Source organism: Streptomyces phaeofaciens, from assembly GCF_014648915.1.
GTDB lineage: Bacteria > Actinomycetota > Actinomycetes > Streptomycetales > Streptomycetaceae > Streptomyces > Streptomyces phaeofaciens.
On the sequence record NZ_BMSA01000043.1, the window covers coordinates 1 to 57671 of the forward strand.

Annotated in this window: 43 protein-coding genes and 1 tRNA gene (1 of these 44 running past the window's edge); 29 read left to right on the forward strand and 15 right to left on the reverse strand. The window is 74.8% G+C overall.

Going from position 1 to position 57671, the window contains the following annotated elements; genetic code table 11:
- Together IE275_RS46455 and IE275_RS46960 are read left to right on the forward strand one after the other, a co-directional pair.
- Positions 1-8876: type I polyketide synthase (locus IE275_RS46455; protein ID WP_268255355.1), on the forward strand; the 8876-nt coding region annotated here is incomplete at its 5' end.
- A 51-nt stretch (positions 8877-8927) separates the two neighbouring features.
- On the forward strand, positions 8928-10187 hold the full coding sequence (locus IE275_RS46960) for a cytochrome P450 (RefSeq protein ID WP_189717885.1): 1260 nt from the start codon (positions 8928-8930) through the stop codon (positions 10185-10187).
- Positions 10188-10269: 82 nt separating this feature from the next.
- Here the strand turns inward: IE275_RS46960 and IE275_RS41585 are convergent, their stop codons facing one another.
- Genes IE275_RS41585 through IE275_RS41605 form a run of 5 tightly spaced genes read right to left on the reverse strand, consistent with a single transcriptional unit; the run spans position 10270 to position 14633 of the window.
- The gene (locus tag IE275_RS41585; protein ID WP_189717886.1) at positions 10270-10686 is read right to left on the reverse strand and encodes a (2Fe-2S) ferredoxin domain-containing protein; all 417 of its coding nucleotides are present in this window, start codon (positions 10684-10686) and stop codon (positions 10270-10272) included.
- A 5-nt stretch (positions 10687-10691) separates the two neighbouring features.
- Positions 10692-11222: an NUDIX hydrolase family protein gene (locus IE275_RS41590; protein WP_189717887.1), complete on the reverse strand. Its 531-nt coding sequence runs from the start codon at positions 11220-11222 to the stop codon at positions 10692-10694.
- A gap of 24 nt (positions 11223-11246) precedes the next feature.
- Positions 11247-12380: an amidohydrolase family protein gene (locus IE275_RS41595; RefSeq protein WP_189717888.1), complete on the reverse strand. Its 1134-nt coding sequence runs from the start codon at positions 12378-12380 to the stop codon at positions 11247-11249.
- Position 12381: 1 nt separating this feature from the next.
- On the reverse strand, positions 12382-13785 hold the full coding sequence (locus IE275_RS41600) for a type I glutamate--ammonia ligase (RefSeq protein WP_189717889.1): 1404 nt from the start codon (positions 13783-13785) through the stop codon (positions 12382-12384).
- 35 nt (positions 13786-13820) lie between these two features.
- Positions 13821-14633, reverse strand: a complete 813-nt coding sequence (locus tag IE275_RS41605; RefSeq protein ID WP_189717890.1) for an SAM-dependent methyltransferase — start codon at positions 14631-14633, stop codon at positions 13821-13823.
- 193 nt (positions 14634-14826) lie between these two features.
- On the opposite strand from IE275_RS41605, the gene IE275_RS41610 reads away from it, so the two are divergent.
- Together IE275_RS41610 and IE275_RS41615 are read left to right on the forward strand one after the other, a co-directional pair.
- A complete protein-coding gene (locus IE275_RS41610) occupies positions 14827-15681 on the forward strand; it encodes a Cof-type HAD-IIB family hydrolase (RefSeq protein WP_189717891.1) in 855 nt (284 codons plus the stop codon).
- Positions 15682-15808: 127 nt separating this feature from the next.
- On the forward strand, positions 15809-17053 hold the full coding sequence (locus IE275_RS41615; protein ID WP_189717892.1) for an amidohydrolase: 1245 nt from the start codon (positions 15809-15811) through the stop codon (positions 17051-17053).
- On the opposite strand, the gene IE275_RS41620 is transcribed toward IE275_RS41615, so the two are convergent.
- Together IE275_RS41620 and IE275_RS41625 are read right to left on the reverse strand one after the other, a co-directional pair.
- Positions 17043-17519, reverse strand: coding sequence for a Dps family protein (locus tag IE275_RS41620; RefSeq protein ID WP_189717893.1), 477 nt, complete (start codon positions 17517-17519; stop codon positions 17043-17045). The two genes, IE275_RS41615 and IE275_RS41620, sit on opposite strands and share 11 nt — an antisense overlap.
- Before the next feature lie 88 nt (positions 17520-17607).
- Positions 17608-18408, reverse strand: a complete 801-nt coding sequence (locus IE275_RS41625) for an alpha/beta hydrolase (protein WP_189717894.1) — start codon at positions 18406-18408, stop codon at positions 17608-17610.
- 193 nt (positions 18409-18601) lie between these two features.
- Between IE275_RS41625 and IE275_RS41630 the strand changes: the two genes are divergently transcribed.
- Complete coding sequence (locus tag IE275_RS41630) at positions 18602-19789, forward strand: thiolase family protein (protein WP_189717895.1); 1188 nt, start codon at positions 18602-18604, stop codon at positions 19787-19789.
- Positions 19790-19916: 127 nt separating this feature from the next.
- Positions 19917-20690, forward strand: coding sequence for a sulfite exporter TauE/SafE family protein (locus IE275_RS41635; RefSeq protein WP_189717896.1), 774 nt, complete (start codon positions 19917-19919; stop codon positions 20688-20690).
- 48 nt (positions 20691-20738) lie between these two features.
- Here IE275_RS41635 and IE275_RS41640 read toward each other — a convergent pair whose 3' ends face one another.
- The 7 genes from IE275_RS41640 to IE275_RS41670 all read right to left on the reverse strand — a co-directional run bounded on the left by IE275_RS41640 (position 20739) and on the right by IE275_RS41670 (position 27579).
- On the reverse strand, positions 20739-21536 hold the full coding sequence (locus tag IE275_RS41640; RefSeq protein WP_189717897.1) for an HAD-IIA family hydrolase: 798 nt from the start codon (positions 21534-21536) through the stop codon (positions 20739-20741).
- A 70-nt stretch (positions 21537-21606) separates the two neighbouring features.
- On the reverse strand, positions 21607-22281 hold the full coding sequence (locus IE275_RS41645) for an enoyl-CoA hydratase-related protein (protein WP_189717898.1): 675 nt from the start codon (positions 22279-22281) through the stop codon (positions 21607-21609).
- A 56-nt stretch (positions 22282-22337) separates the two neighbouring features.
- On the reverse strand, positions 22338-22928 hold the full coding sequence (locus tag IE275_RS41650) for a TetR/AcrR family transcriptional regulator (RefSeq protein ID WP_229871197.1): 591 nt from the start codon (positions 22926-22928) through the stop codon (positions 22338-22340).
- A 118-nt stretch (positions 22929-23046) separates the two neighbouring features.
- Positions 23047-23838 (reverse strand): methylenetetrahydrofolate reductase, encoded by a 792-nt coding sequence (locus IE275_RS41655; protein ID WP_189717929.1) that lies wholly within the window; start codon positions 23836-23838, stop codon positions 23047-23049.
- Between the two features lie 164 nt (positions 23839-24002).
- Positions 24003-26087, reverse strand: coding sequence for an MDR family MFS transporter (locus IE275_RS41660; protein WP_189717899.1), 2085 nt, complete (start codon positions 26085-26087; stop codon positions 24003-24005).
- 105 nt (positions 26088-26192) lie between these two features.
- Entirely contained in the window at positions 26193-26966 is a 774-nt protein-coding gene (cobF, locus tag IE275_RS41665; protein ID WP_189717900.1) for a precorrin-6A synthase (deacetylating), read from the reverse strand.
- Between the two features lie 79 nt (positions 26967-27045).
- Positions 27046-27579 carry a DUF309 domain-containing protein gene (locus IE275_RS41670; protein WP_189717901.1) on the reverse strand — a complete coding sequence of 178 codons (534 nt, stop codon included), beginning with the start codon at positions 27577-27579 and terminating at the stop codon, positions 27046-27048.
- Between the two features lie 101 nt (positions 27580-27680).
- On the opposite strand from IE275_RS41670, the gene IE275_RS41675 reads away from it, so the two are divergent.
- Positions 27681-27754, forward strand: a tRNA-Pro gene (locus tag IE275_RS41675).
- Between the two features lie 66 nt (positions 27755-27820).
- On the opposite strand, the gene IE275_RS41680 is transcribed toward IE275_RS41675, so the two are convergent.
- On the reverse strand, positions 27821-28789 hold the full coding sequence (locus IE275_RS41680; protein ID WP_189717902.1) for a hypothetical protein: 969 nt from the start codon (positions 28787-28789) through the stop codon (positions 27821-27823).
- A 338-nt stretch (positions 28790-29127) separates the two neighbouring features.
- On the opposite strand from IE275_RS41680, the gene IE275_RS41685 reads away from it, so the two are divergent.
- The 22 genes from IE275_RS41685 to IE275_RS41790 form a co-directional block, all read left to right on the forward strand.
- Positions 29128-29724 carry a Pvc16 family protein gene (locus IE275_RS41685; RefSeq protein ID WP_189717903.1) on the forward strand — a complete coding sequence of 199 codons (597 nt, stop codon included), beginning with the start codon at positions 29128-29130 and terminating at the stop codon, positions 29722-29724.
- Positions 29721-30599 (forward strand): hypothetical protein, encoded by an 879-nt coding sequence (locus tag IE275_RS41690; protein ID WP_189717904.1) that lies wholly within the window; start codon positions 29721-29723, stop codon positions 30597-30599. The genes IE275_RS41685 and IE275_RS41690 overlap by 4 nt, the downstream gene beginning before the upstream one ends.
- 24 nt (positions 30600-30623) lie before the next feature.
- Entirely contained in the window at positions 30624-32498 is a 1875-nt protein-coding gene (locus IE275_RS41695) for a phage tail sheath family protein (protein WP_189717905.1), read from the forward strand.
- Between the two features lie 76 nt (positions 32499-32574).
- Entirely contained in the window at positions 32575-33030 is a 456-nt protein-coding gene (locus IE275_RS41700) for a phage tail protein (RefSeq protein WP_189717906.1), read from the forward strand.
- Complete coding sequence (locus IE275_RS41705; protein WP_189717907.1) at positions 33027-35027, forward strand: phage tail sheath C-terminal domain-containing protein; 2001 nt, start codon at positions 33027-33029, stop codon at positions 35025-35027. The genes IE275_RS41700 and IE275_RS41705 overlap by 4 nt, the downstream gene beginning before the upstream one ends.
- A 3-nt stretch (positions 35028-35030) precedes the next feature.
- The gene (locus tag IE275_RS41710; RefSeq protein ID WP_189717908.1) at positions 35031-35588 is read left to right on the forward strand and encodes a phage tail protein; all 558 of its coding nucleotides are present in this window, start codon (positions 35031-35033) and stop codon (positions 35586-35588) included.
- The gene (locus IE275_RS41715) at positions 35585-36922 is read left to right on the forward strand and encodes a CIS tube protein (RefSeq protein ID WP_189717909.1); all 1338 of its coding nucleotides are present in this window, start codon (positions 35585-35587) and stop codon (positions 36920-36922) included. Before IE275_RS41710 ends, IE275_RS41715 begins: the two co-directional genes overlap by 4 nt.
- The gene (locus IE275_RS41720; RefSeq protein ID WP_189717910.1) at positions 36919-37098 is read left to right on the forward strand and encodes a hypothetical protein; all 180 of its coding nucleotides are present in this window, start codon (positions 36919-36921) and stop codon (positions 37096-37098) included. Before IE275_RS41715 ends, IE275_RS41720 begins: the two co-directional genes overlap by 4 nt.
- Positions 37091-38176, forward strand: a complete 1086-nt coding sequence (locus IE275_RS41725; protein WP_189717911.1) for a phage late control D family protein — start codon at positions 37091-37093, stop codon at positions 38174-38176. Before IE275_RS41720 ends, IE275_RS41725 begins: the two co-directional genes overlap by 8 nt.
- On the forward strand, positions 38176-38841 hold the full coding sequence (locus IE275_RS41730) for a phage baseplate assembly protein V (RefSeq protein WP_189717912.1): 666 nt from the start codon (positions 38176-38178) through the stop codon (positions 38839-38841). Before IE275_RS41725 ends, IE275_RS41730 begins: the two co-directional genes overlap by 1 nt.
- Complete coding sequence (locus IE275_RS41735) at positions 38838-40370, forward strand: hypothetical protein (protein ID WP_189717913.1); 1533 nt, start codon at positions 38838-38840, stop codon at positions 40368-40370. The genes IE275_RS41730 and IE275_RS41735 overlap by 4 nt, the downstream gene beginning before the upstream one ends.
- A 1-nt stretch (position 40371) precedes the next feature.
- Positions 40372-43152, forward strand: a complete 2781-nt coding sequence (locus IE275_RS41740) for a hypothetical protein (RefSeq protein WP_189717914.1) — start codon at positions 40372-40374, stop codon at positions 43150-43152.
- Positions 43153-43204: 52 nt separating this feature from the next.
- Positions 43205-43603 carry a GPW/gp25 family protein gene (locus IE275_RS41745; RefSeq protein WP_189717915.1) on the forward strand — a complete coding sequence of 133 codons (399 nt, stop codon included), beginning with the start codon at positions 43205-43207 and terminating at the stop codon, positions 43601-43603.
- An 18-nt stretch (positions 43604-43621) separates the two neighbouring features.
- On the forward strand, positions 43622-45838 hold the full coding sequence (locus IE275_RS41750) for a putative baseplate assembly protein (protein WP_189717916.1): 2217 nt from the start codon (positions 43622-43624) through the stop codon (positions 45836-45838).
- Positions 45838-47970, forward strand: a complete 2133-nt coding sequence (locus tag IE275_RS41755; protein ID WP_189717917.1) for a phage tail protein — start codon at positions 45838-45840, stop codon at positions 47968-47970. The genes IE275_RS41750 and IE275_RS41755 overlap by 1 nt, the downstream gene beginning before the upstream one ends.
- Positions 47967-49550, forward strand: coding sequence for a hypothetical protein (locus IE275_RS41760; RefSeq protein WP_189717918.1), 1584 nt, complete (start codon positions 47967-47969; stop codon positions 49548-49550). Before IE275_RS41755 ends, IE275_RS41760 begins: the two co-directional genes overlap by 4 nt.
- Before the next feature lie 331 nt (positions 49551-49881).
- Positions 49882-52206 carry an ATP-binding protein gene (locus IE275_RS41765; protein ID WP_189717919.1) on the forward strand — a complete coding sequence of 775 codons (2325 nt, stop codon included), beginning with the start codon at positions 49882-49884 and terminating at the stop codon, positions 52204-52206.
- Complete coding sequence (locus IE275_RS41770; RefSeq protein ID WP_189717920.1) at positions 52203-53705, forward strand: hypothetical protein; 1503 nt, start codon at positions 52203-52205, stop codon at positions 53703-53705. The genes IE275_RS41765 and IE275_RS41770 overlap by 4 nt, the downstream gene beginning before the upstream one ends.
- Entirely contained in the window at positions 53702-55132 is a 1431-nt protein-coding gene (locus IE275_RS41775; RefSeq protein WP_189717921.1) for a hypothetical protein, read from the forward strand. The genes IE275_RS41770 and IE275_RS41775 overlap by 4 nt, the downstream gene beginning before the upstream one ends.
- A gap of 58 nt (positions 55133-55190) precedes the next feature.
- Positions 55191-55961: an AfsR/SARP family transcriptional regulator gene (locus tag IE275_RS41780; RefSeq protein WP_189717922.1), complete on the forward strand. Its 771-nt coding sequence runs from the start codon at positions 55191-55193 to the stop codon at positions 55959-55961.
- 156 nt (positions 55962-56117) lie between these two features.
- The gene (locus IE275_RS41785; RefSeq protein ID WP_189717923.1) at positions 56118-57104 is read left to right on the forward strand and encodes an aldo/keto reductase; all 987 of its coding nucleotides are present in this window, start codon (positions 56118-56120) and stop codon (positions 57102-57104) included.
- Between the two features lie 59 nt (positions 57105-57163).
- On the forward strand, positions 57164-57671 hold the 5' portion of the coding sequence (locus IE275_RS41790) for a TetR/AcrR family transcriptional regulator (protein WP_189717924.1). It continues 74 nt past the right edge of the window; 508 of the gene's 582 nt are visible here — the first part of the coding sequence; it begins with the start codon at positions 57164-57166; its stop codon lies beyond the right edge, outside the window.

Below are 57671 nucleotides of genomic sequence, written 5' to 3' on the forward strand. Positions count from 1 at the left end.
TCGTCCCGCGCTCCACTCGGATCCCGATGTACTCGGCTGTGACGGCCGCTCCCGTGGCGGGTGAGTCGCTGGACGCGGAGTACTGGTATCGCAACCTGCGTGAGCGGGTCCGTTTCCACGACACCGTCAAGGCACTTGTCGGCGAGGGCGAGCTGCTCTTCCTCGAAGTCAGTGCGCACCCCGTGCTGACCGGCGCGATCGAGGAGACCGGTGACGCGGCGGACGCCCCGGTGCACGCCGTCGGGACGCTCCGCCGTGACCACGGCGGCCCCGCCCAGTTCCTCACCTCCCTCGCCACCCTCTGGACCCACGGCGTCACCCCCGACTGGTCCGCGCTGCTCCCCGCCGCCGCACCCGTCGACCTGCCCACCTACGCCTTCCGGCGCAAGCACTACTGGCTCACGCCCGACGGCGCGGCCGACCTGCGCGGCACCGGTCTGTCCGTGCTGGGGCATCCGCTGCTGGCGGCCGGGGTGAGTGTGGCGCAGGACGGCGGTTTCCTCTTCACCGGTCGGCTGTCCACGGGAACGCACCCCTGGCTCGCCGAGCACGCGGTGCTGGACCGGATCGTCGTGCCGGGCGCCGCGCTGGTCGAACTCGTCCTGCGCGCGGGCCAGTTCGCAGGGGCGGAGCTGCTGGACGAACTCGTGCTGCACACGCCCCTGGTCGTCCCGGGCGACGGTGCTGCCGTCGACCTCCAGCTGGGCGTCGACGCCGCCGACGAGGACGGGCTGCGGGCCGTACGCCTGCACGCCCGCCCGCACCATGCGGAAGGGGCCGACGACGGGGCGGACTGGGTCTGCCACGCCACCGGCTCCCTGACCGCTCTCCCGTCCGACGACGGGGCGGCGAGCGACGCGGCCACCGGCCAGGGGGACGAATGGCCGCCGCCGGGCGCGGAGCCGGTCGGTCTCGACGGGTTCTACGACCGTCTCGCGGACCACGGCTACACCTACGGGCCGCTGTTCCGGGGCGTACGGGCCGTGTGGCGGCGCGGTGACGAGACGTTCGCCGAGGTCGCGCTCCCGGAGCCGGACGACGCCGGACGGTTCGGGGTGCACCCGGCGCTGCTGGACGCGGCGTTGCAGACCCGGCTCGTGGCCGTGCTCGACGGTACGGCGGCGCCGATGCTGCCGTTCTCCTTCACCGGCGCGCGCGTCCACGCCACCGGCGCGACCGTCGCCCGGGTCCGGCTCTCGCCGGCCGGCCCCGACACGTACGCGCTGGCGGTGACCGACCTTGCGGGCCTGCCGGTGGTCACCCTCGACGGGATCGCGCTGCGTCCGCTCACCGCCGAGGCGCCGTCCACCGCGCTGCCCGTGGACGCGATGTTCGAGCTGAACTGGGTTCCCCTGAGCGGCGGTTCGGCCGAGACGTCGAGCGCGGTCGACGCCGGCGCGGTGGCCGTGCTCGGCACCCCGCCGCCCGGGTTCGACGCCCTCCCCGTCCCCGTTCCCGTCCACGCCGACGTCGCCTCCCTGATCGCCGCCGTCCGCGCGGGTGAACCGCTGCCCGAGACCGTGCTGCTGCCCTGTCCGCCGGCCGGTGACGCCGAGGACGTCCCGGCCGCCGGCCGGGAGCGGCTGGCCACGGTGCTCGGGGTGGTGCGGGAGTGGCTTGGCGGTGCCGGGCTGGAGGCGGCGAGGCTGGTCCTGGTGACCCGGGGGGCGGCCGCGGTCGAACCGGGGGAGCGGGAGGACCTGGCGACGGCCGCGGTGCGCGGGCTGTGGCGGTCCGCGTGCGCGGAGCACCCGGAGCGGTTCGCGCAGGTCGACACGGATGCCGTGACGCCTCCGGCACAGGTGCTCGCGGCGGCCCGGATCGCCGGTGAACCCGAGATCGCGGTACGCGCCGGAGCCCTCTCGGTGCCCAGGCTCGGGCGGGCCGCGGCCTCGGACGCGAGGACGCCGACCGTACCCGCGGGGCGTGGGGCGTGGGGTCTGGACCTCGACGCCGGCGGCACCCTGGACGCGCTGCGGCTGACGCCGGCCCCGCGTGCCGAGGAGCCCCTGGCCCCGGGGCAGGTGCGGGTGGGCGTACGGGCGACCGGCGTCAACTTCCGGGACGTCCTGGTGTCCCTGGGCGTCGTCCCGCACACCGAGGGGCTCTTCGGGAGCGAGGGCGCCGGGGTGGTGCTGGAGGTCGGGCCCGGCGTCACCGGACTCGCGGTGGGCGACCGGGTGATGGGGCTGCTGTCCGGGTCCTACGGGGGCCCGGTGGCGGTGGCCGACCGCCGGCTGGTCGTCCGGGTGCCGCGCGGCTGGACCTTCGCGCAGGCCGCCTCGGTGCCCGCGGTGTTCCTGACCGCGTACTACGCACTGGTGGACCTCGCCGAGGTCCGGGCCGGTGAGACGCTGCTGGTGCACGCCGCGGCCGGCGGTGTCGGCACGGCGGCCGTCCAGCTTGCCCGGCATCTCGGCGCCGAGGTCTACGCGACCGCGAGCGAGCCCAAGTGGCCCGCGGTGCTCGGTGCCGGCGTCCCGGCCGCCCGGGTGGCCTCCTCACGCACCCGGGAGTTCGCCGACCTGTTCCTCGCCGAGAGCGACGGCCGGGGCGTGGACGTCGTACTGAACTGTCTGGCGGGCGAGTTCGTCGACGCGTCGCTGCGGCTCCTGCCCCGGGGCGGTCGGTTCGTCGAGATGGGCAAGACCGACGTCCGTGACGCCGGCGAGGTGGAGGCGCGGTGGCCCGGCGTGCGGTACCGGGCGTTCGACCTCGGCGAGGCCGGCGCGGACCGCCTGGGCGAGATGCTCGCCCGGCTCTCCGAACTGTTCGAGCGGGGTGTGCTGGCGCCGCTGCCGCTGACGGCGTGGGACACCCGCCGGGCCCCGGAGGCCTTCCGTCGGCTGAGCCAGGCGCGACTCGTCGGGAAGGCGGTGCTGACCACACCGCCGGACGTGTTCGCGGGCACCCCTGCGCAAGGGTTCGACGGCACCGTACTGATCACCGGCGGGACGGGCGTCGTCGGTTCGGCGGTGGCCCGCCACCTCGTCGCCCGCCACGGCGTGACCGACCTCGTGCTGGCCGGACGCCGGGGCGCCGAGGCGCCCGGAGCCGCCGGGCTCGCCGCCGAACTCACCGCGGCGGGCGCCACGGTACGCGTGGTGGCGTGCGACGTGTCCGACCGCGGCGCGCTGGGCGCCCTGCTCGACGGGCTGCCCGGACTGCGCGGTGTCGTGCACGCGGCCGGCGTGGTCGACGACGGCGTCGTCACCGCGCTGACCCCGCGCCGGCTGGACACCGTACTGCGGGCCAAGGCCGACGCCGCCTGGCATCTGCACGAGCTGACCCGGGACCGGGACCTGTCGTTCTTCGTGCTGTTCTCCTCGGCCGCCGGCGTCCTCGGCGCCGCCGGCCAGGGCAACTACGCGGCCGCCAACGCCTTCCTGGACGCGCTCGCCCGCCACCGGCGCACCCAGGGACTGCCCGCGCACGCGCTCGCCTGGGGGCTGTGGGCCGACCGCAGCGCGCTCACCGGCGACCTGACCGGCGCCGATCTGGACCGGATGCGGCGCCTCGGCGTCCGTCCGCTCGCCACCGAGCAGGGCCTCGCCCTCTTCGACGCCGCCGTACGGTCGCCGCGCGCCCTGACCGTGCCCGTCCGCCTGGACCTCGCGGCCCTGCGCCGACAGGGCGACCCGGCCCCGCTGCTGCGCGCCCTGGTCCGTACGACGGTGAGGCGCTCGGCCGTCAACACGGCCGGCGGCACCGGCGGCGGGCTGCGCGACCGCCTGGCCGGGCTGGCCCCGGCCGACCGCGAGCGGACCCTGACCGAACTGGTGCGCGCCCAGGCCGCCGTGGTCCTCGGACACGAGGACGGCGACGCGGTGCCCGTCGACCGGGCGTTCCGGGACCTCGGGTTCGACTCCCTCACCGCCGTCGAGCTGCGCAACCGGATCGCCACGGCGACCGGACTGCGCCTGCCGGTGACCCTCGCCTTCGACCACCCGACCCCGGCCGCGCTGGCCGCCGCGCTCTCCGTGCGGCTCGTACCGGACGGCGCCCACGACGGCTCGGCCGTCGCACCGGTGCGCACGGCGGACGCGGACGACCCGATCGCCATCGTCGGGATGAGCTGCCGCTTCCCCGGCGGTGTACGGACCCCCGAGGAGCTGTGGGAGCTGCTCGCCGACGGGCGGGACGCCGTGGGCGACTACCCCGCCGACCGCGGCTGGCGGGTCGAGCCGGGCGGATCCGGCGGATTCGGGGACGGCTTCGAGCGGGCCGGCGGCTTCTTGCACGACATGGCCGACTTCGACCCCGAGTTCTTCGGCATCTCGGGCCGCGAGGCCCTGGCGATGGACCCGCAGCAGCGGCTGCTCCTCGAGACCACCTGGGAGGCCCTCGAACGGGCGGGCATCGACCCCGCCACCCTGCGCTCCACACCGACCGGCGTCTTCGCCGGCCTGATCTACAACGACTACGCGGCACGGTTCCCGAACCTGCTCAGCGGCTTCGAGGGCTACCTCGGCAACGGCAGCGCCAACAGCGTGGCCTCCGGGCGGATCGCGTACACGCTCGGCCTCGAAGGCCCGGCGATCACGGTGGACACCGCCTGCTCGTCGTCGCTCGTCGCACTGCACCTGGCCGCCCAGGCCCTCCGGCAGGGCGACTGCACGCTGGCGATCGCCGGCGGCGTCACCGTGATGTCGACGCCCCGGCCGATGGTCGAGTTCAGCCGCGTCGGCGGCCTCGCCCCCGACGGCCGGTCCAAGGCGTTCTCCGCCGACGCCGACGGCATGGGGTTCGCCGAGGGTGTCGGCATGCTGGTGGTGGAGCGGCTGTCCGACGCCCGCCGCAACGGGCACCGGGTGCTGGCCCTGCTCCGGGGTTCCGCCCTCAACCAGGACGGCGCGTCCAACGGCCTGACCGCGCCCAGCGGTCCGGCGCAGGAGCGGGTGATCCGGCAGGCGCTGGCGGGTGCGGGGCTGACGGCGTCCGAGGTGGACGTGGTGGAGGCGCACGGTACCGGGACCTCGCTCGGGGATCCCATCGAGGCGGGGGCGTTGCTGGCGACGTACGGGCAGGACCGTCCCGCGGACCGGCCCGTGCTGCTGGGGTCGGTGAAGTCCAACCTCGGCCACACCCAGGCCGCCGCCGGTGTGGCCGGGGTGATCAAGACGGTGCTGGCGATGCGCAACGGCGTCGTCCCGCGCACCCTGCACGTCGAACGGCCCGCCGCGCACATCGACTGGACGGCCGGGGCGCTGCGCCTGGCCGACGACAACCTGCCCTGGCCCCGGACGGACCGGCCCCGGCGCGGAGCGGTGTCGTCCTTCGGGATCAGCGGCACCAACGCGCACGTGATCCTGGAGGAAGGACCCGCCGAAGCGTCGGAGCCGGACGCCGACGGCGGCCCCGTGGCCTGGGTGATCTCGGCGAAGAACCCCGACAGCCTGCGCGAGCAGGCCCGCCGACTGCACGAGCGGGTGAGCGGGGACGCAGGCCCGGCCCCCGCCGACATCGCCCGCTCGCTGATCACCACCCGGTCCTCGTTCACGCACCGTGCCGTCGTGACCGGACGGACCCGGGCGGAACTCCTCGACCGGCTGGCGGCGGTCGGCCGCGGCGAACCGGCCACGGGTACGGCGAGGGCCGCGTCGGCCGACCGATCGGGACCGGTGTTCGTCTTCCCCGGCCAGGGCTCGCAGTGGGCCGGCATGGCCGCCGAACTCCTCGACAGCTCAACCGTGTTCGCCGAGTCCGTCGACCGGTGCGCGCGCGCCCTCGCCCCGCACACCGACTGGTCCCTCCTCGACGTCCTGCGGGACCGCCCCGACGCGCCCTCCCTGGACCGGGTCGACGTGGTGCAGCCCGCGCTGTGGGCCGTCATGGTGTCCCTGGCCCAGGTGTGGCGCTCCCACGGCGTGGAGCCCGCCGCCGTCGTGGGCCACTCGCAGGGCGAGCTGGCGGCGGCGTGCGTGGCGGGCGTGCTGTCGGTCGAGGACGCCGCCCGGATCGTCGCCCTGCGCAGCCGGCTCATCGGCCGCGAACTGGCCGGCCGGGGCGGCATGGTCTCGCTCGCCCTGCCCGTCGACGAGGCGAACGCCCTGCTGGCCCCCTGGGGCGAGCGGATCGCCGTGGCCACCGTGAACGGGCCGACGGCCACCGTCGTCGCCGGGGAACCGGCCGCGCTCGACGAGCTGACGCAGGCCTGCGAACGCGACGGAGTACGGGCCCGCCGCATCCCCGTGGACTACGCCTCGCACACCCCGCAGGTCGAGCGGCTGCGCACGGCGCTCCTCGACCTGGCGGCCCCGGTCGAGCCCCGAACCGGCGATCTGCCGATGTACTCCGCCGTCAGCGGCGCCCCGCTGGACGGCCGGACGGCCGACGCCGGGTACTGGTACCGCAACCTGCGGGAGACCGTCCGGTTCGACCGGGCGACGCGGGCCCTCGCCGACGCCGGACACGACGTGTTCCTGGAGATCAGCCCGCACCCGGTGCTCACCACCGCGATCGAGCACACCCTGGAGGACCGCACGGGCCCGACCGCCGGTGCGGTGGTCACCGGGACGCTCCGGCGCGGCGAGGACGCCCGGGAGGCCCTGCTGGACTCCCTCGCGCAGGCGTTCGTGCACGGCGTCCCGGTCGACTGGACGGACACCTTCCGGGGCGGCCGGCCGGTGGACCTGCCGACCTACGCCTTCCGCAGGCAGCGGTACTGGCTGGACGCGCCCGAGCAGAGCGCGCACGCGCACGGCGTCGGACTCACGGTCACGGACCATCCGCTGCTCGCCGGGGTGCTCGCCCCCGCCGACAGCGACACCGTCGTCCACACCGGCAGGCTCTCCCGGACCGTCCACCCCTGGCTCACGGACCACGCGGTCCTGGACGGCGTGGTGCTCCCCGGCAGTGTCTTCGTCGACTGGGCACTGCACGCGGGCCGCGCCGCCGGCTGTCCCCGGGTCCGCGAACTCACCCTCCGGGAACCGCTGTTCCTCGACGCCACCGACGCGGTCCACCTCCAGGTCCAGGTGGGCCCGCCCGACGAGACGGGGGAGCGCGCCCTGAGCGTCCACTCCCGCGCCGAGTCCGCGGCCGGGCCGTCCGTCGCCGGCGACACCGGGACCGGGACCGGGTGGATCTGCCACGCACGGGCCGTCGTCGCTCCGGAGCCCGCCGAGGACACCGCCGGCGCGGACTTCGCGGACCTCGCCGGTGCCTGGCCCCCGCCGGGCGCCACCGCCCTCCCGCTGGACGGCTTCTACGACGGGCTGGCCGACCGGGGCTACGCCTACGGCCCCGCCTTCCGCGGCCTGCGTGCCGCCTGGCGGCGCGGGACGGAGGTCTACGCCGAGGTGTCCCTGGGCGAGGGTGCCACCGGCCCGGCGGACGGCTTCGCCCTGCACCCCGCGCTGCTCGACGCCTCCCTGCACGCGGCCGGTGAGCTCTTCGAGGACGACGGGAGCGGCGCGCCGGTCCGGATGCCGTTCGCCTGGTCCGGGATCCGGCTGCACTCCGAGCCCACCACCACGCTCCGGGTGCGGCTGACCGCCGAAGGCCCGGACACCCTCGGCGTCCACCTCGCCGGCAACATCGGCCAACCGGTCGCCTCCGTCGGACTGTTGAGCCTGCGGGACGTACCCGCCGAACGGTTCCGCCGGGCCCCGGCGGCCCGCCCCGAATCCCGTGAGCGGCCCCGTCCCGCATCCGTGGACAGCGCCGCCGCCCGCCGGGTGCGGGACGCCGCGCCGGGGGAGCGTGCGGGGCTGCTGGCGCAGCTCGTCCGCGACCAGCTGACCGCCGTACTGCGCCACGACGCCACGGACGTCGACGCGGACGTCGAGTTCCTGAACCTCGGGATGGACTCGATCGCGGGCATCGCGCTGCGGGACCGCCTCGGCACCCTGCTCGACCTGCGGCTCCCGGCGACGACGACCTTCGAGCACTCCACCACGTCCCGCCTCGCCGGCCGGCTCGCCGAACTCCTGGACGACGGCACCGCATCGAAGACCGAGCCCGAGCCCGAGCCCGAACCCGAGCCCACGCCGAAGCCCGCACCCGAGGCCGCGCCCCCAGCCGACCCCCTGGACAGCATCACCACCCTCTACCACCAGGCCTACGCCCTCGGCCGGACCGGTACGGCCGGCATGGATCTCATCCAGGCCGCGGGCTGGCTCCGTCCGTCCTTCACCCTGGAGGACGCGGCCGACCACGTCCTGCCGCCCGTGCGCATGGCCACCGGCGACGGCAGCCGGACCCGGCTGGTGTGCCTGCCCGCCATCACCGCCACGGCCGGCCCGATCCAGTACGGCATGATGGCGCAGCACTTCGAGGGAGCCCGGGACGTGCTGTCCCTGGTCAACCCCGGCTACGCCGAGGGCGAGCTGGTGGCGGACACCTTCGACGCGCTGGTCGAGACGCACTTCGAGAAGCTCCGCGAGACCGTCGGCGACGAGCCGTTCGTGCTGCTCGGGCACTCCATGGGCGGTCTCATCGCCTACGCCCTCGCCCGGCGGGCCGAGGACGCCGGCCTGGCGCCGGGAGCGGTGGTCCTGCTCGACACGTTCCAGGCCACGCACCAGTTCTCGGAGAAGACCACCATCGCGATGAACGAGGGCCTGGACTCCCGGGAACGCCTCCTCGGCCCCCTCGCCCTGAACGGCGTGAAGCTCACCGCGATGGGCCGCTACAACGCCCTGTTCATGCAGCAGTGCACGCTGCGCCCGGTCCAGGCGCCGACGCTCTTCCTCAGCGCCGCCGACCCCATGCCCCACCAGGACGAGGGCTTCGAGGACGAGGGCTGGCGGGCGTCCTGGCCCTTCCCGCACACCGCCCACCCCACCCCCGGCGACCACTTCACGATCATGGAGCACAACCTGCCGCTGACCACCGCAGCCATCGAGGACTGGCTGACGGAACAAGGCCTCTGACGAACCGTCGAACTCCGCCCGCCCCACCGGCCCATCCCTGAGGACACCCGCATGAGCGAGCCCACCCCGCCCACCACCGGCATCGACCCCGCCAGGCCCTTCGACCTCGCCAACCCCCACTTCACGGCGAACCCCTACGACGCCTACCGCGTCGCCCGCGCCGACGTGCCGGTCTGCCCGATGACCGGGGACGGGCCCTGGGTCGTCACGGGACGCGAGGAGACCGCCGCCGTCCTGACGGACCCGGTCCGCTTCACCAGCCGCACCAACACCCATGGCGCGTACGGCTTCACCGAGGCCTGCGCGGAACTCCTCGCCGACTCGGTCTTCTACCGCGTCCCGCCGTTCAACGCCGACCCGCCCCAGCACGCCCGGTTCCGCGCCCTCGTCGACGAGGAGTTCTCCCCGCGCGCCCTGGAGCGCCGCGAACCCGCGATCCGGGCGACCGCCGCCGCGCTCGTGGCGGAGCTGAAGGACGAGCCGGGCGCCGACCTTCTGTCCCGGTTCGCCCACCCCCTGCCGCTGGCCGTGATCTGCGACATCATCGGCGTACCGGCGCAGGACCGGGAGACGGTCAAGGCGTGGAACAACGACTGGCTGCTCATGCAGGTCCTCCCGCTGCCCCCGGAGGAGCAGCTGCGCTGCGCGAAGAGCGTGCTGGAGCACGAGGCGTACTTCCGGGCCCTGCTGGAGGAGCGGCGCCGGCAGCCCGCCGACGACCTGGCGAGCACGCTCGCCGCGGCGGCCGCGCAGAGCGACCCGGTCTGCACGGCCGACGACGCCGTGGCCGCGCTCCTGAACCTGCTGCCGTCGGCCCACGAGACCGTCACGCACTTGATCGCCAACACCGTCCACCAGCTGCTGCGGGACCGCACACGGTGGGAGGCGGTCGTCGCCGACCGGGGGCTGATCCCGGCCGCGGTGGAGGAGGGGCTCAGGTTCGACACCTCGATCCAGGGCGCGCCCCGGCTGGTCACCGAGGACACCGTCCTCGGCGGTGTGGCGATCCCGGCCGGCGCGAAGGTGCACGCCATGGTCGCCTCGGTGGGCCGGGATCCCGGCGCGGTGGAGGACCCGGAGACCTTCCGGCTCGACCGCGGCGGACCGGCCGGCCACTTCGCGTTCGGCCACGGCCCGCACTCCTGCCTGGGCGCCCAGCTGGCCCGCCTGGAGAGCCGGATCGCCCTGGAGACCCTGGCCGAGGCACTGCCCACGATGGAACTGGCCCCCGGCTTCGAGCCGCAGTACCTCCCGGGCGGCCTCGTCCTGCACGGCCTCCTGGCCCTCCCGGTCACCTGGCCCACCGCATGACGGTCCGCCACCGGCCCACCACTCGACCTGGTTCCCCGCGCGGCGAGCCCGTTCGGAGCGCCCGGCCCAAGCCGGACACGGCCTAGCGGCGGCTGCGGACCCGGGCGTCCCTCGGGGGGTCGACGAACTGGAGTTCCAGCGTCACGGGAGGCGGGGCGACGCCGGGTCCGCCGGCGGCCGCCCACGCGAGGATCTCGTCCGTGCAGTCGTCGTCCATGGCGAAACCGACCCAGGTGGCCCGGCCACCGGCCCGCCGGCCGTCGGCGGAGGGCTGGACGACGACGACGTTCGCCTGGTCACAGGGGCCGAGGCAGTCCGTCGTACGGACCTCGAAGGCGCCGCCGGAGTCGGCGGCGGCCGCGCGCAGGCGCTCGAGCTGCCAGGTGTGGTCGTAGCCGGGGTGCTTGCGGGCGTCGCCGCAGCAGCAGCCCCGGCACACCACGAGGGTGCAGGGACGGCTGCGTGCGGCGCCGATCAGCGCGCGCTGACGAGGAACCATCCCGGTCAGGAGGCCGAGAGGCCGACATGGGCCAGGGCCTGCCGCAGCAGGAACCCGTGCCCGCCCGGCATCTCGCTCTGCACGGCCGGCGAGGCCGCCTCCTGGGGGCTGAACCACACCAGGTCCAGGGCGTCCTGCCGGGGCCGGCAGTCACCGGACACCGGCACGATGTAGGCCAGCGACACCGCGTGCTGCCGGGGGTCGTGGTACGGGGTGACGCCGTGCGTCGGGAAGTACTCGGCCACCGTGAACGGCTGGAGCGAGGTCGGGACGCGCGGCAGGGCCACCGGGCCGAGGTCCTTCTCCAGATGGCGCAGCAGGGCGTCCCGGACGCGCTCGTGGTGCAGCACCCGGCCGGAGACCAGGGTCCGGCTGACGTTGCCGTCCGGTCCGATGCGCAGCAGCAGGCCGATGCTGGTGACTTCGCCGCTGTCGTCGACGCGCACGGGCACGGCCTCGACGTACAGGATCGGCATTCGGGCGCGGGTCAGTTCGAGTTCGTCCTGGCTCAGCCAACCGGGCGTGGTATCGGTCATGTCTGACATTGCTTGATCATACTTTCAGTGTGCGTCGGGAAGCCGGTAGACCCGGCGGGCGTTGTCCGACGCGGCCCAGCGTGCCAGGCGCAGTGCGTCGTCGAGACCCAGTTCGTCGGCGTCCAACCGGTCCTGGAGCAGTTCCCCCAGGCCCCGGCGGAACGCCAGCGCGCCGAGCCCGTAGAACTCCGCCACACCATAGGCGTCGGAGCTGTACAGCAGTTTGCGGAAGGGTGTGATCTCCAGCGCCTCCTCCAGGACGGCTCGGGCCCGGGCGGGGCCGACGTGATGCAGGGTCAGCCCCACGTCCAGGTACACCTGCTCGAACACCGCGGCCAGATAGCCGGCCTGCCGCTGGTACGGCCAGCAGTGCAGGAGCAGCACCGGGATCGTGCCCGCGGTGAGGTGCAGCCAGTCCGTGAGATGCGTCGGATCCACCCGGTGCAGCCGGATGTCGTGGTCCCCGAAGCCGGTGTGCAGCTGGAGCGGCAGGCCGAGGTCGACGGCCGTCCACAGCAGATGCCGTACCAGCACGGGCTCGTCGAGCCTGCCGCCGCGCGCCAGCCAGCGCCGGGCGGCCCGGGTGACCTCCGCGTCCGCCGGGCGGGCGGGGTCCAGGTCGAAGCCGGTGCGGTACGCCGCCACCGACTTCACCCCCACCACGCCGGGCCGGCGCACCGCGTCCAGCGCCGCCGACCGGAACGCGTCGGCGTACCCGTCGGCCTCGACGCCCCGTGCCGCCACGGCCTCCGCGACGGACTCCAGCCGGACCACCTCGTGCGCGACCCCGCCGGCCGCCTCCGCCAGCTCGGCGGGCGTGGTGACCGGGTGCGGCGCGAAGCCGGTGTCCACGCAGAACACACCGGTCCGGGCGGCGGCCAGGAACCGCCGGTTCACCTCCCGCGGGCCCAGCTCGGCCCGCCGGGCCAGATAGGCGTCGGCGGGCGCGTGCCGCTCCAGGCCGAGGACCGGCGCGCAATGCCGGCGTACGGCCACGCCGGCGGGTGTGTCGAAGGGGGAGATGCCCGGCCAGCGTTCGCCCTCGGTGAGCAGTGCCTCGAAGCCGGGCCGGTCCAGCGGCCCGGTGACCACGCCGTGGCAGTGGTGGTCCACCAGCTCCAGCTCCGCGAGCGCCTCGTGGACGGGGCCGCCGGCCACGTCAGTACACCCAGCGGTAGGCGGCGGCGACCCGCTCGTCGTCCAGCCCGTCGGCCGCGTCGATCTCGCCCTGCCGTACGGCGGTCACCGCGTCGGCGAGGACCGGGCCGAGCGCGTCCCGCAGCACCTCGTCCCGGCGGAACTCGGCGACGGCCTCGGCGAGCGAGAGGGGCAGCCGGCGCACGCCACGCTCCGCCGCCGCGGCGGCGTCGAGGCGGGCCGGGTCGCCGGTGGTCTCCCGCGGCAGGACGGCGGACCTGGTGAGCCCGTCCAGGCCGGCCGCGATCAGACAGCCGAGCAGCAGGTAGGGGTTGGCGGCCAGGTCCACGGGCTTGACCTCCAGGTTCGCCTGCTGGGCGTGCCGGCCCGCCGTGCCCCGGACCAGCCGGACGGCCGCCTCGCGGGTCTCCAGGCCCCAGGCCGTGAACACCCCCGCCCACTGGGAGGGTCTGAGCCGCAGATAGCTGGCCGGGCTGGGCGCGGTCACCGCCGTCAGGGCGGGCAGACGGTCCAGGATCCCGGCGGCGAACGCCTCCGCGTCGGCCGTCATCCCGTGCCGACGTCCGCCCCCGGAGTGCAGGTTGACGCCGTCGCGCCAGGCGGAGAGATGGACGTGCCCGCCGTTGCCGACGCCCTCGGCCTCGACGGCGGGGGAGAAGGAGACCCGCAGACCGTGCCGGTGGGCCACCGCGCGGATCGTCTGGCGGACCAGGACGCTGCGGTCGGCCGCCGCCACCGGGTCCAGGGCGCCCACGGAGATCTCGAACTGGCCCGGCGCGTACTCGGGATGGATCTGGTCGACCTCCACGCCCTGCGCCGCGCACGCCGCCAGCAGCTCGGCGGTGTACGCGCTCAGCTCGACCTGCCGGGTCGCGCCGTACGCCGGGCCGGTCGTCGCCGGGAGGAACTCCCCGGCGGGCGCGGAGTCCAGTCCGACCGACCACTCGATCTCGATGCCCGCCCTGAAGGCGAGGCCGTGGTCGCGGGCCGCGCCGGCGACGATCCGGCGCAGGAAGGTGCGCGAACAGCCCGGGTGCCGGGCGCCGTCCTGGGTGATCCGGTCGACGGGCGCCCACGCCCACCCCGGCTGCCCGGCCAGCACCACCAGCCGGTCCAGGTCGGGGTAGAGCCGCAGATCGCCGTCCGGGGAGCCCAGCACATCGGTGGTGACGATCCCGTCGCCCGCCAGGAACGTGTCGAACACCGGGGACATGCCGACACCCCAGGCCGCCGCGGAGGCCAGCCGGGCCGTGGGGACCGTCTTCACCCGGCCGACGCCCGCCGTGTCGACGTAGGCCAGGACGACCCCGTGGACGCCTCTGCCGGGCAGCTCCCCGGCGAGCGCGCCGGCCCGTTCGAGGTCGCCGGGGCGTCCGCCGGGGACGGGGTCGGCCAGGGTCGTCATACGTCCTCCACGGTCGGTCCGTCGGTACCTGTCCGTCAGGGTTTCACGGCCACCGCGCCGTACTGCGGCACCACCGCGGCCAAGTCGTCGTCGGCGCGCCAGCGGGAGCACGACACCAGGCCGGGCTCCAGCAGGTCCAGGCCGTCGAAGAACGCGGCGATCTCGGTGCCCGAACGGGCGGTGATCGGCGGTGTGGCGTTCTCGTTCCAGAACTTCATCGCCGGGATCTGGCCCTCGCCCCCCACCTCGGGGTCGTGGGTCGGATGGGTCAGCACCAGGCAACTGCCCGACGGCACCTCGGCCATGACCTCGCGGACGATGGTGCGGGCCGCGTCGTGGTCCAGGACGAAGTTCAGGATGCCCAGCATCATCACCGCCACCGGCCGGCCGAAGTCCAGGGTGCCCGAGGCGCGTTCGAGGATCGCCGCCGGGTCGTGCACATCGGCGTCGATGTAGTCGGTGGCGCCCTCGGAGGTGCCCGTCAGCAGGGTGCGGGCGTGCGCCAGCACGATCGGGTCGTTGTCGACGTACACGATCCGGGAGTCCGGCGCGACGCGCTGCGCTATCTCGTGGGTGTTGTCGGCCGTCGGCAGCCCGGTGCCGACGTCCAGGAACTGCCGCATCCCGCGCTCCTCGGCCAGGTACCGCACGGCCCGGCCCAGGAACCAGCGGTCCGCGCGCGCGATGTCCCGGATCAGCGGGAACATCCCGGCGACATGCCCGCCGACCTGCTGGTCGACCTCGTAGTTGTCCTTGCCGCCGATCCAGTAGTTCCACACGCGCGCGTTGTGCGCCACGCTCGTGTCCAGCCGTGTCCGCCCGCCCGCCGGCGTGCCGCCCTCGCCCACGTCACCGCTCCCTCTCGTGCCTCGTGCCCCGCGCTCGTGCGCCGTGTCGTCCGCCGCCATTGTGCCGCCGGATGATCACCGCTGTCCCGGGATTCACGGGGTCCCCCGGTAGGGTGACAATCCGGTCACCCCGCGGCGGCCGGTCACCCGCGGCAGCCGGTCACCCCGCAGCGGAAAGCACAGGAAGCAGGACATGCCCTACTCGCACGCCCCCCAGCCGACCGCCCCCGACTCCTCGGCGGGCCCCGCCGACATACGGCTGGTCGTCACCGACATGGACGGCACGCTGCTCGACGACGACAAGCGGATCCCCGACGGACTCTGGGACACCCTGGCGCTGCTGCGCGAGCGCGGCGTGCTGTTCAGCCCGGCCAGCGGACGCCAGTACGCCACCCTGGCCGAGCAGTTCGCCGAGGTCGCCGACGGGATGGTGTTCATCGCCGAGAACGGCACCTACGTGGTACGCGACGGGCAGGAGCTGAGCTCCGACCCGCTGGAGCCGGCCGTCGTCACCCGGCTCGTGGAGACGGTACGGCGGCTCGCGGCCGGCGGGGCGGACCTGGGCGCGGTCGTCTGCGGCAAGCGCTCCGCGTACGTCGAGCGGACCGACGCGGCCTTCCTGGCCGAGGTGGAGCGGTACTACGTGCGCTGCCAGGTCGTCGAGGACGCCACCGCCGTCGACGACGACGTGATCAAGGTCGCGCTGTTCGACTTCGGGCCCGTCGAGGAGACCACCGCCCCGGCACTCGCCGGCTTCGCGGACACCCACCAGGTCGTCGTCTCCGGCGAGCACTGGGTGGACGTGATGAACCGCACCGCCAACAAGGGCGCCGCCCTGCGCAGGCTCCAGCGGGAGCTGGACATCACCCCCGCGCAGACCATGGTGTTCGGCGACTACCTCAACGACCTGGAGATGCTGGACGCCGCCGACTGGTCCTTCGCCATGGCCGGCGCCCACCCGGAGGTCGTCCGCAGGGCCCGCCACCTGGCCCCGTCCAACAACGACAACGGGGTACTGCGCACCATCGCCCGGGTGCTCGACCTCTGACACCCGCCCGGGGGCGCCGCGTCCGGCCTCAGGGGGTGTCTCGCCGATCATGCCGGGCTCGCGGGGTCCGGCCTGATCGACGAGACACCCCCTAGGCTGAGGGCGCCACGACAGGGAGGGAAGCGGTATGAGCGAGCCGGCCGTCGTCGCCCGTCTCACCGGGGACATCACCGCGGGGCTGAAGACCGGGGACCTGGAGGACTTCTACCGGGACCTGCACCGCCACCCCGAACTCTCCTTCCAGGAGCACCGCACCGCCGCGAAGCTCGCCGCGCGGCTGCGCGCGGCCGGGTACGAGGTGACCGAGGGCGTCGCCCGCACCGGCGTGGTCGGCGTGCTGGCCAACGGGGACGGGCCGGTGGTGTGGCTGCGCGGGGACATGGACGCGCTGCCGGTGCGGGAGGCGACCGGCCTGCCGTACGCCTCCACGGCCGACGGCGTGATGCACGCCTGCGGCCACGACCTGCACATCACCTGGCTCGCGGCCGCCGCCGAGGCGCTCGCCGTCGCCCGTGAGACCTGGTCCGGCACGCTCGTCGTGGTGGGGCAGCCCGCCGAGGAGGCGGAGGGCGGGGCGGCGGCGATGGTCGCGGACGGTGTCCACGAGCGGTTCCCGCGCCCCGACGCGCTGTTCGGCCAGCACGTCGCGCCCGGCCTCGCCGGCTTCTACCCGCACACCCCCGGGCCGACCCTGGCGGCCTCCGACGACGTCGACGTCGTGGTGCACGGGGTGGGCGGCCACGGCTCGCGGCCCGAGTCGACCGTCGACCCGGTGGTGACGGCCGCGTACATCGTCACCCGGCTCCAGACCGTCGTCGCGCGAGAGGTCGCGGCGGGCGAGTCGGCGGTGCTCACCGTCGGACGGTTCCACGCCGGCACCCAGTCCAACATCATCCCCGCCGAGGCCCGCCTCGCGGTGAACGTGCGCACCCAGGACACCCGGGTGCGCGAGCGCGTCCTCACCGCGATCCGGCGGATCGTCGAGGGCGAGTGCGCCGCGGCGGGCTGCCCGGTGCCGCCCGAGGTCACGGTGCTCCCCGGCTACCCGAACACCGTCAACGACCCCGCCCTGGACCGGGAGATCGCCGCCGTCCACCGCGAACTCCTCGGCGCGCACACGGTGTTCGACTTCGGACCGGCGATGGGCAGCGAGGACTTCTCCCTGCTCGCGCCCGAGGGAGTGCCGTACGACTACTGGTACGTGACCTCGACCCCGGCCGCCGTGTGGGACGCGGCCCCCGGGCAGGAACTGGCGGAGAAGCTCACGCATGTTCCCGGGAACCACAGCCCGTTGTTCGCCCCGGACCTGTCCGTGCTGCTGCCCGGGGCGCGCACGCTGGTGTCGGCCGCCCTGTCCCGGCTCAGCCGCTGATGTTCTCCGCCTCGAACATCCAGCGCTGCTTCTCCAGTTCGGCGGTGATGCCGATCAGCAGGTCCTGGGTGACGGGATCCGGCTCCTCGGTCGCCGCGATCCGCTCCCGCAGCCGTGCGATCGCCGTGCCCAGCGTCTCGGCGATCACCCGGACGGCCTCCTCGTCCCGCAGCCAGCCGTCCTTCGGGCCGGGCAGCGTGAACGCCGAGGCGATCGTCTCGGGCCGGCCGTCGGGCGGCAGACCGAGCGCGGCCGCGCGCTCGGCGACCGTGTCGGCGTAACCGCGGGCCGCCGCGACCAGCTCGTCCAGCTGGAGGTGGACCGAGCGGAACCGCGGGCCCACGACGTTCCAGTGCGCCTGCTTCCCGATGAGGGAGAGCCCGAGAAGGTCCACCAGGGTGCTCTGCAACGCGTCGTGGGTGACCTGCCGGGCCGGCTCGGGAAGGGGGCTCTTGACGACAGTCATACGGATGCTCCTCCTGTTCGCGGGCTCACGCCTTCGGCACGCGGGTGCCCAGGGCGAACCGGTGCAAACAGGACCTCTCCGGGTGGTCTCAGGATGCGAGCGCGCCGTCCAGGAAGTGGATCAGGTCCCCGAAGACCTCCGCCTTGTTCGTCTCGTGGAACACCTCGTGCCGGGCTCCGGCGTAGATCCGCTCGGTCCGCGCGTCCGGGGCCAGCCGTTCGACACCGCCACGGCTGCCCGGCAGCGGGACGAGCCGGTCGTCGTCGCCGTGCAGCCACAGCAGCGGCAGCGGGCCGACACCGCCCGCCCCGGCCACGGTCTCCAGGGTCCGTACGAACGCCTCCAGCGTCGGCCGCTTCATGGGCCCGTGCCAGACCAGCGGGTCCGCCGCGTACGCCGTGCCGGTCGCCGGGTCGCGGGAGAGCGCGCCGGGGCTGATCGGGGCGTCCGGGATCTCGTCGAGGGCGAGCAGCCGCTCCGGCAGCGCCCAGTTGCCGATCACCGGGCCGGAGAGCACGAGCGCGGCGAGCGTGGCGCCGTACCGCTGGGCGTAGCGGGCCGCGACGAGCCCGCCCATGGAGTGGCCGATGACGACGACCGGCAGCTCCGGGTGGGCGGCCCGGGCGAGGCCGGCCACCGTGTGCACGTCGGTGACCACGTCCTCGAAGTCCTCGATCACCACCCGTTCGCCGGCCGACCGGCCGTGCCCCATGTGGTCGGGCGCGAACACGGCCGCGCCGTGCCCGCCGAGCACGCCGGCCGTCTCCTGGTACCGGCCCGCGTGCTCGCCGTACCCGTGCACCAGCAGGGCGACGTACCGCGGGCGCGGGTGCGGCCACTCGTGAGCGGTGAGTGTGCCCCGGGTGCCCGTGAGGACGTGCTCGGTCATGTCGCCTCCGGCTGCGTCGGTGAAGGTCCCGGTGGATCTTCCCAGGGGGCGGGGCGTGGGTCTATAGTCCGGAACCAGCGAAACTAGCAGTGCTAATTAAATGGCTCGCCGGGTCATCGGCCCGTCGAGTCGTCGGTCCGCAGGGTGAGCGGCCCGCCGTGTCCTCGGTCCCGTCGTCGGTCAGGAGTCCTCCGTGCGTCCCGTCCACTTCGCGGCCGCCCGCCGCACGCCCATCGGCAGGCTGCGCGGAGCACTCTCCTGCGTCCGCCCCGACGACCTCGCCGCGGCGGTGATCCGCGCCCTCGTCGCCGACGTGCCCTCGCTCGACCCCGCCCGGATCGACGACGTCTACTGGGGCGCCGCCAACCAGGCCGGCGAGGACAACCGCAACGTCGCCCGGATGGCCGCCCTGCTGGCCGGTCTCCCCGAGACCGTGCCCGGTGCCACCGTGAACCGGCTCTGCGCCTCGGGCCTCGAAGCCGTCACGGCCGCCGCCCGCACCATCGCCGCAGGCGAGGCCGAGATCGTGCTCGCGGGCGGCTCCGAGTCCATGAGCCGGGCCCCCTTCGTGCTGGCCCGCCCCGACGAGGCCCTCCCGCACCGCGTCGAGACCGTCGACACCCGCCTCGGCTGGCGGTTGGTCAACCCGGCGATGAAGGACCTGCACGGCATGCTCTCCATGGGGGAGACCGCCGAGGAGGTCGCCACCCGCCACGGCGTCTCCCGCGCACGCCAGGACGAGTTCGCCCTGCGCAGCCACCGGCTCGCCGCGCTGGCCCGTGACAAGGGCCACTTCGACGACGAACTCCTGCCCGTCCGGCGCCCGGACGGCGTGGTCGTCGACGCCGACGAGGGCATCCGCGAGGACACCTCGTACGAGAAGCTGGCGGGTCTGCGACCCGTGTTCCGGCCCGGCGGCACGGTCACCGCCGGCAACGCCTCGCCCATGAACGACGGCGCGGCCGGACTCCTCCTGGTGAGCGAGGAGGCCCTGAACGAACTGGGCCTGGAGTCCCTGGGCCGCTATGTCGCCGGGGCCTCGGCCGGAGTGCACCCCGACGTGATGGGCCTCGGCCCGGTCCCCGCGACCCGCAAGGCGCTCGCCCGCGCCGGCTGGAGCGTCGGCGACCTCCAGGAGGCCGAGTTCAACGAGGCGTTCGCCGCGCAGGCCCTCGCCTGCGTCGACCGGCTGGGCGTCGACCCGGAGCTGGTCAACCCCAGCGGCGGCGCGATCGCCCTCGGCCACCCGCTGGGCTGCTCCGGCGCCCGCATCCTCACCACCCTGCTGCACCGCATGCGCCGCACGGGCGCCGAGCGCGGGCTCGCCACCCTGTGCGTGGGCGTGGGCCAGGGGAGCGCGATGCTGGTCGAACGGCACTGACCGGCTCCGCGGGCCCACGGGGGTCCGGGGTGCGAGGGGGTGCGAGCGGTGCGAGGGGGGTGCGAGGGCCAAAGGGCGAGACAGTCCTTACATCAGGACATTAGATGTGCGTACCATCGGCCTCCGCATGAACACGATGACGTTGTGGCACATCACCGGCTGGGAGTTCGCCGCCCTGGCCCTCGCGGCTCTTCTCGTCGGCTTCTCCAAGACGGCCGTCAGCGGGGCCAACACGGTCAGCCTCGCGATCTTCGCCGCGGTCCTGCCGGCCCGCGCCTCCACGGGCGTCCTGCTGCCGCTGCTGATCGCCGGGGACGTCCTGGCCGTCCTCACCTACCGGCGGCACGCCCACTGGCCCACCCTGTGGCGGCTGTTCCCCGCCGTCGCGGCCGGCGTGGTCTTCGGCACGCTCTTCTTGATGTGGGCCGACGACGGCGCCGTCCGCACCTCGATCGGCGCGATCCTGCTGCTGATGGCGGGCGTCACGGTGTGGCGCCGCCGCACGGCCGAGACGGCCGCAGGACCCGAGGCGGTGGCCGGCAGGGCGGGCCGCGTCAAAGCCCGCTCCTACGGCGTCCTCGGCGGCTTCACCACGATGGTCGCCAACGCCGGCGGCCCGGTGATGTCGATGTACCTGCTCTCCGCGGGCTTCCGAAAGCTCGGCTTCCTCGGTACCTCCGCCTTCTTCTTCCTCATCGTCAACCTCTCGAAGGTGCCGTTCAGCGTGGGCCTCGGCCTGATCGACGGCCACTCGCTGCTGCTGGACGCCGCGCTCGCCGCCTTCGTCGTCCCGGGCGCGCTGCTCGGCAAGTGGGCCGTGCACCGCATCAACCAGCGGCTCTTCGAACAGCTCGTCATCGCCGCGACCGTGGTCGGCGGACTCCAACTGCTACTGCGCTAGGGCCCGTCTGACGATTCCCGTCTGCCCCACGGGCGACGACGGGAATGGTCAGACAGGCCCTAGCCCGAGCAGTCCGGGCAGGTCCGCGAACGAGTCCACGACGTGGTCCGGGGTGCCGCTCGCCTCCCGGTGCGTGCGCGGAAGGTACTTGCCCGTCCGCACCAGCACCCCGGCGATCCCGGCCCGCTGGGCCGCCAGGACGTCCGACTCGATGTCGTCGCCCACCATCAGCGCCTCGTCCGCCCCCGCCCCGAGCCGCGCGAGCGCCGCCGCGAAGAACGCCGGGGACGGCTTCCCCGTCACCTCCGCCTCCACGCGCGCGGCCGACTCCAGCCCCGTCACGAACGCGCCGGAGTCCAGCCGCAGCCCCGCGTCCGTACGCCAGTAGGGATTGCGGTGCATCGCCACCAGCCGTGCGCCCCGCTGGAGGTGGCCGAAGGCCCGGTCCAGCGCGTCGTACCCGAACTCGGGACCGGCCCCGCCGATCACGACCACGTCGACGTCGGTGTCCACGAGGGTCAGCCCCGCCAGGTCCTCGGCGATGTCACCGCTGTTCAGCAGCGCGCACCGCGCCCCCGGGTACCGTGCGGCGAGGTGCGCGGCGGTGACCGCGGGGGCGGTGAGGATGTCCTCGGCCGTCACCGGGAACCCGGCGTCCGCCAGCGTCGAGGCGATCGAGGCGCGGGTCCGGGACGTCGTGTTGGTCACCAGGGCCACACCGAGGCCCGCCTCCCGGACGGTCCGCAGCGCCTCGACCGTGCCCGGCAGCGGCTTCCAGGAGACGGTGAGGACCCCGTCGATGTCGATCAGGACGGCCCGGACGGCTCCCGCACGCACAGTACCCATACGGGGACCATAGCGCCGGGGCCCACCGCCCGCCGGAAGGATCACCCGCGGGCGACGGTGGCGCCGGGGTTCAGTCGCCCAGCGGGTTCTCCGGGTCCCGCAGCACGCCGAGGACCGGGGCGTACATCCGCGACTTGATGGTCCGCAGGGTGTCGCCCGCCTTGCCGGCCAGCGCTCCGGCCAGCTCCACGGCCGTGGCGCGTACGGCGTCCTCGGTGGCCGCGTGGTCCACGATCCCGGCGGCCAGCGCGTCCTGGCCGCCGTAACGGCGGGCGGTGACCATGGCCTCGTGCGCGGTGCGCGGCGCGAGCCGGGCCTGGATGAGGGCGGACATGCCCGGGGTGAAGGGGATGTTGATGTCCGCCTCGGGCAGGCACCAGAAGCCGCGGTCGGCGCGCATCACCCGGACGTCGTGGGCCAGCGAGAACATCGCGCCCGCCGCGAAGGTGTGCCCCTGGAGCGCGGCCACGGTGACGACCGGCAGACTCAGAAGCCGGGCGAACAGCCCGTGGACCGAGACGACGTAGTCCAGATGCCGGTCGGCGTGCGCGAACAGCCAGTCCAGGTCGAGGCCGTTGGAGTAGAACTTGCCGGTGGCGGCGGTCACCAGGGCGCGCGGCCCCTCCGCCTTCTCCACCTCGTCCAGGGCGGCGTTCACGGCCGCGATCCAGTCCGGGTGGAAACGGTTCTCCCCGTCCCCGAGATCGAGGACGAAGACCTGGTCCTGGCGGTCGAGCGTGGGCATGGCGACTCCTTCACACAGGCGGGTATGTCAGGGACTGCGGGCCGATGGGCGCAGGGCTACGGGTCCACCGGCCGCAGAGCGTGTTCCAGCAGGTCACGGATCTCCACGGCCGCCGCGTCCAGCGGACCGGCGCTCCGCTCGGCCCGGCACATCACCACCGCGCCCTCGACCGCTGCGACGACGAACGAGCCAAGGCGCCGGCCGCGTTCCTCGGACAGCCCGTGCCGCACGAGCAGCGTGGCGAGGTCCTCCTGCCAGCGGGTGAAGGCCGCGGCCGCCGAGCGGGCGGGCTCCGGAGCGTCGTCGTCGGTCTCCACGGCCACCGCCACGATCGGACAGCCGGCCCGGAAGTCGCTGCTCACCAGCCGCTCGCGCCACAGGGCGAAGAACGCGTCGACGGCCCGCAGCGGATCGGGGTCGTCCATGGCCGCCTCGATCAGCCCGGCCACGAAGTCCCCGGCGAACACCACCGCCTCGTCGATCAACTGGGCGCGGCCGCCGGGGAAGTGGTGGTACACCGAGCCGCGCGGCGCGCCGCTGTGGGCGAGCACCCGGTCGATGCTGACCCCGCTCGCGCCGTGTTCGCCGAGCAGGGCGGCGGCACTGGAGACCATCCGGCCACGGCTGTCGCTCCTGCGCGGGCTCACGGGCACACCTCGTCCACGGCCGGTGCGGGCACCTCGGACGGCGCCTGCTACCGGTCAGTAATTATGCTCTCTGTCATAGAACATGCAAGCCTCGCCCTCTCCGGCCGGACGCGCGGCGTCAGGTCTGCGCGGCCACCCAGTCCGCGGTGGCCCCGATCCCGCCGAACGTGTAGAAGTGCAGCCCGAGGTCACCGTGCCGGCCGGCGTCGTACCGCTCGGCCAGGGCCCGCACGAAGCGGTCGGGGCCCGCGGTGCCCATCAGGTTGGTCAGCGAGAACCCGTACTTGCGCGCGATACCCGCACCGGTGCCCACCCCGAACCGCGTGGCGTACGACAGCAGCCGCCGCACCCCGGCCGGTCCGGGCACCCCGACCCGCACCGGGAGGTCCACCCCGCGCTCCCGGAGGTCCTCCACCCACCTCAGGACCGGCTCGACGTCGAAGCCGAACTGGGTGATCACACCGCCCGCCAGGCCCTGCTCCCGCAAGGCCGCGGCCTTCTCCTCGATCGCCGACCAGAGCACCGGCTCACCGATCGCCGGATGGCCCTCGGGGTAGCCGCTGACGCCGACATGCCGCACGCCGTACTCCTGGAGCAGCCCGGACCGCAACAGGGACAGCGCGTCGGCGTACGGGCCCTGCGGTACGGCGGGGTCACCGCCGACGACGAAGACCTCCTCGGCGGCACCGGCCTCCCGGAGCGCGGCGAGGAACTCCGCCGTCTCGGCCCGTGAGCGCAGCCGGCGCGCGGAGAGGTGCGGAACGGGGACGAAACCCAGCCGTGCCGCGGCCCGCGCGGCGGACAGCCGCAGTTCGGGCGGCTCGTTGCCGAGGAAGGTGATGTTGATCCGGGTGCCCGGCGGGATCGCGCCCCGGGCCTCCTCCAGGTGCGCCACGTCCTTGCCGGTCATCTCCAGGGAGAAGTCGTCCAGGAGCCGGGGCGCGGTCGTCGTCGGTGTGTCGCTCACCTCTGAAGGGTGCGCAACCGCGCGGGCGCGGGAGCACAGCTGTATCGATCTAGTGGCCGGGCTAACAGGGGCGCACCACGCCTCTCGCCGGGCCGTTCACCAGCCCCCTAGGGTGCGAGGACCGCAGGTTCCGGTTCCGCCGGGCGGCGGGGCAGACCGGCGTTCAGGTCCTCGATCAGGAGCCGCTTGGAGATGGTGTCCACGGCCGCGCGCAGATCGCCGCCCGCCGGGCGCCCGATGTCCTGGGCCACCCGCTCCTCCAGCCAGCGGCCCCACGCCTCGGTGATGACCCCGGCCTCGCGGGTACCGGCCTCCGTGTGGGAGAGGAGCGAGCCGTCGCGGGCCAGGTACCCCTCGTCGACCATGCGGTCGAACACCGGCAGCAGCACCTCCGGCGGCAGCCGGCGGCGGGCGGAGACCAGCCCCAGACTCGCGTGGCCGACCATCCTGGTGAACACCTCCACCTGCATCACGGCCCAGGCGCCCGCGATGTCGAGGCGGGTGTCGGACTCCTCGACGAGCCGACGGGCGGTGTCCAGGTCCGTACCGCCGATGATCTTCGCGACGGAGGCCTCCAGGACCCGCCGCGAGTCCGCCCCCGACGGCTGACCGAACCCCTCGCCCATGTCCGTGGAGCCGAACCGCGCGCTGTCGCGCAGCGGCACCTGCTTGAGGAACAGGGCGACGACGAAGCCGAGCGCGGCGACCGGCACGGTCCACAGGAACACCGTCTGGATGGTGTCCGCGTACGCCTGGATGATCGGGTCGGCGACCGGGCCGGGCAGATCGTGCAGGCCCTCGGGGCTGGTCGCGGCCTTCGCGACGGCCGCCGGATCGGCACTGCCTCCCGCCGCCGAGACGGCCGAGGCGATGCCGTCCTCGAGGTGGGAGGTGAGGGTGTTGGTGTAGATCGTGCCGAAGACGGCCGTGCCGAACGAGCTGCCCAGGGTGCGGAAGAAAGTGACGCCCGAGGTGGCGGTGCCCAGGTCGGTGTAGTCGACGGTGTTCTGCACGGCGATCGTCAGGACCTGCATGCACAACCCGATGCCGGTGCCGAGCACGAACATGTACAGCGACTCCAGCCAGGCGCCCGTGCCCGGCCCCATCAGGGACATCAGATACAGACCGACCCCCATCACCAGCGAGCCGACGATCGGGAAGACGCGGTAGCGGCCGGTCTGGCTGACCACGTTCCCGCTGAAGATCGACGCGATGAGCAGGCCGGCCACCATCGGCAGCGTGCGCACACCGGAGACCGTGGCCGAGTCGCCGTCGACGTACTGGAGATAGGTCGGCAGATAGGTCATCGCGCCGAGCATCGCGAAGCCGACGATGAAGCTGAGGATCGAGCAGACCGTGAAGACCGGGTTGCCGAACAGCCGCATCGGCAGCATGGGCTCCTTCGCCCGCGCCTCCACCACGCAGAACAGGCCGAGCGCCAGCGCCCCGCCCACGAAGAGGCCGATGATGACGCCCGAACTCCACGCGTACTCGTTGCCGCCCCAGCTCGTCGCCAGGATCAGGGCGCTCGCGCCGACCGCCACCAGCGCGATGCCCAGGTAGTCGATCACCGGGCGGGACGCCGACTTCACCACCGGGATGGTGCGCGCCGCGGCCACGACGACGAGGATCGCGATCGGGACGTTGACGTAGAACGCCCACCGCCAGGTCAGATGGTCGGTGAACAGGCCGCCCAGCAGCGGCCCGATGACCGTCGCCACACCGAACACGGCACCGATCGCGCCCTGGTACTTGCCGCGCTCGCGCAACGGGATGACGTCCGCGATCAGCGCCATCGCCGTCACCATCAGCCCGCCCGCGCCGACGCCCTGCATGGCCCGCCAGGCGATCAGCAATGACATGTTGGTGGCCAGACCGCACAGGAACGACCCCGTGATGAACACGATCGCCGACACCTGGAAGACCACCTTGCGGCCGAACAGGTCGCCGAACTTGCCGACCAGCACGGTCGCGACGGTCTCCGCGAGGAGGTACGACGTGACCACCCACGACATGTGCGCGGCCCCGCCGAGGTCCGAGACGATCGTCGGCAGCGCCGTGCCCACGATCGTCTGGTCCAGGGCCGCCAGCAGCATGCCCAGCACGATCGTCACGAAGACGATGTTGCGGCGGCGCGGGTCCAGGACCGGCGGCTGGGCGGCGGGCGGGGCCATTTCCTCGGCGGCTGTCACGAGGTCACGATCACACCGGCCGACGGGGCACGCATGCCCGGCGGGCCGCTCGGGCTACCGCACGCCGCCTCCCGGACCGGCCCGTCCCGGCCGTCGCCCCGCGGGCTACCGCTCCCCGGGGTTGCGGCGCAGCAGATACGTGTCCATGATCCAGCCCTTGCGCTCGCGCGCCTCTGCGCGCAGCCGCTCGATCCGCGGGCCTGCCTCCGCGATCGGCCCCGCGACCAGGATCTCGTCCGGCGTGCCGATGTAGGCGCCCCAGTAGATGTCGATGTCGTCCTCGGCGTACTGCCGGAAGGTCTGGTGGGCGTCCAGCATCACCACCACGTCGTCGACCCCCTCCGGGAAGCCCTCGGCGAGCCGCCGGCCGGTGGTGATCTGTACCGGCCGTGCCACCCGGTTCAGGCCCGTGCGGTGCCGGGCGACGAGCGCCGAGACACTGCTGACGCCCGGCACGACGTCGTACGTGAAGGCGACCGTGCCCGCGGCCAGCACCTCCTCCAGGATGCCCAGCGTGCTGTCGTACAGCGCGGGGTCGCCCCAGACCAGGAACGCGCCGCTCTCGTCCTCGCCCAGCTCCTCGGCGATCAGCCGCTCGTAGATGCCCGCGCGGGCGCTGCGCCAGTCGCCGACGGCGGGGGAGTAGGCCGCGCCGCCCGCCCGCCGGTCCCGCTCGGGGTCGCGGGCCTCGACCACCCGGTACCCGCCCTCGGGCAGGTGCGTGTCGAGCATGTCCCGGCGCAGTCGCGTCAGGTCGCTCTTCACCTCGCCCTTGTCCAGGACGAAGAACACGTCCGTGCTCCGCAGCGCCCTGACCGCCTGGAGGGTCAGCTGCTCGGGGTCGCCCGCGCCGATACCGATGACATGAATCCTTCGCACGACCACGAGTCTGCCGTACGCCACCGACAGTGACCGCGCCAGGTACCGGGAAGGCGGCGACCGCCGGTGCCGCCGCGGGTCAGGGGGTGCCGCGCAGCCGCGGTGCCCGGGCCCCCGCGTCGACCGGCGCGGCCGTCCGCTCCACCTCCGCCGCCAGGTCGCGCGCCCAGCCGGCCAGCCCCGCGAGATCCAGCCCGTACGGACGCGCGCGGCCCGCTTCGGCAACCGCCCACTCCGCCACCGCCCCGGCGCCGCGCCGCAGCAGCCGGACACCGCCCGTGACATTGCCCCGGGCCGCGTGGGTGAGGCCGACCGCGAGCTGCGCGAGCCCCCGCCACAGCGTGCGCTCGGCCTCGGGCCCCGACTTCCAGGCGTCCTCGAACACCTCGTGGGCGTGGAACGGCTTCCCCGCGTCCAGCAGCTCCTGCGCCTGCGCGACGGTCTCCTCGGGGGTCCGTACGACGCCCTCGGGCTGCCGTTCCACGCCGTCCGCGCCGTACGGCAAGGGCCGTCCCAGCCCGTCCCGGGGCCGCGCGCTGCGCGCCCGCCCCTCGCCGTCCCGGTCCCGTGTCCCGACCGTCCGGCCGCCGTCCCTGTCCGCTGCACCACCCATACGACGATTGTCCCGCCCCGAGGCCCTCTTCGGGGCAGCGCCCGGTGTGGGGTAAAGTGCTGTCCGCGCGATCACGTGGCGAACACCGCGGGGAAGCGCACCGGGACGTGGCGCAGCTTGGTAGCGCACTTGACTGGGGGTCAAGGGGTCGCAGGTTCAAATCCTGTCGTCCCGACTCGAAAGAGTCGTGGTTCAGAGGTCGTGTCGGAGTGATCCGGCACGACCTTTTTTCAGGCCTCCTTCAGTCCCCCGAGTCGACCGTGAGCGCCTTCGAGCCGGGCCAGCCGCCCGTCCCCTCCTCCCATTCCTCGTCCTCGTCGTCCTCCTCGGCCGACCCGCCGTCACCGGTCCCCTTCGGCGGGCACTCCCGGCACAGCCGCTCGTACACCTCCATGACCTCGGCCGCCGAGTCGGTCTGCTTCTCCTCGCAGGCCTTCTTCCTCAGCGCGTCCATGCACTCCAGCTTCGCCTTCGCGCCTTCGAGGACCGCGATGGCGGAGCTGCCCTTCAGGACGCACAGCAGCACCTTGCACAGACAGTCCAGGTACGCCGACACCGGGCCGAACCCGCGGTACAGCTCCTCCAGCCGCCTGCGCAGCACCAGCAACTGCGCCCAGAGCCGGATCACGTTCTTGCCCGCGTCCGGTCCCGCGACGTCCGCCAGCAGCTGCGTCGCGTCGGCGTTGATCCGCGCGGCGCGCTGCGGCAGCGCGTCCTTCTCGCCGGCCAGGCGCGTGAAGCAGGCGGCCTCCCGCTCGACCTGGGCCTCGTATTGGGCGATCCGGGCAGCCAAGGAGGCCACCGTGTCCTCGTCGCCGACCGAGGGGTCGAACTCGCAGTCGCACTCGTCCGCACAACAGCCCCACCCGCCCGCGCAGTCCCGGATCTCCGCGAAGACCTGCCTGACGGCTCGTTTGAGGCAGTGCTTGTCCTCCGCGCCGATCCGGCAACGGAGCTGTTCGTAGACCTGCTTGAGCGTTCTGGCCGCGGCTTCTGCGTCGGCGCCCGCGGTCTCCCTGGCCTTGGTGTAGTCCGCCCGGGCGCTGTTGAACCTGTCCTTGAACTCCGTCAGCCGGGCCAGCTGCTGCTCGGTCTTCTCGGCCTGGCGCTTGATCCCCGTGGCGCTGCACGCGAGGTCGTCGATCGCGCCGAGATCGCATGCGCCGCCCGTGCCGGCGTGGTCCGACTGGGTCTGGGGGGTTCTGCTCATGATGGGCTCTCCTGGTCGAGGGGGCGGGCGCACCGAGTGTGGGCCCACGGGTGTCACCGGCCCGTCGCCCGCTCATCGCCGCCCTGTCCGTCGACCGGGCGGACTTCCCCTCGCCGGCTCGCGTCCGTCGTCCGCCGTCCGGGCCGGCTCGCGTCCGCCGTCCCTCGCCCGGGTCGGCTGGCGTCCGCCGTCCCTCGCCCGCCGACTCCCATCCCCCCCACCCCCGATCCCCCCACCCCCGATCCCCCCACCCTCGATCCCCCACCCCCGACTCCCGTCCGCCGCCCGGCCTCATCGCGCAACGCTGCCGTGACGGGGTGCGCCGCAGCATCGGGCCCATGGCCGGATACCAGGCACTCGCCTCCGTCGGGCGCGGCGTCGTCGCGCTGCTCAACGAGCGCTTCGCGCAGGAGATCCCGGCCGGCGGCCCGCGCCCCCACGCGGTCCTGGCCGGGCCCGCCGACTTCGACCGGGTCGGCACCCCCGGTTCCCTGATCACCTTTCCCGCCGTCTCCGTGCACTGCTACCGGCTGAGCGTCGACCGGGAGACCCGGCCGGCCTGGGCGGCGGTCTCGGCGCAGGACGGGGTGCCCAAGATCCCGCTGCGGATGCACCTGCTGATCTCCGCCTGGGACCAGTTCGTCGAGGCCGAGCTCGAATGGCTGGGCCTGACCGTCAAGATCCTGGAGACCGAGGCGACGCTCACCTGTCCGCGGTTGCAGGAGAACGAGGGCTGGCTGCCCGGCGACTCGGTGCAGATCGTCCCGGACGACCTGGCCATGGACTCGATGAGCGAGGCCTTCCAGGCCATGACCACCGACTACCGCCTCTGTCTGCCCTACCTCGCCCGGGTCGTCCGCATCGACGGCCGCAGGTCGCCCGGCGCCGACGAGGTGGCCACCGTGGCCACCGGCCTGTCGGGGACGGGCCGATGACGGACGGCCAGGACCACCGGATCACCGTCGCGGCCGGACCCGTCGACGTACTGCACCGGCTCGCCCTCGCGGTCCGGCCCCTCGACGGCCGCACCGGCAGGGCCGCCGGGCCCGGGCTGCGCGTCGGCCGGGAGGCGGCCGCCGTACCCGGCCGCCGGATGCCGCCCGGCGGCGTGGTCCTGCCGCTGGAGAGCCATGGCGCCACCGGGCACGTGCTGCGGTACGGCAGCTCCGGCAGCCTGCCCGCCACCGTCGCGGTCCGGGTCGACGACCCCGCCCGCCGCTGGATCCCGCGCCGGTTCTCCGTACCGCTGTGGACCCTGGCCGAGCTCGCCGGTGCCGATGCCGACCCGCCCACCGCCCGTCCGGTCCGGGCCGAAGCCCGGCTGCTGCGCCCCTGGCTGCTGCCCGGCCCCGCCTACTCCGTCCCGCAGGGCACGACGGGTGTCCGGCTGCGCGTCACCCGGGCCGGCCGGCCGCTGCGCTGGCCCCGCGTCGAGGCGTTCGGGGGGCCGGCCGGTGCCCTCGTCGGCTGGGCCCACGGCGACGAGCACGGCCAGGTGCTGCTCCTGGTCCACGGCATGGCCGGGGTGCTCCCGTCCTCGGTGCCGTCCACCTACACCGTGGCGCTGCGCTCCCTCGCCCGGGACCCCGCCACCGCGCCCCCGCCGGACCCCCGCGACCCACTGGCCGACCTGGTCGCGGAGGCCGTGACGCGCAGTCAGTCCCCGCCCGGCGGCGCCGATCTGGACAACCCGCTGCTGCGCGGCAGCGCCCGGCCGCCCGGATACCGCGCCGGCACCGTCGACACCCTGGCAACACTCACCGTCGGCCAGGTGGTGCACGCCGCCGACCTGCCCCACACCACCGCCTGAGCCCGCGACCGAGGAGATCCGTCCATGCCCGAGTACCTGACACCCGGCGTCTACGTCGAGGAGACCAGCTTCCGCTCGCGGTCCGTCGAAGGCGTCCCCACCAGCACCTTCGGCATGACCGGGCGCACCGCGTACGGGCCCGTGCCCTACACCCTGCCCGACGGCACCAGGGTGCTGCCCGCCCCGACCCTGGTCACCAGTTTCACCGAGTACGAACGGGCCTTCGGCGGCCTGCAGATCCGCGGTGACGAGTGCCAACTCGCCTACGGGGCAAGGGCGTTCTTCTCCAACGGCGGGCGCAGGCTGTACGTCTCCCGGGTCTTCCCCTTCGTCGAGACCGCCGGGCCCGCCCCGGTGATCGACGCGGGCGCGAACTTCGCCTCCCTCGACCTGCCCGCCCCGGGCGCGCCCCTGCTGAGGTGGCGGGCCCGCTGGCCCGGCTCCGCGGGCGCCGCGATCAGCGTGGCCGTCACCATGCGGCGCGGCAAGAACGCCGTCACCACCGGTGCGGGAGGCACGCCCCAGCTCACCGGGGTGCAGCCCGGTGCCGCCGTCGAGGTCGTCCCGGCGGCCGGCGGCGGCCGGCCGACCACCATCCCCGACGGCCGGCTCCCCACGCCGGCGAACGTCAGGATCGTCGCCCGGCAGGCCGACGGCACCCTCGGCTACCGCGACGGCCAGAACGTCCGGCCGGTCGCGGCCGGTACGGCCGCCTTCCATCTCACCCTCGCCGTCACCGTGCGCTCGGGCGACCGGGTCGACACCTACAACGAGCTGGAACTCGACGACGAGCATCCGCGCGCCCTGGCCCACGTGCTCCAGGCCGCCGACCCCGCCGACGAGTTCTCCATGGTCTGGTACCAGGAGGTCGATCCGCCGGCCCCGCAGCCCGCCCCGGCCCCCGGCGCCCGGCTCGCCGCCCTGCTCGGCACCGGCCGCGGTGAGTTCCTCTTCCTCGGCGGCGGCGGCGACGGCACGCCGCTCACCGCGGCGGACCTCAAGGGCCGCACCGCCGACCCCGACAACCTCGCCCGTCCCGCCCTCGGGCTGGGCGCGCTCGCCGAGGTCGAGGACATCTCGATCGTCGCCGTGCCCGACACCGTGACCCTCGGCCTCGCCGACCAGAAGACGGCCGTGGACGACCTCATCGGCCACTGTCAGGACCTGCGGTACCGGATGGCGATCGTCGATCCGCCCAGGGACAGCTCGCTCTCCGAAGTGCGCCAGTTCCGGGCCCAGTTCGACACCAAGTACGCCGCTCTCTACTACCCCTGGGTGCGCATCACCGACCCCACCCGCCGCCCCGACCCGGGCGTGCCCGTCCGCCTGCTGGACCTTCCGCCGTCCGGGTACGTGGCCGGCATCTACGCCCGCAGCACCATCGAGCGCGGTGTGCACAAGGCCCCGGCCAACGAAGTCGTCCTCGGCATCAACGACTTCACCACCAACGTCACCTACGGCCGGCAGGCGGTGCTCAACCCCGAGGGCGTCAACGCCCTGCGCTTCTTCGAGGGCCGGGCCCGCCGGGTGTGGGGCGCCCGCACGATGAGCTCCGACCCCGAGTGGAAGTACGTCAACGTCCGGCGGCTGTTCAACTACCTCGAGGCCTCCATCGACAGGTCGACCCAGTGGGCCGTGTTCGAGCCGAACAACGAACGGCTGTGGGCGTCGATCCGGCAGACCGTGGAGGACTTCCTGATCGCCACCTGGCGCACCGGCGCGCTCCTGGGCACCAAGCCCGAGGAGGCGTTCTTCGTCCGCTGCGACCGCACCACGATGACCCAGAACGACCTCGACAACGGCCGGCTGATCTGCCTCATCGGGGTGGCACCCACCTACCCCGCCGAGTTCGTGATCTTCCGCATCGGCCAGTTCACGGCCGACGCGCGGCGCAACTGACGCCCCGAACGCGCCCCCGCAGCACCGCTGCCCCCGAAGCACCGCACACCCCAGTACCCGGCGGGAGACAGACATCATGGCAACGCGCGACAATCCCTACGGCGCCTTCAACTTCCTCGTCAAACTCGGTGACCAGGGCGGCGAGGACCAGATCGCGGGCGGCTTCTCCGACTTCACCGGAGCGGGCAACGAGGTCAAGTTCTCCGAGTACCGCAACGGCAACGACCTCGAGAACCACGTACGGAAGATCGCCAACACCAACACGACCGACGACGTCACCCTCAAGCGCGGCATCATCGGCGACCTGCGTCTCTTCGACTGGATCAAGGCCACCCGGGAAGGTGCCCACGAACCCCGCACGGTCACCGTCACCCTCCACGACGAGGGCCGCCAGCCGGTCTGCGCCTGGGTGCTGCGCCGCGCCCAGCCCAAGAAGTGGGTCGGCCCCACCCTCACGGGCAAGGGCGGCGGCGAGGTCGCGATGGAGGAACTGCACCTCGTCGCCGAGCGCATCGACTTCGTGTCGCTGTGACCACGCCCGGACTGCGCCTGGGCGCGCCGGGGGTGCTTCACGACGGCGGACGTCCGCCGCTCGCCCTCCGGCCCGTCCGGCTCGACATCGCGGGATTCGTGGGCGTCGCCCCTCGCGGGCCCGTGGACACCCCGGTCGCCGTGGAGCGGTGGTCCGACCACCAACGCCGGTTCGGCGGGTACGAGGGCCCCGGCCTCCTCCCGTACGCGGTCCGCGCGTTCTTCGCGCAGGGCGGCGCCAGGGCCTACGTGCTGCGCGTGGCCCCGCTGCCCCGGTGGCCGCACCCCGAGGCCGTGGCCGCGCACGCCCTGCACGAGATCACCCTGGCCCGCCCCGACCCCTACCGGCCGGGGGCGGGGCTGCCGTGCGTGCTCGGGCTGCGTGCCGCCGACGAGGGCGGCTGGGGCGGGCTGCTGGGGGTGCGCTGGGAGTTCACCGCGGACAGCCGGTTCACGGCCGAGTCCGGCCGGGCGGCGGCCGAGCTCGCGCTGCCGGAGTCACAGGCCCCGCCGCCCGGGACCCTGCTGCGGGTCCACGGGCCAGGGCTGCCCGCCCCGGGCGGCTTCTTCCGGGTGACCGGGCTCGCGGAACGGCAGGAGACGCCGAGCCTGCGCCGCCGGGTCGCCGAACTGGACCGGCCGCTCGGTGCGTCCGGCCCGCCGGGCGCCGCGCTGGCGGTCGACGTCGTCACGGCCACCGTGACCGTCACCGACGCGGACCCCCGCCTGCCCCGCGAGGAACGCTTCACCGGCCTCGGCCTCGACCGGGCGCACCCCCGCTGGGCCGGGGCCGTGCTGGCCGCCGAGTCACTGCTGGTCACGCCCGACGGGGAGTGGCCCGAGGCCCTGCTGCCGTCCGGCCCCCTCCTCGCGGCCGCCGTCTCCGAGCCCGCACGCCCCGGCCGCGACCGGTACGCCGGCATCGGCGCCGACAGCTTCTTCGACGGGCGGATCCCCGCCGGGCTGCTGCCCGTCGGCGGCGGCGAGGGCACCGGCGACCTCGACCCGGCCGACCTGGCCGGCATGGACCGGATGGCGCTGGTCCCCGAGGTCGCGCTGCTCTGCGTACCCGATCTGCTCTGGCACCACGTCGACGGGAGCACGCCTCGGCCCGCCGAGCCGCCTCCGCACCACGGCCCGGTGTTCGCCCCCTGCCCGCCGCCCGCCCCGGCCCCGGCCGCCGTCCCGCCCCGTGAGCGGGCCGGGCTCCTGGACAGCGGGACCCAGCTGCCCGAGATCACCGCCCGCCAGCTGCGGCTCGTGGAACTCGCGGAGCGGCAGCGCCGGTTCACCGCCCTGCTCGACGTACCACCGTGGCTCACCGTGCGGGCGATCGCCCGCTGGCGGGCCGCCTTCGACAGTTCGTACGCCGCCGCCCACCACCCGTGGCTCGGCGTGCCCGACCCCGAGGACCCCGGACGCCGGACCCGGCTCGTCCCGCCCTCCGGTTTCGCCGCCGGGATCATCGCGGACCGCGAGCGCCGCCTCGGCCTCGCCCACGGGCCCGCCAACGCCCTGGCCGCCGAGGCCGTGACCGCGGCCGGCCGGTGGTCGGCGGCCGACCACGACGAGCTGCACCTGATGGGTGTCGACGCCTTCCGGGCGGAGCGCGACGGCTTCCGGCTGATCTCGGCCCGCACCCTCTCCCACGACCCCGACTACGGCCAGCTCAGTGTGCGGCGGCTGATGACCATGCTGCGGATCGTCCTGGACCGGCAGGCCCAGCCGCTGGCGTTCGAACCGCACTCCCCGCAGCTGCGCGCCGAACTGCGCCGCGCCGTCACCGAGTTGCTGCGCGGCCTCCACCGGTCCGGGGCCTTCGCGGGGGACAGCGAGGACGAGGCCTTCTTCGTCCACTGCGACGAGCGCCTCAACCCCGCCTGGTCCCGCGACCTCGGGCGGCTCGTCGCGGAGGTCGGGGTCGCTCCCGCCCACCCCCTGGAACACCTGGTCCTGCGGATCTCCCAGGACGCCGACGGCACCGTGACGGTGGGCTGAGCCATGACCGAACTCGTCCAGACCTTCCGCTTCCGGGTCCGGCTGACCCGCAGCACCGCGCCCGGCCCCACCGACCGGCCGCCGCCCCGTCTCAAGGGCGACAAGAACACCGCGCCCGGCACGTCCCCTCCCGCGGGCGGACCGGACCGGCTCGGTGACGGCGGCTTCCAGGACTGCTCCGGGCTGGGCCTGGAGGCCGACCTGCGTGAGTACTCCGAAGGCGGCGGCAACGACCGGGTCGTGCGGCGCACGGGGCGGGTGAAGCTCCAGCCGCTGGTCCTCAAGCGCGGCATGTTCTGTCCCACCGAGGGCGGCCCGGCCGACACCGGCCTGTGGGACTGGCTGCACGGCATGGTCGCCGGCGGACCGCCCGCGGCCCGCTACGACGGGGACGTGGAGGTGCTCGACCCCACCGGGGAGCGGGTCGTCGCGCACTGGACGTTCTCCAGGGGCCTGCCCCTGAAGGTCAACGGGCCCACGCTCAACGCCAGGACGGGGGAGATCGCCGTGGAGGAACTGCACATCGCCCACGAGGGCCTGCGCCTGGAGCGCGCCCGGTGACCGCCCTCGCCCAGGCCACCCTCCAGCGCCTCACACGCGGCTCGGGCGGCGGCAAGGACCAGCCGCCCCCGCTGGTGGGCGACGGCGACCCCGTGCCCGTCCAGTTCAACCCGAGCACGCTGCGGATCAGCCGCAACAACAACGTGGACAAGGGGGGTACGACCACCAACAGCCAGAAGCGCCAGCACCCGGCACAGGAAGGCTCCACCCTCACCTTCGACCTGGAGTTCGACACCGCCGAGCAGCGCTCGGGCGGCCAGTACGTCGACGTGCGCCGGTGGACCGCCCTGGTACGGCAGTTCGTCGAGCCGCCTCCTGACCGGACCGGCGCCCCGCCGCCCGCCGTCCGCCTCGTCTGGGGCACGCTGCGCTTCGACGGCATCGTCACCCAGGTCAGCGAGGAACTCGACCTGTTCGCCCCGGACGGCACCCCCCTGCGGGCCAAGGCCGGGGTCACCATCGTCGAGCAGAACCCCCGGTACGAGGCGCACGTCGAGGGCCCCGGCGCGCTCGACACCCGCGCCGCGACCGAGCCCGGCGCACCCCGGCCCGGCGCGGCTCCCGGCACCGCCGGTACGAGCCGGGCCCGGCAGGTGGTGGCGGCCCAGGACGGGGAGTCCGCCCAGCAGATGCTCTCCCGCCTCGGGCTCGACCCGGCGGCCTGGCGGGCCGCGATGAACGGCTTGGAGAGCCCGCTGACCCTGGCCGCCGGGGCCTCCGTACAGCTCGGCGCCGAAGTGTCGGCGGGCCTGGGCGCCACGGCCGGGCTCCGGCTGTCCGCGGGCTTCGCCGGCGGGGTGTCCGCCGGCTCCGTCGACGGTCTCACGGCCGCCCTGGGAGTCGGCCCGGCGGGACCGGACGGCCCGCTGGACGCGGAGACCGCCGGGTTCGTGCTCTCCGCGGGCGGGGGGATCGGGGCGGCGGCGGACGCGGTGCTCGGCGCGCGGACGGACGAGGCGGCGGCGCGGGCGCGGGAGTCCTTCGAGGTGCCTCGGGAGGTGAGGGGCGCGGGCTCCGGCGGTTCCGGTGGCCCGTACCCGGGCGGCGGTCCGCCGGCGGGTGGCCTCGACCGGCGGGCCGCCGGCTACGGCCGGGGCATCCCGCTGCGGGCCCGTGCCGACGCCGGCACCCTCGCGGAGACCGCCGCAGGCGGCGGCCGCAGCCTGGCCGACCGGGCCCGCCGCGAGGAGATCCCCGCCCCCGACCAGGGCGCGGCCCCGTGGGAGCGGCTGCCGCCCGACCCGCCCGGCCGGTCCGCGGCCGACTGCGCGCAACGCCGCCGTGACGCGGGTGCGACGACCTTGAGGTGGACACCCCGAGGAGGCCCCGGATGAGCGTGTACATCGGAGAGCTGCACACCGAGATCGTCCCCGCCGGGGGCGGCGGCCCGCCGGCCGCGCCAAAGGGCGGTACGGCCGCCGCCCTCGCGGCCGCCGAGCATCACCGCGAGGCGGCCGAACGCGCCGCCTGGCTCGCCGCCCGGGTCGCCGCCGAGGACTTCGATGACTGAGGCGGTCGTCACGACCGTCTCCCCGGTCTTCGAGGTCGGCGGCGTCGTCGGCAAGGACCTCGCGCGGGACTGCGTACGGCTGGAGGTGGCCGAGGCGCTGGAGGGGCTGCGCACCCTGCGCGCCCATTTCCTCGCCGTCGGAGCCGGCGCCGAGGGGGCCCACGACCGGCTGCTGCACCTCGACGGCTCCACGGTCGACCTCGGCAGCGCCCTCAAGGTCGCCCTCGGCCCGCCGGCACGGCAGCGGTTCGTCTTCGACGGGGTGGTCTCCGCGATCGAGCTGGTTCTCGGGGACGGCGAGCCCCCGCTCGTCGTCGTGCACGCCGAGGACGTGCTGATGCGGCTGCGGATGACCCGTCGGATGCGCACCTACGAGAACGTCACCGACGCGGACATCGCCGAGTCCGTGGCCCGCGAGCACGGGCTCGCCGCCGACACCGCGGCCCCCGGCCCCCGCTACGACCTGGTCCAGCAGCTCAACCAGAGCGACCTCGCCTTCCTGCGCAGCCGCGCCCGGCTGCTCCAGGCCGAACTCTGGGCCACCGGCCGCACCCTGCACTTCCGCACCCGCGGCAGCCGGCAGGGCACCGAACAGACCCTCGTCCACGGCAGTGAGCTGCTGTCCGTACGCCTGGCCGCCGACCTGGCCCACCAGCGCAGCGAGATCGCCGTCACCGGCTACGACGCCGAGCGCCGCGAGGGCATCGACGAGCGGGCCGGGCCCGAGGTCGTCGAGGCCGAGACCGCGGGCGGCCGCACCGGGCCCCGGCTGCTGGGCCGGGCCCTGGGCCCCGCCACCGGCTTTCGGGTCAGGGAGACCGCCCTGGCCGGCGCGGAGGCCGAGGCCTGGGCGCGTGCCGAGATGCTGCGCCGCGGCCGCCGCTTCGTCACGGCCGCCGGAACCACCAACGGCAGCCCCGACCTCGTCGTCGGCGGCCCGCTCACCCTGCGCGGGGTCGGCGGACCCTTCGAGGGCGGCGGCTACCACGTCACCCGCATCCGGCACACCTTCGACCTGGAGCACGGCTTCCGCACCCGCTTCGACGCCGAACGTTCCTCTCTCAACGAGGTGGTGTGATGAGCCTGCCCACCCCCGCCGACGGTTCCGGCCCCCGGTACTTCGGCGTCTACCCCGCCCTCGTCACGGACATCGTCGACGACCGGCAGCTGGGCCGCGTGGAAGTGCGCTTCCCCTGGCTCGGCGAGGAGGGCGACCGTGACGTACGGGCCTGGGCCACCCTCTGCTCGCCCTACGCCGACGGGGACCAGGGGCTGCTCGCCTTCCCCGAGGTGGACAGCCAGGTGCTGGTGGCCTTCGAGGCGGGCGACCTGCGCCGCCCCTACGTCATCGGGTCCGCCTGGAACGGCCGGGCCGCCACCCCGCACCGGCCGGAGCGCGCCAACAACCTGCGCCAGCTGCGCTCCAGGGCCGGCAGCCGGCTCCAGTTCGACGACACCGCGGGAGCGGAGGCGGTACGGATCACCACGGACTCCGGCCACGAGGTGATCCTCGACAACGCCACCCAGCACGTGACCGTGAAGCACGCGACGGGCTGTGTGATCCGTCTGACCCCCACCTCCGTGGAGATCCAGGCCAACGTCTCGGTGGACGTCAAGGCCCCCATGGTCACCGTCAACGCCCCGCTGTCCACCTTCAACGGGCTGGTGAAGTGCGGGACTCTGGTCACCGACCAGATGGTCGTCTCACCGGCCTACACCCCCGGCGCCGGGAACATCTGGTGAGCCCGGCCGAGCCGCACGGCTTCGTCTTCCGGGCGCCCTGGTACGTCTGCGCGCGCGGCGGCTACGACCGCTTCGACGCGCGCGCCGCTTCCCCGGCCCTGCAGAAGTACGACGTACCCGAGTTCGTGGCGCGCCTGGTCGCGGACCCGCGGGACTCGCTGTGCTTCGAGCCCGCCGACGACGTCTGGTCGTACCACGTTCCCGTCGCCCTGGCCGACCGGGGGCCCGGCCGGGCCCGGTTCGCCACCCACCAGGTGGTCCGTACCCGGCTGCGCAAGCTCTACCAGCCGAGCCACCAGCGGTACTACGCCGTCGTCGTGGAGCTGTTCTGCGAACGGCCGGGGCTGCCCCGGCCGCAGTCCGCGCAGGGTCTGGAGGTGGGGCTGGTGATGCGCCGGCGGCAGGTGGACATGAGCGCCAAGCCGGCGGTGCTGCGCGCGCTCACCCGGAAACTGACCGCCCAACTCCTCGCCGCCCAGGGCGGGTCCGGACCGGTGGGCGACGTCTTCCGGTCCGAGAGCGAGGACGTGCTGTGGGCCGACCTCGCCCACCGGGAGCACTTCGAGCAGGCCAACGCCCCGCTCCTCGACCAGGTCGTGGTGAAGGAGGAGGTCCAGGGATGGGTGCCGCGGGGGACCGGCGGGAGCTGGCGCCCCACGGGCCCGACCGACGGCGAACTCCTCGACGGCGAGGAGGAGTTGCCCATGTGGCAGCTGCCGTCCCGGTCCGGGGACTGCGACGGCGACCCGCCGCCGCAGCGCTCGCTCTGGTTCGGCCTGGTGCCCGTCACCTCCGGCGACCACGACGACGCCGGCGCCCGCAAGCTCGACGACCACTCGGTCTACGAACTGCGCACGTTCGTACGGCGGGTCCCGCGTCCGGGGCATGAGCACTGCCCCGCGGCGACCTGGCTCAGCGAGCCCACCGAACCCTTCCGGCTCGCTTCCTTCTACGACCCCGAGGGCACCAAGAACCGGCGGATCTCCATCACCCTGCCCGACCTGCGGGCGCTCGCCGCCCGCGCGGCCGGGCCGTCCGGTCCCGGCGGGGTGGCGGTCACCACCCCGCCGGGCTCGCAACTGTCGTTCGCGCAGAACGGCGAGATCCCCAAGAGCGGCTCGGTCGGCGGCACCACGCCGCGCGTCTGCACCTTCGCCCTCGAACTCTTCATGATCGTGGCCTTCTTCCTGTTCAGCCTGTTCCTGCCGATCGTGGTCTTCGCCTTCCAGCTGTGGTGGCTGCTGGCGCTGCGGTTCTGCCTGCCGCCGTCGGTGCAGGCGGTGCTGGCGCTCAAGGCCTTCTTCACGGGGAGCACGACGACGGCACAGATGACGCAGGTGGAGCGGCTCTCCTTCGACGCACTGATCGGGCCGGGCACGGGCGACCGGCTCCAGGCCGCGAGCGACCGGTTCGCCGCATCGGACCTGGACGACTTCGTCGAGGTGGTGGCGGGTCCCGAGACCACTCCGGCACCGGTACCCCCGCGGCCGGAGCCACCCGTGAAGGACCCGCTGTGCGGGGGCGGATGAGATGGCGGGCCCCGCACCGGCCGAGCGGGTACCGGCACCGGCGCCGGCACCCGTACCGCCCGCACCCGCCCCCGTCGTTCCCGGTGCCGCTCCCGGTGCCGCGCCGGGCGCGCTCGCGGACGAGCTGTCCCGGGTACTCGTCCCCGCGGACGTACCCAAGGACGAACTGGCCCTGCGGGGCGGCGCCGAGCTGACCGCCGGCCCCGCCGTCTCCGCGTACCTGGACGCCAAGGGCAAGGAGGGCGGTCCGGTCAGGGTCCGGCTCGGGAACACCGCGGCCGGACCTCTGACGCTGCGCAGGACGGAGAAGGGCGGCCTGGACACCCCCGGAACGGCCTACCAGTGGATCCCCCTGCTCCACCCGCTGCTGCTGCCCCTGCGCGCCGAAGGCATCGAACCGGTGCTCGCGCTGCGCGTGCACGACGGGCTGCTCCAGGGGCACGCCTCCGCACGGGTCAAGGGCAGGCTGCCGGACGACCGGCGGGCGCTGCTGGAACGGATGGAGAACTGCACCAGGGCCCTGGGCTGGCTGGGCGTCGAGGGCCTGCGGCTGCCGAACGTCGAGAACGAACTGCGGGGCCCGACCCTCGTCGTGAGGGTCAGCGGCATGTCCTTCTCGCTCGGAGGCTTCCTGACGGCCTCCGGAGGATTCGGCATCGCCAACGAGATCGTCACCTTCGACGCGGTGGCGCGGGGCACGATCGGCGGCCTGGGGCAGGTGGAGGTACCGGTCTCCCGGGGCGCGGACGGCGCGCTGGCGGGGAAGGCGACGGCCGACGTGAAGCTGCGCGGGTTCGCCGGGCAGGTCACCGCCGCGTTCGGCGGCGGGAACGTCGACGTCCGCGGCACCGTGCGGTACACGAACGAAAAGTTCGACGGATCCGTGACGCTGGTGGCCACCGATGCGAAGTCCGCGAAGGAACTGACGGACGCGCAGCTTCCGGAACAGGTGAAGGCGGCGGGACCGGCCGCGGCCCCCGCCCCCGCCGTCGGCCCCGCCCCCGCCCCGGCGGCCCCCGCCGCCCCACGGACGGCGGAACCCGCGGGACCGCGCCCCGGCCCCCGCGTGCTCGCGGGCTGGGGCACCGTCGACGTCGCACTCGCGGACTGGCTGCGCGGCGAGGCGCTCGTGGTCGTCGACCACCACGGGGACGTGACCGTCATCGGCAAGATCCTGCCGAGGATGGACAAACCGCTGTTCGAGCAGAAGGACTACGTCAAGCAGCTGGCCCGGTTCGAGATCCGCGCCTCGTACGGGGTGCCGCTCGTCGGCAACGTCTTCCTGTTCGCCAACGTCGGTCTGGAGGCGCTCGCGAAGATCGGCCCGGCCACCCTGACGAAGATGGAGCTCACCGGGACCTGGTCGACCAAGCCGGAGGTGCTCAGGAGCTTCGGGCTCACCGCCACCCTCAACATCTCCGCCTTCGCGGGACTGCGGCTGAGGGCCGAGGGCGGGGCGGGCGTCGAGATCCTGGGCCACGACATCAAGACGGGCATCGGCCTGTGGGCCCTGGCCGGCATCCGCGGCTATGTGGAGGCCACGCCGACCATCGGCTTCCGGGAGGTCGCGGACCCGGCGGCCGGCAAGCGCGGCGAGTTCTTCGTCGCCGGGCACATGGAGATCGCTGCCCAGCCCTTCCTCGGGCTCGGCGGCGACCTCTTCGTCGAGCTGGACAGCCCGTGGTGGTCACCGGCGCCCGACCGACGGTGGACCTGGCCGCTGGGGCAGCTGGAGTACCCGCTGCCGGGACAGTTCGGCATCGGCGCGGACGTCGAGCACGTCCTGGGCTCGGGAAAGATCCCGGAGATCACCTTCGGGAAGGTGGACTTCAACGCGGAGAAGTTCCTGACGGACCTGGTCAACGACCACGTCCCGCCGAAGAGGTCCACGGGCGAGGAGGAGACGAGGGGCGCCTGGTCGGCACCGGGTGCCGCGGCCGCCCCGGCTGCCGCTCCGAGTGCCGTCCCGGGCGCGGCGCCTGCGGCAGCCGCCGTCAAACCGGTCGCGCCCGGCGCCAAGCCCGGCGCCCCGACCCCACCGGGAGCCCCGGGCGCCCCCCGCAAGGCGGGCAAGGAGGACGAGGCCGTTCCCTCCCCGGAGGTCATGGCCCGCTGGCACGGCGGCATGAAGGCCCTGGGCGACCTGCGGGAAAGCTCGCACACGAACCCGCTGGACCAGACCGAGATGGACGCGGCCCTCGCGGACCTGCGCACCCGCTTCGGGTTCACGGTGCTGACCGCCCGGCAGGCGGGCGACCGGTGGCAGATCCACGCCGAGATGAACCCCAAGAAGGATCTGTCGGACTTCTGGGCCGAGCAGGACGAGATGTGGGCCGTGCTTCAGGCGGCGTGGGAACGCGGCCAGGGCTTCGACCGGGAGATGTCCCGGCAGTATCCGATCCACCAGGTCGGCCTGGTGAACAAGAAGATCCTCGACGCGTACGTCCCCGGCAGGTTCATCATCTCCCACAAGGCCGCTCAGCTCATCGACCTGGGCGAAGGCCAATACGACAAGTTCCTGGACGAGTTCGGAGAGAAGTACGCGCCGGGGACGGTCATCGCCGGGACGCCGCACGCACGCGAGCACTTCCCGAAGCTCCAGGGCCGGCCGCTGAGGGGGCGGTGGGTGCTGGAACTCCCCGAGCAGGAGCAGTTCCCGGCCGGGTCCGGCAAATGGCGGAGGTTCCAAGCCCGGCTCTACCGGGCCGAGCTGAACAACGTGCTGGTGCGGGACTGCAACGGCCACGTCTACCACCCCGAGGTCGACAGCAACTTCCCCTGAGCCCGCCGCCGGCGGAAACGCCGCGGTGACGGTCCCCCAGGAGCATCGAGGCATGACCGTGAGCACAGCGACAGACGTCTGGCTCGGCACCGGCGTGCGGTTCCCGCTGCGGCCGCAGAGCGGCGGGGGGCTGGCCTGGGCCGGGGGCGAGGCCCTGATCCGGCAGTCGATCGAGACCATCCTCGACACCGAGCCCGGCGAACGCGTGATGCGCCCCACCTTCGGCTGCGGACTGCGCCGCTACCTCATGGAACCCAACTCCACCGCCACCCGCGCCGCGATCGCCGCCGAGATCACCGAGGCGCTCACCCGCTGGGAACCGCGGATCAGAGTGACGGAGGTCGACGTGACCCCCGGCGAGGAACGCACCCTGGTGTGGATCGACATCGCCTTCGTCCGGCTGGCCGATCTGCGCCCGGACAACCTCGTCTACCCGTTCTATCTGCGGTAGGGGCCAGGTGACGACCGTATGCCGCTGATCGGGCCCATCCTCGACGACCGTACCTTCGAACAGCTCAGGGACGAGCTGGTCAAGCGGATCCCGGTCTACGCCCCCGAGTGGACCGACCACAACACCGGCGACCCGGGCATCGCACTGCTCGAACTCTTCGCGCACCTCGGCGAGTCGCTGCTCTTCCGCTTCAACCAGATCCCCGACGCCACCAAGGTCGCCTTCCTTCGGCTGCTCGGCGTACGGCCCCGGCCCGCCCTGACCGCCCGTACTCTGCTGGTCCTCGACACCGAACGGCCCGAGGGCGTCCAGGTGCTGCGCGGTACCGAGGCCCGCGCGGGCGCCGTGGTCTTCGAGACCGAGAACGAGGTCGTCGCCTGGCCCCTGGAGGTCGGCGCCGTGGGAAAGACCGCCGCCCCCGAGGCGCCCGGCACCACCGAGGCCCGGCGTCGCGCCAACGCCCTCGACGCCCTCCCGGACGCGGTGCGGGCCCGTGTCAGGGCCCAGGAGCAGAGCGGTGTGAAACCGCTGTTCTATGTCACCACCGCCGTCCCCGACGACCCGCTCGCGGGCGACGGCCCGCCCCTCGACGTCAGCACCACCGTCGACCAGAGCCTGTGGGTCGCGCTGCTCGGCAAGAACACCACCGACCCGGCCCTGCTGCGCGGCCGGACGCTCTTCCTGGGCGTCGCCCTCGACGAGGAAGTCCCGCGTCCCTTCGACCTCGTGGCCCGGGACCCCGGTGACCCCACCCGGCTGCGTGCCGGCGACCTGGTCACCGCCCCGCCCGGGTTCCACTGGGAGCTGTGGAACGGGCCCACCGCCCCCACCGCCTTCGCCCCGCTCGCCGTTCTCGCGGACACCACCCGGGGGCTGACCACCACCGGGGTCGTCTCCCTCACCCTCCCCGAGGCCTTCCCGGCCCACCCCGCCGGCACCACCGGCGACGGCGGGCTGAACAGCCCCCCGCCCCTGGACGACGCCGACCTGGCCGCCCGGGTGGTCGGCTGGCTGCGGGTGCGCCGCCCGGCGGGCGAGAACGACGCCATCCACCGGGTCCGCTGGGTCGGCGTCAACGCCGTCGGCGCCGTCCAGGCCCGTACCGCCACGCCCGAACTCCTCGGCACCGGAACGGGCGACGCCGGCCAGGCGTACCGCCTCACCCGGCGTCCCGTCCTCGCGGCCTCCACCCGGCTGGAGGTGGAGGAACCCGACGGCTGGCGCCCCTGGGACGAGGTCGAGGACTTCGCCGCGAGCGGCCCGTTCGACCGGCACTACTCCCTCGACGCGGAAGCGGGCCTGGTCCGATTCGGTACCCGCTGCCGGGTCCCGCGCATCGGGGAACGCGTCCGCGTCACCTCGTACCGCCACGGAGGCGGCAGCACGGGCAACGTCCCGGCCGGCGCCGTCTCCTCCCTCACGGGTGTCACGGGCGCAAAGGTGCGCAACCCCCTGCCCGCCGCGGGCGGCGCAGACCCCGCCTCCCTCGCCGACGCCCTCGACGCGCTGCCCGCCGAGGTGCACCGCAGGGACCGGGCCGTCACCGCCGACGACTTCCGCTCCCTCGCCCTCCAGGTACCGGGCGTACGACGGGCCGAGACCCTTCCGCTGCTGCACCCCGACACCCCCACCCAGCCCGCCGCGGGCGTCGTCAGCGTGCTGGTCTTCCCCGCCGAGGACCTCCGCGACCCCGGCGCTCCGCTGCCCGACCTGGCCCTGCTGCGCCAGGTCGCGGCCCACCTCGATCCGCGCCGTCTCGTCACCACCGAGCTGTACGTGATCCCGCCCACGTACGTCGACATCGCCGTCTCCGTGGGCGTGCGGGCGCGCGAGGGCTACCAGCCCGACGCGGTGCGCCGCTGGGTGGAGCTGATCCTGCGCCAGTACCTCGCCCCGCTGCCGCCGTACGGGCCCGACGGAGCCGGCTGGCCGCTGGGAAGGGCGGTCCGCCGTGCCGAGCTCGAGGCCGTCGCCGCGCAGGTGGAGGGGCTGGAGTACCTCGAGGACGAGCTGCTGCTCGCCCGCCGTTCGGCGCCCGGTACCGGATCCGGAACCGGAGGCGCCGGGGAGTGGTCCGCGCTGCCCCTGGTGCCCCTGCGTCCCTGGGAAGTGCCGCGGCTCGCCGAGATCACCGTCGTCACCGGCGGCCCGCTGCCGGTCGGCACCGGGTACGGCTCACCGCCGCCGCCCCCCGGGGACCCCGTGATCGTCCCGCTGCCCCCGGAGGTGTGCTGATGCACGGCGACCGCGCCCTGAGCGTGCTGGCCGACCCCGACCAGTGGGCCCGTTGCCGCCACGAGTCCACCGCCCTGCTCGACGAGGGCGGTGTCTGCCTCGCCTGGCAGCCCGAACCGGAACCCGAACCGGAGCCGGCGGACGGGTACGGGCCCGCCGGACTCGCCTTCGACCGCTGGGGGCGCGCCTACCGTTCGTACCCCCGTACCGGCCGCGTCGAGACCGGAACGCGGACCACCGCGGCCCTCGGCGCGGACCGCCCCGGCACCCTGTGCGTCCCGCGCGGCCTCGCCGTCGACCCGGCCCAGCGGCTCTACATCTGTGAATCCGGAGCCGCCGCCGTCCATGTGGTCGACCTGTGGGGGGAGCGGCTGCTGCGCCGGGTTCCCGTACGCGACCGGGTCCATCCGCACCGCCGCCCGCTCGACGCCACCGCGCACCGCGGCGGCGCCGCCGTCCTGCTCACCCGGCCCGAGGGCATCGTCCTCCTCCAAGGCCGTCGCGGCCCCCTGCGCGGACCCGCCCTCCACCGGCCGCCCGGCGCCGAACACCTGCGCCCCACCCGCCTCGCCGACCACGCGGGCGTCCTGTACGTCCTGTGGACCGGCCCCGGCGGCGGACCGGCCGTCGTCGCCCGCGCCGACGGCAGCCGTGCCCTGACCGTCCCCGACGCCGGCGACCTCGGCCTCGCGCCCGACGGCACCCTCGTCGTCGCCCGCGCGCCCGGCCTGCCGTTCCGCCGCTTCCGCCCCGACACCGCCACCTGGGTCGAGCTCGAACCGCTGCGCCCCCACGGCTACGACGGCGGGGCCATGACGCTCGCCCCGGACGGACGGATCGCGTACACCACGCCCACCGGCATCGCCCGTACCACCTCGGCCGCCACCCGCTACCCGCCCACCGGCAGTGTGATCAGCTACCGGCTCGACGCCGGCGAGTACCGCACCCGCTGGGGCCGGCTCTTCCTCGACGCCTGCGTACCGCACGGCACCGAGGTCCGGGTCAGCTTCCTGACCACTGACGAGGACACCGTCACCGACGCCCTGCCCTGGGCCCCGCCCGGACACGGCCCGAGCACCGTCCCGCACCCCGAGGCCACCCCGCCGCTGCCGTCCCGCACCGAGTTCGACGGCCGGCTCTCCGCGAGCGGCGCGCTGTTCCGGCGGCCCACCGGACGGGAGTGGCCCTGGGCGCAGATCGCGCCCGACGACTCCTTCGAGACGTACGAGGCGCCCGTCCAGGCCCCTCCCGGCCGCTATCTGTGGGTCGTGCTGCGCCTTCGCGGCACCCGGCGCGCCACCCCCCGCGTGCGCGGCCTGCGCGTCGAGCGCCCCGGCCACCGGCTCGCCGCCCAGCTGCCCAGGTCCTGGAGCCGCGACGAGGCCGATGCCGAGTTCCTCCAGCGCTTCCTCGCCCCCGCCGAAGGGCTGCTGCACGAACTCGACGCGCGGGCCGCGCTGCGCACCGTGCTGCTCGACCCCACCGCCACCCCGCAGGAGGCGCTCGGCTGGCTCGCCTCGCTCCTCGGTCTTGTCCTGGACCGGCGCTGGCCCGTGGCCACCCGGCGGGCGTTGATCGGACAGGCGTACGACCTCTTCCGTATCCGCGGCACCGCGGCCTGCCTGGAACGGCTGCTGCGCCTGTACCTGCCCGTGCCGGTCGGTGTCGTGGAGAACTGGCGGCTGCGCGGTCTGGGCGGCGCCGTGCTCGGCACCGGGCCCGGCGGGCCGCCCGCCCCCGCCGTCGGCGGCGGGGCCGCGACCGGGGGCGCGCTCGGCCGGTTCACCGTCGGCGGCACCCGGCCCGGTGAGGACGGCTACACCGCCACCGCCCACCGGTTCAGCGTCCTGATCCCGGCCGAGCCGACGGCCGAGCAGATGGACGTCGTCCGCACCATCGTGGAGACCCACAAGCCCGCCCACACCGTCGTCGACCTCTGCCCGCTGGGCGCCGGCATGCGGATCGGCCGCGCCCTGCATGTCGGGCTGACCTCCGTCGTCGGCCCCGGCGCGGCCTGGGCCCCGGCCGTCGTCGGGGCCGTACGGGCCGGGGAGGACGGCGTCGTCGGCGTGCCGGCCGCGGGGTCCCGGGTCGGGGAGACCTCCATCGCCGGGGCGGTGAGGGTCGGATGAGCGAACCCGCCCTCGTCGTCGACCGGTTGTCCGCCACACTGCGGTACACCGGGGCGGAGCCGCCCCCGCCGGAACGGCTGGCCGCCCCGCTGCGCCGTGCCACCGAGGGCGGCGGGCTCGCGGACGCCCTGCGCGGGCTGCCGCTGCCGCCGGGCCGCTGGTGCGTGCCCCGGCTGGAGTTGACCGTGCCGCTGGACCTCGACCGCCCCGAGTCGGCACTGGCCCGCGACTGGGCGAAGGCGGTCGCGGCAGCGGTGGAACACCTGCTGCGCGAGGGGCGGGCGCAGGGGAGCCGGACAGGGCTCGTCCACTACCCCGACGACATGGCGCTCGTCGTCGACGCGGTGGCGGGGATCGCGACGGGCAGGCCGGCCCGGCAGTGGGCCTGGCGGCAGACCGGCCTGCTGCGGTCGCAGGACCCGGAGCCGGGTACCGCACCCGGCCCCGCGGTGCTGGCCCTGCTCGGCCGACGGCCGCACCTCGCGCCGGGCGCGGTGCTGCGGGTCGCCCGGGAGTACGGACTCGCGCCGTTGGACCGGGCGTTGGGCCGGGCGGGCTGGGCGGAGCTGGCCGCGCTGGTCGCCGTGCCGGCCTGGACGGATCCGGCGCCGTACCCGGCCCCGCCGGGCCGCACCGCCCCACGACCCGAGCAGGTGCCGGTTTTGGACCCGGACCGGCCCCCGGCCCCGGAACCGGTCATGCCGACCGCCGCCCCCGCCACGCGGGAGCTGGCACGGGCCCTGCTGGCCGGCTCGGTGCTCGCCGAGCTGGTACGCCGGTCCCGGCTGCGGTCGACCGCGCAGGTGCGGGCGGCCTGGGCGGTACTGGTGGCGGCCGAGACCGACCCGGCCGCGGTGCGCCGGCCGCCGCGGGCGGGGCTGCCGGCGCTGCTGGCCGAGGGACTCCGGGCGGCGGCCGCGGGCGAGCCGGTACGGCAGCCCGCGCCCGGCCCGGCGCCGGCACCGCACCCGTCGCCTCCCCGGGACACGACGCCGGTACGCCGCCCCCCGCAGCCGCCCGCTCGGCCGACGCCGAAGCCGACGCCCGAGCCGTCCGCCCCGCGACCCGAGGCCGACGGGCCGCTTACCCCTTGGGCCGGCCTGCTCTTCCTGCTCGCGACGGCACCGGAGGCCGGGCTGCCCGACCACGCCCTGGACGAACCGGCCCTGGCCGCCCGGCCGCTGCCGTGGACGCTGTACGCGGCCGGCCGGGCCCTCGCTCCGGCCGCCGCCCCCGACGACCCGGCCCTGCTGGCCCTCGCGGGCCTCGACCGGGACCGGTCCGCCCTGGTCCTGGCGGCCCTCCCGCCCACCGGGCCGGAGTCCGCCGCGATCGCCGGCCTCGCCGCGACCTGGGCCCGGGTGACGGCGTCCCGCCTCCACGGCGAGTCCGCGTGCGACACCTTCGCGGTGGTCGCGGCCCTCGCCCGCCGCCCCGGCCGGATCATCGCCGCCCCCGGCTGGATCGAGGCCCATCTCGACCTGTCCGACACCGACCCCGCGATCCGCCGCGCCGGCCTGGATCTCGACCCCGGCTGGATCCCCTGGCTCGGCGCGGTAGTGAGGTACGTCTATGCCTGACCCCAAGCCCCCGGCCCGGCCCGCCCGCCCACGCCTGTGGGAAAGGCTGCACCGTCCCGTGCGCCCCGCGCCCGAGGCCCCGGCCACCGCACGAGCCGATCCGGACACCGCCGGCACCGCCGGAACCGCCGAGTCCGCAAGGCCCGGTCCTGCTCCGGCCGGTCCTGCTTCTGCCGGTCCTGGCCCTGCCGGGCCCGCCGCTGCTGGACTTGCCCCCGCCGGGCACGCCCCGGCCGGTGCGGGCTCCGGCGGGGGCCGGTCACCGGAGTCGAAGCCTGCCGACCGGCCCGGGCCCGGCCCGGCACCCGAGGCCGCATGTGCCGACCCGACGGTGCCGGACGCCGACGGGGGCCACGGCGGGGCCGGGCCCGGCGCCGCCGGAGAGGGCCACGACGAGGACGGCCCCGGCACCGCCGACAGGGCCCACGACGAGGGCGGCCCCGCCGGCGCCGACAGCCCCGGCATCCCCGGCACGGTCGGCCGAGACCCGGACGGCACCGGCGTGGCGGTGGCCCCCGGGCCAGAGGTTCCCCCGGCGGCCGTCGGCAGCCTGCGGGCGACGTTGCAGTTCCCCGCCCGCCTCCCGGCGGAGCCGGCCGGCGTCGGGGGACCGGCCGAGACCCGCGACCGGGTCAGCCGGGACGTCGCCGCGCGGGTGGCCGGCGTGGCGCGGCGGTTGGCCGCCGTCGTGGAGCGGACGTGCAGCCCCGAGGCCGGGGCCGTCTCCGCCGGCTTCCTCAGGGAGTGGGCGGCGCTCACCCTCGCGCGGGCCCCGGCGGCGCGCCTCACCGACACCCCCCTCGACCGTCTCGCGCGGCACCACCGGCTCACCCCCGACGAGGTCGACCTGCTCCTGTTCGCCGGCCTCCCCGAGGAGCACGAGGGCCTCGCCCGCACGCTGCGCGCCATGCACCCCACCGGCGAGCCCCACCCCAGCGTCGGCCTCGCCTGCCTGCTCCTGGAGAACACCGACCGCGCCGCCCTGCGCCGCCTGCTGAACGAGGGCGCCGCGGTACGCACCGGCATCCTCGCGCTCTCCGGCACCGGCCCCTTCCACGAGCGTTCCCTCACCGTCGCCGACCGGCTCTGGGACGCGCTGCACGGACTTCCCGCCTGGCCCGAGGTGCTCGACCCCGTGGACCTGGGCCCGCCCGTCGCCGGACTCGACGGCTGGCTCCGGCTCCCCGAGAGCCGGCGGGCCGTGGCCGCGCTGGGCTCGGCCGACCCCCGGGTCCTGCTCGTCACGGCCCGGGACGAGGCTGTCGCCCTCAGCCGTTGCGCGGCCCTCGCCGCGGCCGCCGGGCTCGGGCTCGTCGCCGCCCGTGCCCGCCCCGACGACGCGCGGGCCATGGGCCTGCTCGGCCTGCACGCGGTGGTACGGGACTCCGTACCGCTGCTGGTGGCGCCGCACCCCGCGGCGGGAGGCGCGCCCGCCGTCCCCGCGCTGGGCCGGCTGCCCGGGCCGCTGCTGGTGTGCGCGCCGCCGGGTGCCGTACGGCCCGGCCCCGAGCGGCCCGTGCTCACCGTCCCCCTCGGCCCCGTCGGCGTCGCGGACCGCCGTGCCGCCTGGCGCGCGGCCCTGCCCGAGGCGCACCGGTCCGCGCCCGAACTCGCCGCCCGTCACCCCCTGGACCCCGCCCTGACCGCGCAGGTGGCCCTCGACCTGCGCAGCCGCGCCGCGCTGACTCCCGGGGACACCGGGGACACCGGGGACGCGGACGCCTGGGACGTCTCCGCCGCCATCCGGGCCCGCGCCGGGGCGCAACTCCCGCCGGGCGTCGACCTGGTAGGCCCGCGTGCCCGCCGGCCCCGGCTCGTCCTGACCGACGAGGCCGACGTACAGCTGCGGGACGCCGTGGCACGGCTGCGCCACCAGGCGCTGGTCCTTGACGACTGGGAGTTGCGCGAGGCCGCCCGCGCCTCCCGGGGCGTGCGGCTGCTGCTGACCGGCCCGCCCGGCACCGGCAAGTCCCTCGCGGCGGAGGTGCTGGCCGCCGAGGCGGGCCGGGACCTGCTGGTGGTCGACGGCTCCGAACTGGTCTCCAAGTACATCGGGGAGACCGAGAAGAATCTGGCGGCCTGCTTCGAGGTCGCCGAACGCACCCAGGCGGTCTTCCTCCTGGACGAGGCCGACGCCCTGTTCGGCACCCGCACCGAGATCTCCGAGGCCAACGACCGCTTCGCGAACATGGAGACGGCCTACCTGCTCCAGCGGTTGGACCGGTTCGACGGCCTCGCGGTGCTCACCACCAACCTGCGGCAGAACATCGACGCCGCCTTCATCCGGCGGATGGACTTCGTCGTGGAGTTCCCGCTCCCCGGTGAGGACGGACGGCACCGGATGTGGGACCTCCACCTGCCCGCTCCCCTTCTGGGCCCCGACGTAGACCTGCCCGCGCTGGCCCGGAGCTACCCGGTGCCGGGCGGCTGGATCCGCAACGCCGCGATCGGCGCCGCGTTCCGGGCCGCCGACGAGGGGGGCACGGTCCGGCAGCGGCACCTGGTGCAGGCCATGCGCCGTGAGTACGCCAAGGCGGGCCGGCCCTTCCCGGGCGAGCCGCCCCAGCCGCACGGGACCCCGTTCGACGCGCGGGCCGCGCAGGTCCTCGCCGCGGCGGCCCCGACCACCGCACCCACCCAGAAGGAGAGCTCATGACGGCGCTCGGCACCCACCACGGCGACACGGGCGCCTGCGATCCCGGGCTCTGTGCCGGGGACGAGCCGCCCGTCAACCCGTTCCTCGCGCTGCGCGTGGCGTTCGGGATGCTGCTCGGCGAGGACGACTTCCGCGTCCTGATCGGCAACCCGCGCGGCAAGCTCATGCTGCACCAGGCCTGGCAGCACGGCCCGGGTGTGGTCCGGGGGCTGCCCGTACGACGTCAGGGGGACGAACTGCGGGTCGGGGCCGGGCTGGGCGTGGACGGGCTGGGCCGCGAGGTGCGCCTGGAGAGCTCCTGGTGCCTGTCCCTGTCGGAATGGGCGAAGACCTGGATCGAGACCCACCCGGCGGAGCCGGACGGGGAAGGCACGGCCGCGGGCCCCGTCCCCACCGGCCGCCGGACCCACGGCGAGGACGACGGGGACGACAGGGACGACAGGGACGACGGGGACGACGGGGACGACAGGGACGCGGACGACGACGAGCCCGACCCGCCCGGCCACCGCACCCTGCGAGCCTGGGTCGTCGCCGAGTTCGCCTCCTGCCCGGACCGCCCCGTGCCCGCCCTGGCGGACCCGTGCGACGTGACCCGGCGCCACGACGACTTCTCCCGGATCGTGGAGAGCGCCCGGATCACCGTCCGCGAGGACCCGCCGCCGCCCCGGCTCCCGTACCGCCGGGTACGGGTTCTGCTCGGCCTGGCGCAGCCGCGGCAGGACGACCCGGCCGACCAGGAGGCGCGGACGACGGCCGAGCGGGTCGCCCGGGTACCCGCCGGGCAGCGGGCCGAGGCACTGCTCGCCGCCTTCCGGCGGCTGGCAGCCAAGGACGTCACGGAGCTGGCGCCGGAGCAGGAGCAGGGCGAGGCCTGCCCGACGTGGGCCCCGGTCACCGAGGACCACGCGGGGATCCTCCTGGCCGAACTGACCGTCGGGATCACGGAGTACGACGGCTGCGTGCGCGTCGGGGACGTGGCGGTGGACCCGTACGTGCGCACCGCCGTCCTGCCGACCACCACCCTCCAGGAACTGGTCTGCGGGCTGGCCCCGGGGCTGCTGGGCGCGGCCGGGGAGACGGACGCGGGCGGTCCACGGGTGATCCCCGCCTCGCTGGCCTGGAACGAGGACATGACCAGCTTCAGCTTCAAGGTCACCAAGCCCCTGGCGGCCGGTTCCGCCGAACCCGAGAGCGTCGAGATCAGCTCGCTCTCGGCCCATGGGCGCGGCTGGGCCACCGACGAGGTGGACGAGGTCCAGCTGACGGCCGACGGCCGCACGGTGGTGGTCGACCTCGACCAGCCCCCCGCCTACGAGACCGTACGCATCCGGATCCACGGCACCGGCCCCAAACCGCTCTTCGGGCGTGATCCCCAGGTGCCGCTCGCCGGTCTGGTCGGCGGGCCGCCCGGCGGCAGGCACGAGGGGCATGACGCCGTCATCACCCATCATCTGCCGCGCTCGGCGCGGGAGTCGGCCGCCGGAAGGACCGAAGCATGACCACCACCGAACCCCCCGTGACGGGCACGGCCCCCGGGCCCGGGTCCGACGGCAGCCCGGACACGGCGGGCGGCGGGATCGAACGGCTCCATGCCTTCGACGGCCTCTTCCTGCGCGCCGAGCACCTCAACCGCATCCAGGACCACACCGAGGCCCACGCCCGGGCCCTGGGCGAGGCCGGCGGTCCGGGCGTGGTCGAGGGCTTCACCGTCGTGCTGGAGGACGACGCCCTGCACGTGGGCGCGGGCCTCGCCGTCACGGCGGACGGCGTCGGCTTGCGTTCGGGGCGCATGGTGCGCCTGCCGCTGCCGACGGGCGGCTTTCGCGAGGACGGCTTCTGGTGGGTCGAGGCCGCCCCCGCGACCTGGCAGTACGGCGAGGCCCCGGTCCAGGGCGCCTACTGCGACGACCCCTGCTCCGGCTCCGGCACCGTCCGCCGCCCCTATGAGGTGGAGGGCGTCCGGATCCGGCTGGTCGAGGCCCTCGCCGAAGGCCTGGGCGGGCAGCCGGCCAAGCACCGCCGCAACCACCTCGCCAACTGGTGGTTCCGCGTTGAGCGGCTGGCGGCCGACCCCTGGCCGTACCGCTCGGACGCGCTCGACCTCCCCCGGGACTGGGAGCCGCCGGGGGTGGCGGGCAAGCCCGCGGGGGTCCGGCTCGCCGCGCTGATCACGCACGGCGACGGGACCTGGGACACGGACACCTGGACCGCCCGCCGGGACCGGGGCGCGCCGTCGGCCGAGCGCCACTGGCAACTGCGGCTCGGTATGCGGCCCTGGGATGTGTTCATGGCCCAGATCCTCCAGTTCCAGGCCCAGTTGGCGGACGTGACGGGCGAGTCGGGCGTGCCCGGGGGCGAGTTGGGCCCGCTGGTGCACACGCTGCTGAGGCTCGGTGATCAGGACTACCTGAAGAAGCGCACCAAGGTCGAGATGGGGCAGGACCTGGCCGAGCTCGCCGAGGGCGTCCGCGCCGGCCGGTACGGCGCACCCATCCGTCCGGGCCAGGGCGTTCACGCGCTGCGGGACCTGGGGATCGACGAACTCCCGCCCGCCGGCTACCTGCCCGTCGAGTACCGGGATCCGGCGGAGTGGTACGAGGAGCTGCGGCTGTGGATGAGCACGTACCTGGGCGACCGGGTCGAGCTGCGCTACTGCGGGGTCACCGTCGCGGACGTCGCGCGGGCGGTGGAGGAGGCCCGGCACCGGGACCGCATCCGGCTCGACGGGCGAGCGAGGCTGGAGGTGCCCGTCGACATCCTCGTCCCGATGGGCCCGCAGGAGCAGCCGGCCACCCGCTGGGTGGCGTTCGTCCGCAGGGAACGACGCCGGTGCACCGAAGAGGGATGGCAGCCCGGTCCGGACACGCCGCACGAGGACACCGACGGGTCCGTGGACGTCGCGCTGGGTGACACGACGGTGACGTAATGGTGACGTAACGCCCATAACATCGGGCCGGTCGGACTGCTACCAGGAGGCCGCGCACATGAATCCGCAGTTCCTCGAGTCGCCGGTCCGGATCCCCAGGCAGATGGACGCGCCGGTGCTTCATCTCCTCGGTGGTCCGAGAGTCGTTCACCTGGGCAGATGGCTGGACGTGCCCGAGGGGAGCAAACGACTGCTCGCCTTCGTGGCCCTCAACGGCGGCCGTGTCGAGCGGCGGCACGCGGCGGGCACGCTGTGGCCGGCAGGGGAGGATCAACGGGCGGCCGGGAACCTGCGTTCGGCGCTCTGGCGGCTGAAGGCGGCCGGGATCGACCTGCTCGACTCCGACAAGTGCTCACTCTGGGTGCGCGAACACACGGTGATCGATCTGTACGTGCTCTACGGCTGGGCGGGGCGCCTGATCGCCGGCACTCCCACCAGCGAGGACCTGTCGGCGCTCAAGTGGCGTACCGACGCGCTGGATCTGCTGCCCGGCTGGTACGACGACTGGGTGCTGCTGGAGCGCGAGCGGGTGCGGCAACGCCTGCTGCACGCCCTGGAGGCGCTCAGCCGCGAGCTGGCGCGGGCCGGCCGGCACGCGGAGGCCGTCGAGTCGGCGCTGGTGGCGGTGGCCGCGGAGCCGTTGCGTGAGAGCGCCCAGCGAGCCCTGATCGAGGCCCACCTGGCGGAGGGGAACCTGGTGGAGGCGATGCGCACGTACGCCGCGTACCGCGGCCTGACCCGGCGCGAGCTGGGCGTCGGGCCGGGCATGGAGCTGTCCGCCCTCATGGACCGCGCGTGCAAGTCCCTGACGTACAGCTCCTCCTCCTGACGTACGTTCCGGGGTCCCTGCGCGCTCTCGCCCCACCGACGGCCGCTCGCGGCCGGTCGGCGTGCCGAACCCCTTGCCTTGAAGCGCACTTCACGTTGAAGACTCCCCATCGAGCCGGAGCCGACCGACGGATCCGGCCGAACGGGAGGGTTCCTCATGAAGTACCGCACCCTGGGCGCCGACCCCGCCACCCGCCGCGAGGTGAGCGTGCTCGCGCTCGGCGCGATGCTGTTCGGGTCGCTGACCGACGAGAAGACGTCGTTCGCGATCCTCGACCGGTTCGTCGAGGCGGGCGGGACCTTCGTCGACACCTCCGACAACTACGCGTTCTGGGTGGACGGCGGCCAGGGCGGCCAGAGCGAGGAACTCCTCGGCCGCTGGCGCCGCAGCCGCGGCATCGGCGACGAGATCGTGATCGCCACCAAGCTCGGCGCCCGCCCCCTCGCCCCGGGCACCGGCTACACGGACAACCCGGAGGGCCTCTCCGCGAAGGTGATCCGCGAGTCGGCCGAGCGCAGCCGGGAGAGGCTCGGGGTGGAGCGGCTGGACCTGCTGTACGCGCACATCGACGACCACACCGTCCCGCAGCGCGAGACCGTCGAGGGGTTCGCGGCGCTGGTCGCGGAGGGCACGGTGGGCCTGCTCGGGGTGAGCAACCAGGCCGTCTGGCGGGTCGAGCGGGCCCGGGCCCTGGCCGCCGCGGCCGGGCTGCCCGGCTACGAGGTGCTCCAGTACCAGCACAGCCATCTGCGCCCGCGCTTCGACGTTCCGAGCGATCTCTTCCCGGACGGCAGCCTCGGCCACGCCGGCCCCGAACTCCTCGGCTATCTGCGGGCCGAGCCCGCTCTCACCCTCGTCGCCTACTCGCCGCTGCTCGCCGGCGCCTATGTGCGCCCGGACAAGCCGCTGCCGGCCGACTACGACCACCCCGGCACCCCGGCCCGGCTCGCCGTGCTGCGGGAGGTCGCGGGGGAGACCGGCGCCACCGTCAACCAGGTCGTCCTGGCCTGGCAGTTGGGCGGCGAGGCGCCGATCGTCCCGCTGGCGGGGGCGTCGTCGGTGGCCCAGCTGGAGGAGAACCTCGCCGCCGTGCACCTGGAGCTGACGGCGGACCAGCGGGCCCGGCTGGACTCCGCGCACTGACGCGGGCCGGCCGGGGGGAAGGCCGTCCGGGTGCGGCGGGGGGCGGCTACGCTGGGATCATGCCGTCCACCCGCCGTACCGCCCGACAGGCCGACCTGCTGGAACGACTCGTCGCGCTGGTCACGGCGGAGGGGTTCTCCGACCTCACCCTGGACGACCTCGCCGTGCGGCTGCGCTGCTCCAAGACCACGCTGTACCAGCTCGCCCGCAGCAAGCAGGGGCTGGTCGTGGAGGCCGTCAAGCACTACTTCCGCGGGGCGACCGAGGCCGTCGAGAAGCGGGTGGCGCAGACCGTCGAGCCGTCCGACCGCGTCCGCGTCTACCTCACGGCCGTCGCCGAACAGCTGCGCCCGCTCTCCCGCCGCTTCCTCGACGACGTGGCGGACTTCCCGCCCGCCCGCGAGGTCTACGAGGCCAACACGCGGATGGCCGCGGAGCGGGTCCGGCAGCTGATCGCCGAGGGTGTGTCCGGCGGCGCCTTCCGTGATGTGCACACCGCCTTCGTCGGCGAGGTCGCCGCCGCGACCATGCGCCAGATCCAGCAGGGCGAGCTGAAGGCCCGCACCG

Bases quoted from the DNA above. Each gene is read 5' to 3' on its own strand.
- IE275_RS41720 (WP_189717910.1), top strand. From the start codon at position 36,919: ATGAGCGTGTACATCGGAGAGCTGCACACCGAGATCGTCCCCGCCGGG.
- IE275_RS41760 (WP_189717918.1), top strand. From the start codon at position 47,967: ATGAGCGAACCCGCCCTCGTCGTCGACCGGTTGTCCGCCACACTGCGG.
- IE275_RS41615 (WP_189717892.1), top strand. From the start codon at position 15,809: ATGAGCGAGCCGGCCGTCGTCGCCCGTCTCACCGGGGACATCACCGCG.
- IE275_RS41770 (WP_189717920.1), top strand. From the start codon at position 52,203: ATGACGGCGCTCGGCACCCACCACGGCGACACGGGCGCCTGCGATCCC.
- IE275_RS41695 (WP_189717905.1), top strand. From the start codon at position 30,624: ATGCCCGAGTACCTGACACCCGGCGTCTACGTCGAGGAGACCAGCTTC.
- IE275_RS41785 (WP_189717923.1), top strand. From the start codon at position 56,118: ATGAAGTACCGCACCCTGGGCGCCGACCCCGCCACCCGCCGCGAGGTG.
- IE275_RS41745 (WP_189717915.1), top strand. From the start codon at position 43,205: ATGACCGTGAGCACAGCGACAGACGTCTGGCTCGGCACCGGCGTGCGG.
- IE275_RS41635 (WP_189717896.1), top strand. From the start codon at position 19,917: ATGAACACGATGACGTTGTGGCACATCACCGGCTGGGAGTTCGCCGCC.
- IE275_RS41680 (WP_189717902.1), bottom strand. From the start codon at position 28,789: ATGAGCAGAACCCCCCAGACCCAGTCGGACCACGCCGGCACGGGCGGC.
- IE275_RS41750 (WP_189717916.1), top strand. From the start codon at position 43,622: ATGCCGCTGATCGGGCCCATCCTCGACGACCGTACCTTCGAACAGCTC.
- IE275_RS41700 (WP_189717906.1), top strand. From the start codon at position 32,575: ATGGCAACGCGCGACAATCCCTACGGCGCCTTCAACTTCCTCGTCAAA.
- IE275_RS41655 (WP_189717929.1), bottom strand. From the start codon at position 23,838: ATGACCGGCAAGGACGTGGCGCACCTGGAGGAGGCCCGGGGCGCGATC.
- IE275_RS41685 (WP_189717903.1), top strand. From the start codon at position 29,128: ATGGCCGGATACCAGGCACTCGCCTCCGTCGGGCGCGGCGTCGTCGCG.
- IE275_RS41600 (WP_189717889.1), bottom strand. From the start codon at position 13,785: ATGACGACCCTGGCCGACCCCGTCCCCGGCGGACGCCCCGGCGACCTC.
- IE275_RS41725 (WP_189717911.1), top strand. From the start codon at position 37,091: ATGACTGAGGCGGTCGTCACGACCGTCTCCCCGGTCTTCGAGGTCGGC.
- IE275_RS41625 (WP_189717894.1), bottom strand. From the start codon at position 18,408: ATGACCGAGCACGTCCTCACGGGCACCCGGGGCACACTCACCGCTCAC.
- IE275_RS41740 (WP_189717914.1), top strand. From the start codon at position 40,372: ATGGCGGGCCCCGCACCGGCCGAGCGGGTACCGGCACCGGCGCCGGCA.
- IE275_RS41610 (WP_189717891.1), top strand. From the start codon at position 14,827: ATGCCCTACTCGCACGCCCCCCAGCCGACCGCCCCCGACTCCTCGGCG.
- IE275_RS41775 (WP_189717921.1), top strand. From the start codon at position 53,702: ATGACCACCACCGAACCCCCCGTGACGGGCACGGCCCCCGGGCCCGGG.
- IE275_RS41755 (WP_189717917.1), top strand. From the start codon at position 45,838: ATGCACGGCGACCGCGCCCTGAGCGTGCTGGCCGACCCCGACCAGTGG.
- IE275_RS41645 (WP_189717898.1), bottom strand. From the start codon at position 22,281: ATGCCCACGCTCGACCGCCAGGACCAGGTCTTCGTCCTCGATCTCGGG.
- IE275_RS41710 (WP_189717908.1), top strand. From the start codon at position 35,031: ATGACCGAACTCGTCCAGACCTTCCGCTTCCGGGTCCGGCTGACCCGC.
- IE275_RS41620 (WP_189717893.1), bottom strand. From the start codon at position 17,519: ATGACTGTCGTCAAGAGCCCCCTTCCCGAGCCGGCCCGGCAGGTCACC.
- IE275_RS41585 (WP_189717886.1), bottom strand. From the start codon at position 10,686: ATGGTTCCTCGTCAGCGCGCGCTGATCGGCGCCGCACGCAGCCGTCCC.
- IE275_RS41670 (WP_189717901.1), bottom strand. From the start codon at position 27,579: ATGGGTGGTGCAGCGGACAGGGACGGCGGCCGGACGGTCGGGACACGG.
- IE275_RS46960 (WP_189717885.1), top strand. From the start codon at position 8,928: ATGAGCGAGCCCACCCCGCCCACCACCGGCATCGACCCCGCCAGGCCC.
- IE275_RS41690 (WP_189717904.1), top strand. From the start codon at position 29,721: ATGACGGACGGCCAGGACCACCGGATCACCGTCGCGGCCGGACCCGTC.
- IE275_RS41590 (WP_189717887.1), bottom strand. From the start codon at position 11,222: ATGACCGATACCACGCCCGGTTGGCTGAGCCAGGACGAACTCGAACTG.
- IE275_RS41730 (WP_189717912.1), top strand. From the start codon at position 38,176: ATGAGCCTGCCCACCCCCGCCGACGGTTCCGGCCCCCGGTACTTCGGC.
- IE275_RS41780 (WP_189717922.1), top strand. From the start codon at position 55,191: ATGAATCCGCAGTTCCTCGAGTCGCCGGTCCGGATCCCCAGGCAGATG.
- IE275_RS41640 (WP_189717897.1), bottom strand. From the start codon at position 21,536: ATGGGTACTGTGCGTGCGGGAGCCGTCCGGGCCGTCCTGATCGACATC.